This is a genomic window from Pseudoalteromonas sp. MT33b, assembly GCF_014117385.1.
Taxonomy (GTDB): domain Bacteria; phylum Pseudomonadota; class Gammaproteobacteria; order Enterobacterales; family Alteromonadaceae; genus Pseudoalteromonas; species Pseudoalteromonas lipolytica.
This window is the reverse complement of the sequence record NZ_CP059831.1, coordinates 3,542,501-3,583,003: the sequence shown is the minus strand read 5'-3', so window position 1 is coordinate 3,583,003 and position 40,503 is coordinate 3,542,501. Positions and strand designations below refer to the sequence as shown.

The following is a 40,503-nucleotide window of genomic DNA, read 5'->3' as shown; positions in this document are numbered from 1 at the left end:
TATTAAACTCCCAGAGATTTAATTATTATTCCCGTTCATCTTTAATGATGGAAAATCATACATTTATTACTAATCTTTGACCAATTTTCTTGGCCTAGACCGAGTATTATGAAGGCACTTTATCCACAAGTACAAGATTGATTTTTCTGAAAAATATGATCTCGTCTTCATAAAAAGACAAGCACATGATTTTTATAGGGTTTATTTTTTACATCCGAATAGTGATCATAGCAAATTCGCAGCTAGATCGCGATTAAATTCTACGATCTAATTTGCTTTTCCCAAGCTTTTATTCACTTTTTATACAGAGGCTGTGGAAAACTTCTTATTTATGATGATCCTATATGATCGAGCGACAGGATCCTTTATAATTACTGTGTTAGCCGTGTAATTATGATTGACTTTTATTGTCTTCATCTATAATATCTCGCGCTCGCAATGGCACCTGTGCCAGGATCGCGACCTGCATAGGATGTTTTAACCTTAACCGATCGGATGGAATTGTTATGAAAAGAACTTTTCAACCTAGCGTTTTAAAACGCAAACGTACACACGGTTTCCGTGCTCGTATGGCAACAGCAAATGGCCGTAAAGTATTAGCTCGTCGTCGTGCTAAAGGCCGTAAAGTTCTTTCTGCTTAATATAAGTGGAAGACTTTAGCTTCAGCAGGGAGTTACGTTTGTTAACTCCCTCGCATTACTCTCGCATATTTAATGAACCAGCTCGCGCTGCGACTCCTTTCTTTACCTTATTAGCAAAACCCAATGACCAAACAAGTCCTCGACTAGGTCTTACTGTCGCTAAAAAACGTGTTAAAAAAGCCTGCCAACGTAATCGTATTAAACGACTTGCTCGCGAAAGTTTTCGTTTAAATCAACACAAAATCGATAACATTGATATTGTGCTTATGGTTAAAAGTGGCATTGATGAGCAGTCAAACGAAGAGTTAACAAAACAATTAAATAAATTGTGGCGAAAAATTAACGAACGCTGCAAGCCGGGTGCACCAAAACCACCCCCTTTCAAAAAACGCCCTAATAAATCAGCAAAATCTAATAAACAAGCCTGATATCAATAGAATTACGGGCATAATTAAGGTATCTTTAGCTCACCTTTTAATCATGCATTTAAAATTCTATCTTGGGAATTTAAATTCATGGTATTCCATTGACTAAATTAACGCAGGGGCAGACACACCATGAGGTTACTTAAACCACTTGTTGCTATTCCAAAGCGCTGTTTAGTCATGCTAATTCGTGGCTATCAAAATTGGATAAGCCCGCTATTAGGTCCACATTGCCGCTTTAATCCAAGCTGTTCTCATTATGCTATTCAAGCAATTAATTTGCATGGAAGTGTAAAAGGCAGTTGGTTAGCAGTTAAACGCATATTAAAATGTCACCCTTTACATGCAGGTGGGGATGATCCCGTTCCTGCAAAAAATCATATTAACCACCAACACGAGAAATAAGAGCTGTTATGGAATCGCAACGCACGTTTTTATTAATCGGCTTGATGCTTGTGTCGTTTTTATTATTCCAAGAGTGGAATAACGACTACAATGCACCAAAAGCTGATCCAAGTGCCACAACACAAACACTAGGCGCAACAACATCAGAGTCAGATGACTTTATTCCAGCATCATCTGACGGTGAAGTTCCTGTTGCTACAACAGCAAAGCGCTCAGTTATTGATGTAACAACTGATGTCTTCACTGTAAAAATTGACACCCGCGGTGGTGACATTATTGAAGCAGACTTACTTCAATACGAAGAGACAAAAGGCAGTGATACACCTTTTATGCTACTTGGTGAGTTTGACGGTAATCAATACTTCTCACAAAGTGGCTTAATTGGTTTAAACGGCCCAGATGCAACTGTTGCTGGTCGCCCTGTTTATAAAACCACACAAAAATCGTTCACCTTAAATGGCGATGAGCTTCGTGTACCACTCGAGTTTACCGACAGCAAAGGTGTGACATTTACCAAAACTTATATCTTCAAGAAAGGCGACTACGCTGTAGATTTAGAGTACACGGTAAATAACGTAACAGCGGATCCGATTCAAGTGCAGCTTTACACGCAAGTGAAGCGTACAGTACAAGATAAAGGTAGCTTAGTTGATCAAAACTACTTAGGGGCTGCATACGGTACTGAAGAAGAGCCTTACGAAAAATACAGCTTCTCTGATATGGCCGACAAAAACCTAAATGTTACGACGGCTGGTGGTTATATTGCGTTTATTCAACACTACTTTGTAAGTGCATGGGTTCCACAGCAAGACCAACAAAATACGCTATACAGCAAATTAGTGGCTGGTAATGCTGCCATCATTGGTACTAAAGGTGAAGCTGTTAACGTACAAGCTGGCACACAAACAACCCTGGCTTCGACTTACTATATGGGCCCGAAAGAGTCTGATGTACTTGAAGCAATTCACCCAGACTTAGACCTTACGGTTGATTACGGCTGGTTATGGTTCATCTCGCAACCATTATTCGTGCTACTTAAATGGTTGCACAGTATCCTAGGTAACTGGGGTCTAGCTATCATCGCTATTACTGTCATTGTTAAATCTGCAATGTACCCACTGACAAAAGCACAATACACGTCAATGGCGAAAATGCGCGCATTACAACCTAAAATGGCCGCACTAAAAGAGAAATTTGGCGATGATCGCCAAAAGTTCGGTCAAGCTATGATGGAAATGTACCGCAAAGAGAAAGTAAACCCGATGGGTGGCTGCTTACCGCTTTTACTACAAATGCCAATCTTCTTAGCACTATTCTACGTATTCTTAGAATCAACAGAATTGCGCCATGCTGAGTTTGTATTATGGTTAACTGACTTATCAGCGAAAGACCCATACTACGTATTACCAATTTTATTTGGTGCAAGTATGTTCATCACACAAAAGCTGCAACCGATGACGGTTCAAGATCCAATGCAGCAAAAAATGATGACGTTTATGCCGGTAATCTTCTCTGTATTCTTCTTATGGTTCCCATCTGGCCTTGTACTTTACTGGTTAGTATCGAACCTTATCTCTATCGCGCAGATGCTTATCATCTACCGTGGAATGGAGAAAAAAGGCATTAAAGTAAGAGGCTAAAACCCTTACGCACAAAAAAGGCGACTTAGGTCGCCTTTTTTAATGCCCAGTTATTTTTAACCGAGTACAGGTGCATAAAGCTGCTTTGGCACGCTACGTTCACTAACGCTAACGCTTGTTATTACCACAGAGCCTATAACCAAGCCTATGGCTATATAACCTGATACACCTAACCAGCTAGAAACGGTTGCTTTGCGTTTAACTCTCAGCCAGCTCATGTAAATTCCAACACCACTAACACCGCTCATCAAGCTACCAAAAATAGCCCAAATAAACTTTGTGCCTAGACCTGCAAAGTTTCCAAAATGCAGTGGATCAGCGGTGTCTTTTATACGTGGAACAAACGGCAAGTCTTGCCCTTTTTGAATGCCTAACACGGCCCCTGTGCTTGCATTTATATAGACGCGATTAGCGCGTAGGCGTAGTAAAATATCGTTATTATAGCCACGAACTTCGATAGGCTGTGCTGCTTTTTGTCCGTAACCAATATAACGAATATCTAAACTAGGAAAAGCCTGTTGTGCTGCTTCGTATGCGGCCGTTAAAGATATTGGCATCATATTACTTGTCGACGCGCTTTGTTTTAGCGCAATAACCTTTGTAGGTTCTGCAACATAATGATCTACTTTGGCTGTTTGCAATCCATGCTCTATCAGATACCAAAGACCCGTTACCGCCATAACAGCAATAAACCACGTACTCCAAAGTCCTACAAGCTTATGCCAGTCTGCCCAACCATTGCGTTTATGCAATAAAAGTGGGGCTGGCTTTTTAAGAAAGCCTTGCCACCAGCGTCGGTAAACAAAAAAGCTCGAGACCAGTAATATAAGTACTAAGATACTTAAGCTTGTCACAATCAACTTACCAGTCCAGCCCATGGATAAATTCATATGCCAGTTACGTAAAAACCGCGATATTCGTGCCCACTCTCCTTCTCCTAATACTTCTCCTGAGGCAGCATCAAGATAAACAAACCGAAATGTATCATTAATTTTTAGCGCAACTTCTGTGGCTAAATAATCTTGCTTATGACGATGGATATACAGTACTTGTGCATTGGGATAATGCTTATTAAGACTGGATTCTATCGCGGGATAGTTAGTCATGGGTGAAGAGCTTAAAGCACGATATTTACTCTCAGTCAGGTACTCTATCTCGTGACTAAGGGTTGCTAACGTACCGGACACACAAATAACAAAAAGCAGGACCCCAACAACGAGTCCTGCCCACGAATGTAAGTTAAACCACTGCTTAGCGCTCACACGCCACCATTAAAAGCTGTATTTAGCACTTAAATAAACACGGCGTGGCTCACCGGGAAAATGCCCCGTACGTTCAATAAAGCCACTGCTTGCATATTCTTTATCAAACACATTTTTAACTGATAGCTGCCATTGCCAGTTATTTAAGGTCGTTTGCCATGCCATATTGTAGATAGTGTAAGGTTGAACACGTTGTCCGCCCAAGCTAAGCTGCTCATCAACATAGTCTAAACCTGCAGAAATAGATGACGATACGCGAGGTAGTTCATAGCGTGTCCAAATACCCAGGGTATTTTGCGGCGCATTGGCAAACTTATCACTGTTAGGAATTTGATTACGTATGCTGTCATTGGCTTTAGTGATACGGGTATCATTATAGGCATAACTTGCTGTCACAACCCAACGCTCGGTAATATCACCAACCACTTCGAGTTCAAACCCTTTACTTTGCACTTCGCCGACGGCCACTAAATCATCAACCCCATCGCCTGCGACATCACCCAACAAACTGGGTTGCAGAATATTTTTGCGCACAATGTCATAAGCGGCCATATTTACAGCTAAGCTATCATCAACAAGCTTCGTTCTTAAGCCCACCTCATTTATACGGCTTGTTTCAGGAGCAAAAGGTCCGCCCTTGGCTGTTTCTTGATCGCCGGCACTTTGTGGTACAAAACCAGTACCATATAAGGCGTAAGGAAAGAAAGTATCATTAATATTGTAACTGGTGCCGACACGATAAGTGACATCGCTATCAGAAAACTCGGTCTGATTTAACTCATCTTTGTCTTCAAAGCGATCGTATCTTAACCCTGCGGTTATGCTCCAGTTGGCAGTGATATCAAGTTGGTCTTGCACATAAGCACCAAAGCGTGTGCTATGAGTACTGCCAAGTCTGGGTGTAATAGCATTGAGATCATAATCATCGCGAGACGTTAAACCATACTCGGGATCTTGAAGGTCAAGTCCAGGGACTGGCCCTCCTTTACTTTGTTGCGTAGCTGTGCGGTAAACACTTTCGAAATCATGCTCATACCAATCACTACCAAATAAGACTTGGTGTTGTATATTAGCAAATATAAACTCAGCTACCGCATTAGCGGTTAAGCTAAACCCTGTATTTTCACGAAGTTGATCACGAAATTCGCGGTGACTCCAATCAACAATGCCATCGCCATTGGTATCCACAAGCCCTCTTGGCTCATGGTAATTTTGCACTTCTTTATTATCAAAATAACGTGCTGTAATATCCGTACGCCATACATCATTAATGTCGTGTTTTAAAATAGCTTGATAAACATGCGCCTCAACATTTTGGAAATCTGTCGCTTCATTATGATTCCAGCTAATATCCGTAATAAAATGCCCATTATCATCAGCAGGCACCCCACGAAGGCGTGCTCCCCCTAATTCTTGCTCTATATACGTATATTGCGTTGTAAGCTCTGTTGCGCTGCTTATCAGCCAAGTATAACCAAGATCAACAATCGTATTATCACTGCTGGTATTAGCGCGAAATGGCTTTTCTGAATCACGATACAAACCAACACGATAAGCATGATTATCTAATGAGTCACTCAAGGGCCCTGTACTTTCTAATGCGCCACTAATAAAGTCATCATTACCAAGCTCGACTTCAATACTGTGCTTTTCAGTAAAAGTTGGCTTCTTGGTTACATAATTAATAATGCCACCTGGATTACCGCTACCGTATATAGCACCCGCAGGCCCTTTTAACACCGCAACTTGTTCAATATTAAATAATTGTGGAACGGCAAAGCCGTTGAATGGATCGCCTTTGACACCATCATATAAAATTTCATCTTGGCGAAAACCACGAAATGTTACACCTGAATAACTAAAACCATTTACACCGGCAATATTACTGTATAAATCGGTAATCTGTCGGGCAGCCTGATCGTTAATCAGCTCCTGTGGTAAAATTTGAATAGACTGTGGGATCTTTTCAATCGGCGTATTAGTGCGGGTACCGAAGCTTGACTCGGTTGGTCGATATAAAGAAAAAGCACGCCCTATTACATCAATTTTTTCGATTTCATTTTGGTCTGATGTTTGTTGATTCTCAGCAACTGAAAAACCAGAAAAGCTCGCGAGAACAGCTAATAATAAAGGAGAATAGCGCATATATTTTTAAATTATAAAGTAAGATGCAAATATCTTAATGAATATAATTATCATTTGCAATTAGTGTTTATTATTTATTAATGTTGAATAAAGTAAAACTAATAGCAACGACTAAGTTGGTATTTTTATACACCGCTATTCGCATGAAATTAAGCCATAGGTTACAATACAAACCAGCATCATTTTCAATATTGGCAATACTAAAAGCATGATTAATCAAGATACAATTGCAGCGCAAGCGACCGCACCCGGACGAGGTGGCGTTGGTATTATTCGCGTTTCTGGCAGCTTAGCCAAAACGGTAGCAGAGCATATTATTGGTCGCTGTCCTAAAACACGTTACGCAGACTATGTGCCTTTTAAGAGCTTAGACGGCGCACAGCTAGATCAAGGTATTGCCCTTTTCTTCCAAGGACCAAATTCTTTTACCGGTGAAGATGTACTTGAACTACAAGGACATGGCGGTCCTGTTGTACTCGATATGCTATTAAAAGAAATTAGCCATATTGAAGGTGTACGGTTAGCAAAACCAGGGGAATTCTCAGAACGTGCATTCATGAATGACAAGCTTGATTTAACACAAGCCGAAGCAATTGCCGACCTCATTAACGCAACCAGTGAGCAAGCTGCAAAAAGCGCCCTGCAATCTCTTCAAGGTGAGTTCTCAAAACACATAGAGATGCTGGTGGAAAAAGTCATTCATTTACGTATGTATGTTGAAGCAGCCATAGATTTTCCAGATGAAGAAATCGATTTTCTGACAGATGGAAAAGTAGCAAATGATCTCGATGCCATCATTCAACAACTTGATAATGTCACGCAACAAGCAAAGCAAGGGACGATAATGCGCGAAGGTATGCGTGTAGTCATTGCAGGTCGACCGAATGCGGGTAAATCTAGTTTATTAAATGCGTTAGCGGGTCGTGATGCAGCCATTGTTACCGACATAGCCGGCACCACACGAGACGTACTGCGAGAACATATTCATATAGATGGTATGCCGCTTCACATTATCGACACAGCCGGCCTTCGAGAAAGTCCAGACAAGGTAGAGCAAATTGGTATTGAACGCGCCTGGGAAGAAATTAATCAAGCCGATCGCGTGTTATTTATGTTAGACGGCACCGACACCGACGCCACAGATCCACATGCTATCTGGCCAGAGTTTATGTCTAAGTTACCACAAGGCATGGGCGTCACGGTGATCCGAAATAAAGCCGATATTTCGGGTGAAAATGTCGGTATGGATGAACATGATCAATACCCTGTCATTCGATTAAGCGCCAAAAATGCTGAAGGTATAGAGTTAGTTCGTACTCACTTAAAAGCATGTATCGGTTTTCAAGGCGCAACCGAAGGTGGCTTTATGGCCCGTCGTCGTCATCTCGATGCACTACACCATGCAGCGCATCATCTGCATACAGGTAAAGAGCAACTTGAACAGCATATTGCCGGTGAAATATTAGCTGAAGAGTTACGCTTAACTCAGCAGTTCCTAAATGAAATTACAGGTGAATTCACGTCTGATGATTTGCTCGGCAAAATATTTAGCTCGTTCTGTATCGGTAAATAACAAGGTAAACCAAAGGAAACAAACATCCGAATAAAGTTAAAATATCTAATCTATTCATACATTTAATAACTTTTTTATCTTTCTCTAGCTTCCTTTAGTTTCATAATATGGGCCTCGAATGGCCCACCTACTTCTTTATTGTGGGCCACTATTGGTCCACCAAAGAGGAAGTTATTATGAAACTAACCATCGAGAAAAAATCAGCTGATAGCACAGGCCGCCAACAACTACTGTTAACCAGAAATTATGGTTCTTACCTAAATGAAAATGGCAAACGAGTAAAACGCCGTAAAAGACAATCATTAGACTTGTTTATTTATGCCACTCCTAAAGACAAGTTTGAACGAGATCACAATAAAAAGACCCTAGATATTTCTGAAAAGATAAGGGCACAAGCAGTTGTCGATTTAGCTAACAACAAGCATCATTTTGAAGACTCAGAAAAACAGCAAGAAAGCTTTTATAGCTACATGCAGCAAATAATAAATGACAAAGAGCACACAGACAGCAAATCAAATGTATCGCTATGGGAATCAGCATTAATCCATTTGCAAAAGTACTGTGAGGGTAACCCTTTATCCTTTGCTGACTTCGATGCTGATGTGTTATTAGGGTTCAGAACATACTTAATAAAACATGCACGAACAAAATCAGATAAGCCTCTTTCTTCAAATACTACATCATGCTATTTCAACAAAGTGAGAGCAGCTTTAAACAAAGCATTTCATGAAGGCATTATTCGTCGAAATCCTGTAAACGAAGTAAAAAGCATCAAGATCGAACAAAATCCTCGTAATTACTTAGAAGAGGAAGAATTGACAGCTCTCTACAGAACAGAATGCCGATATGATGTACTCAAAAGAGCATTCTTATTCAGTTGTCTCACCGGTATGCGCTGGTGCGATATTCACAAACTAACGTGGAATCAAATAGCTTTAAAAGAGCAACGTACGACGTTCAAACATAAGAAAACAAAAAACCTTCAGTACCTTGATTTGCCCGATGATGCGATCAGCTTATTAGGTTCGCAAGGAGAAGCCCATGAACGTGTTTTTAAAGGCTTAAGATACTCAAGCTATACAAATGTAGCCCTAACCCAATGGATGCTCAGAGCAGGGATTACAAAGCACATAACCTTTCACTGTGGAAGGCACTCGTTCGCAGTCCGTATGTTAACTAATGATATCGATATCTACACGGTATCAAAGCTACTAGGCCACTCAGAGTTGAAAACAACACAAATTTACTCTGATATAGTTGAGCGTAAGCGAAAAGAGGCGATGACCACCCTACCTAGTTTATTTCAATAAAGGATATTAGGTTGGGAAATATGGGAAACTGGGAAAATATAATAAAAACAGATAAATATAAATTTATTTACCTTCCCTCTTTCCCGCTTTATTTGAAATGCCAGTTGTATCCAGGAGGTGTGAAAGCGTCGAGTGCTTGCCACTCAGAGCGCCGCATACCTCTTGGATAACCTTCACTACGCAGAGAAAAGCCAGTCAAGCTAGAAATCGCCCGAAGGGTTGCGAAGCAAGGGGGCCCCGCTTGCGGGGTTCCGATTTATGGCTTTACGGGGTTTGAAAGGAGTGGTTCTATTTTACATAGTTATCCATATTTAGTTGATACCTCTCTATGTTCCTCACCACTTTCAGTATTAAACACTTTATATGTAACTGAACTATGAATTTTTTTGATCTCTTCTAACCTTTTCTCTGTAATATCAGATATTTCTTCAAAACCTTGTTTTGATGCTGAATGGCGTTTTGGAATCAAATCCTTAGACTCCATTAATATACATTTTCTTGATCCACCATCAGCTTTATTCAATTCAATTGACGCATGCGCGGTTGTTCCTGAACCAGCAAAAAAGTCTAAAATGACAGAATCTGGATTAGCACTAATATCGATTATTTTTTTTATAAACTCCATTGGTTTCGGAGTATCAAATATTTTTTCACCAAATATATTCTTTATTTCTTTAGTAGCTTGTTCTGTGTAGAAGCTTGTCTCTGACCAAATGGTTCTTACTTTTGTCCTTTTTTCTGCATCCTGATTCCCTGCATAGTTTTTTACATATATTACACCATTTTTGCTTGCATACAGCTGCCAAGCTCTATCTCTAGCTGTATCCTGCCCCCATAACCAACGTCGTTCAATGCCTTTCGAATCTACAGGGTAAACTTCTTCCCAACCATCAACAGGATCAACCGAAACTCTTCCAGTTTTTGAATTAAAGAATAATGGGTAATACATATTAGGCCTATCAGACCTTAAACTTGCCTCTCCTTTTTTTCTAAACAGACCATCGACACGATATTGCCCGAATTCATCTTCTTTATCATAATTTGTCTCATCAGCTTGTCCCCGAAGGTTAGCATCTGGAGATTTACTATATATCAATAAATATTCATGGTTTGATGCAAGATTTTTCTTACCACCCTTTCCATTCTTAGAACGACAAATGATTACGTTTCCAATGAAGTTCTCTTCTCCGAATACATGATCTAAAAGAACTTTCAAATAAGCATGTTCATAGTCATCAATACTTATGGCTAAAACTCCTGTATTTTTTAGTAACTCGCGAGCAGCTACTAACCTAGGTAGCATAAAGCTCATCCAAGCTGTATTTGATCCAAAAAGGCCTGATGAATCAGATTTTCTATTGTCGTTATATAAAAACTTTGAACCTGTATTATATGGAGGATCTATATAACAAAGATCTACAATTCCAGGGGAATAGATTGCTAATTCTTTAAGATGAAGCAAATTATCTCCCTTAAAAAGGGATATATCAGCTCCTTTCCAAGCGTTCGTGTAATCAACTTGGTTACAAGCAATATCACTTAGTAGTTCACCTTGATTTGGTAATTTCAACAATGAACATAACTCATTGATTTTATTATCTATTGTTAACAAAATGCGTTCCTCTTTATTTAAGGATATTATACACTGTGTCAAAAATATTAATAGAAAGGATTAACAGTGAAGCTCTACCAAGAAGAACTTGATGTGTCGGAACAATTAGCAGAATTTGATCAATGGCTCACTGCAAAGTTAGAAAGAATAAAAGACAGTGAAAAATTCAATCTAGAAATAAACTCTCTTTGTGATTGCATTCAGTCTATAGCCCCCTATTTAGATAACTTCTCAGTTCGAAGTGGGTGTAATATTGAAAACTTATGTTCTGCGGTTCTTAGTGCTAGCTCATTACTTATAAAAGGAGTGTCTTTTTTTGACGATGAAAGGGTTGTTGCAGATTTTTACAACTCCTTCTTCAATTTACTCTTTCTCACATCAGGAGCTACAGATAACAATTTAAAAAATCATTTCTTAATAAAATTAAAAGAAGATGAAATCCAGCCATACATTCCCAAAAGAGGACCATCAAAGAAAAATATAAAATTCAAATTAGATAAAGTACCATCAACAACTAAGTCTGATTACATAGCTAAAAGTCTAGCTTCGTGCTTTGTTGCTTCTCAAGCTCAGTATCGTGAGCATGTTAAAACAGAACCCTTTTTCGATCCTTCTTTTTACCTAAACCTACTTCTAAAAGAGTATATAAGCCTTATTTTAGAAGACGAGGATGAGACGATTCAATTCTGGGCTGTATGTAGCTCTTTCATTTCCCTTAACAATTCTTCAGAAAGTATGAATCTGGGTAGATACTTGTTAAATTCCTGCACAATATTCAAAGTCAGGGGAAGTGTATCAGCCTCCGGTGGCCATATAACCGAAGACATACTACGTGACAAATTATTAACGATAGGGATGCAGCCTGAATCCGATTTTAATACTAACGATGTAACAATCGGTGAACAAGAAATCGTAGAAAATGGAAAGCGACGAAAAAAAACAAGGGCCTATGATTTCATTCTCCCATATAACATTGAAAATTGGGAACCTAAGCCAAAGCTATTTATTCAATCACAATTTTACGCTGGTGACTCAGGAAGCGTATCGCACAAAGTTGTGGACCAAACACAAAGCTCTAGAGCATTCACCCTTAGCAAATACAGAAATGCAAGATTCGTGGAATACCTTGATGGAGCAGGCTATTACGCAGCTTTACGAGGTGATTTAGCTCATATGCTGTCCTTTGAAGATACCGCATCGTTCTTCCAAGTAAAAAGTATATTGATACGACTGAGGCGGGAGCTTCAAGAAATAAAATACCTTACCCCTATAGAGCTAGAACATTCAATTTTAACTAGTGATGATGGAGATCTTTCTAAGATTAAAACATCTTTAGAACTAGACGGATATCCAAATGAAGAAATAGAGAGGGTAATCACTCTTTCACTAAACCTAAACTTTATTAATCAATCATGTAACACATTACAAGTATCAGAAGACAGGATAAGTATCTCGAGAAGACTTTTAATACTTGATATTGCAGCAAATAATGCTTCACAAATTACTGAGCAAGAACGACATAGTCAAAAATACTTATTGTTACCCGGATACGGTCCAAACTTTGGAATATTAGAGTCAAAATTGACAGAGTTAGCATGTCTAGCTTGTAAGCAAATACAAATTTCAGCTCCATCCTTTGCGAGTGACGTAGAATGGTTACTTGATGAAGGGGTCTTTAAACGAAGGTAGAAAAACATCTTGTTTCATCTCAGCTAAAACTGATACTCAAGGTTTAACTTTAAAGCGGATTGGCGTCGAGTCGTCCCTACTCGAAAGAGGTAGGGACGACTCGCAGAGTCGCCCGTCGAGGCCAATGCTCATGATGCCTCGACATCCAATCCGCCCTGAAAAATTGCTGGGCCAGAAGAGGGATGGAGATTTGAGCGCATCAAAAAGGTGTTGCAATCTCTAATCACTATGATAATTTTATTCATGAACTAGCTCGAAATGAGCATCAAGAAAAAGGGCGTTCTCACTGCCCGCAACACGTTCCTGAGGAGCTGCCTTCGCAGCATTATGGGTCACACGACCAACTCCCCTATACACAACACAAATATAAACCACAGTAGTTCGCGCTGTATTTCAACAGAAATCACACGGCTCAGCTTTGTTGCTTTAGGCCAGTTAGCCTTTATGTCTTTCGACAATATGCTCGGTTACGCACCGTTCATATGGCTTTAAAACTTACCTATTTTGGCGTTTCGCCCCCTGGTCTTAGGTTTAGTGTTTTTCTCAATACTTTCAAAATTACTTTTTAAATTAATGAGGAACATGAAATGAGCCAATTAGGATATCGACTTCACCAAATGGTGAACGACACACACCGCGAAAGCAGCTTTAGCACTAGGGCTACACGAAGCAAAGTTTTAAACCTTGCAGCAACACAGCTACTTAGTCATGGTTATCGATTAAGAGATCCATCAGGTCTAAAAACCAAACATATCAATCACCTTGTAACGCGTTGGCAAGATGAAGGTTTAGCACCAAAAACGATTAAAAACAGAATGGCCGCCTTGCGTTGGATTGCCGAAAAAATAGGTAAACCTAATATCTGTTCACGTAGCAATGATGATTACGGCATTCCAAGAGTTCACAACAACCCCATTGGCAAGTCAAAAACGTTAGACATGGATAAGCATGCCAAGATCAAGAGTGACTTGATCAAGCTTTCCCTGCGTTTGCAGCAAGAGTTTGGGCTTAGAAAAGAGGAGTGTATGAAATTCAGCTTATCCTATGCTTTGATAAATGCTAACACTCTACAAATAAAAGGCTCATGGGCTAAGGGTGGCAAATACCGAAAAATTCCGATCTTAAAAGAATCTCAACGACAGCTCATTCGTGATATTGCTGTCGTTACCAAAGGCGCACTAATTGAACCTGAGCGAATGTATGTGGATCAAATGCGCGAGTATGACAGAGAAACTGTTCGTGTAGGATTAAATAAAAATCACGGATTACGTCACCATTACGCAAGGGAGCGTTATTTAGAGCTTACAGGTTGGAAATGCCCTGCCGACGGTGGCCCGCATAGAAGAGAGCTGTCGCCCACCGATTATGATCATGATACCAAAGTCCGAGAGCAAATTAGCCAAGAGTTAGGTCATGAACGTTTGAAGATAACCTATGCTTACTTGGGAAGTTAAAATTAAGTACTCCTATTAAGAAAGTAAAGATTGAGATGATACCGCCTTTTTTATGTCTATTTTAAATAGCAAATACAAAGCTCATTTTGAGTTCTATTCAGGCTTTCATTACTAACTTAATCATTTACAGTAACTTTTTAGTGCCTTAGACTCCATATCAAGAGCTACTCTATTTATTGTTAGGACATCAAGTGAAGAAGCTGAGATTTGGCTTTACAGGTGAATCAAAAGTATTAAACGAGTTTTCTAATAAACTTGGTCAATGGTGGTATATATTTTTTGCCGCTGCTGGTTCTGCTTTAATTAGTGTTTGCGCCTCTTTTGCAGCCGGCTTTAACTTTATTGAAAAGTACAATGATATTAATGATTTATTTCCTATCTTGTGCTTGTTAATTTGGAACCCTTGGTCAGGGATATTGTTGGGTGTTATAGCTATTTTGTATGGTGGCAAAGGTACTTTTAACGATTTAGATAACCTTAACTCTCAAAACGAAACGCTAAGAGCAGAGAATGAAGAGGTTTCTGACTTAAAAAATCAAATAAACAGCATTTCTGAAGATTCAGAAGCACTACAAAATGAACTCACTGAGCTGCAAGAAAAGTTGGTAGAGACCTGGCTGAAAGGAAGTTCAAGACAATGGAACTTGAGCTCTCAGGAAAGAGTAACAATCTACTACTATGTAGATGAGCATTTCTATTTACTGGCTAGGCATTCTCAAAATCCTGTTTTCGCAGAGCAACATAGAATGAAGTTCTCAAGAAATCAAGGTGTTATAAGTAAGGCTTGGCAGCATAAAATTTGCGTAGATATAGAGGATTGTCCGTTATATAAAGATGACCCTGAAGGCTACAAAAGTTATATGCAAAAACACTACCAGTATGACTCAGAAAAGATTGATAACTTGGCGATGAAAAGTAGTAAATTTGTCGCTATATCAATTATAGATGCAGATAAACATATAGGTGTTATAGTAGTAGAGTCTGTAAGAGCTGACTTTTTCAAGTCACAAAAAGTATCACAGATACAAAAACACTGTACAGATTACCAAAGCTATATGGTTGACTTTGTAAAGGGTGCGATCAAGTACGATAAATCTGCAAAAATTGCAAAAAATCAAAATCAACTTGTTGATCAAGATATTATGGATACATTAAAGGGGAGGTAGTCATGAATAAGTTGCGAGCAATAATGGCATATTTTTGTGCTAATTACCCACATAAAAGTGAACTTTCAAAAGCAAGATTAACAAAGTTAGTTTACTTGGCTGATTGGTACTCTGCCCTAATGAAAAACCGGAAAATGACAGATATTGACTGGGTTTTTAATCACTATGGTCCTTATGTAGATAACATAACAGATTTAGCTAACCTTGATAGTGAATTCTCGATCACTCCTCAAAAAACGAGTTATGGTGGTGATAAATACGTTATCTCATATAACGGTAAAAGTGTTGATAGCACTTTTGACGATGATGAATTAAATATACTTAATACGATAATAAATAAGACCAAGAGTATGTATTTTAACGAATTTATCAATTTTGTGTATTCAACATACCCTATTTCATCAAATGAGAGATATAGTAGATTAAACTTAGAGAAATTAGCAGAACAATACCGAACTACAAATAGCGTTTCGTAGAAATAAAGGTATTTCTAACATTTAGACGTATCAATTCCTTAGCAACTAGCTTTGGAATTGATATCTCAACTCATATTTAAAATATTTTCTCCTCCAGTTACTTCGCTCACGATTAAAACTCTTTAAAATATTTATAATATTATGAATACCTATGATTTTGAAATATAAATCATTTTTTATTATTTGGTAATTTAGCGTGAGACATATCCTATTGATTTACTTCCCCCATTAAACTTAACTAAATGTAAGTCCAATTATCGTTCGAATTAGGCATGCCTAATTTTAGGAGTCTCGTATGTGGAAAAGAGCGTTAAAAGTAACAGGGTTAGTAGCACTAGGTGTTGTTGATGTTTTGCTATCAGTTTCTGAAGAGAATGACCAGCTAGATGAATTAGATGATGGTATGGGTAACATTATTGCTGATGGTGAAGAGATGACTCGCGCAGAGGCTGAGGATGCTCAGGCTCGTGGCGAGCTTTACGATACTTATCTATAAATTAGGCATGCCTAATTTTGAGAGAAGAAATGATGAAAAATAAAGAGCTTTGGCCATTTAAGCCTGTATACGATGAGCTGAAGATTCGCTTAGCAAGTATTGAGGACGAGTGTGAACCATTAGGTTTAGAGGTTGATCTTCGCAATGAAACGGAAGAAGAGATGTTCATTGCTTTAACCACACAAAAAGCGTTTGCATTTGATGTTATGAATGAGCATGGCGATATTTGGGATATTCGACTAGAACCCTTTTCAACGTTCAAAAATCGCAGCGATCAGGTTTTCTTTCCTTTCACAGGCCTTAACCCAACTAAACGGTTGAAAATTAGTAACTGGATTTTAGAGCTTTGTAATTGGGAAGGTAATATCTATTTAGGTAATACAAGACATTAAGGTGCACTTATGACTGATTATGAATGGTTTCAAATGTGGGTGTTAATGGTGCTGGCTATTCGCACTACTCGGCGCTACGACAAACTGAAACATGACTTATATGAAGCAATTAAAGATGGGAGATTTAGCTAATGATACCGCTTTTTATAGGTTGTGCTCTAATCTTAGGTTTAGTTGCCTTCTTTGCCTTTTTATATAAACGAAACTTAGTAAAAGACGATCAATCTAGAAAGAGCTAATCTTTCTCTATCTCTTCATGAAAACGACGCCATAAAGGCTTCAGTTGTTTTTTTATAGTATTACTATTCATTTTGTTAGCAGCCCTAAGACCATAAGTAATAAAGTTACGCCCTCCAAGATGAGTGTATCTACTGTAAAGCTTTTTCTTGTATAGATCTTTTTCATCTGCCCCTTTCATAGCCCTGATATTATTATACTTCCTCATCGTTTGTTTAGCTAAGCTGACTCCTCTTCTCATTTTTTCTGAATAGCGGGCCAAAGAAGAAGAGCGTAAATAAATATTTTCACCATCAAAGATAAAACCTAAGTATTGCAAAGGACTATCAGCTTCAAGGGTATTACCAACTTTATTAAATTGTCTAATTTCTGTCTTTTGTGGGTTAATGTGTACTTTTAACTTTTTGATATGTTTTTCAGCAAATCCTGCAACATTCTTTTTCAGTCTTTTAGGCATAATGAAAAGCATATCATCACAGTACCTAAAGTAATAACCTCCATGAATATCTGCATACTTTTTCATTTCCAAATCAAAGTCCAGCATATAAATGTTAGATAGAAGCGCACTTATAGGAGAACCTTGGGGTATACCATAATCATTTAAGTTAGACTTTATTAGCCCTCCACCTCGTACCTTATTTCTAAAGTCTTTGGCACAACATATCTGTTTATGCTTAACTTTAGGGTTACTTTTGGAAATTGAAAATAACTCATAAAGGTCCATTTTATCTACAGTCGAAAACTTAGTTATGGACTTAAAAACATTGAAGTGATCCGAGGGAAGCTTTTCTTTGTTGATAAGTTTACACCACGACTTTTTCAATAAGTCATGATTTAAAGTATCAAAAAACTTAGAGAAATCTAACGCTACCGCACAGCATTCACCCATTTCTTTAATTTTAATGAATGCTTCATAAGCAAAATCTATGTTGCTTTTACCCAAACTCCTAAATGCCAACACAGATTTTTCAAGCCCGTACTCTAATAACTTGTCTTCATAAAGAGCATTTAATTTTTCAGAGTAAAAAGCATATATATGACTATCTAAATGGGAGGAGTAAGCAATTGGTCTTTCTTTATTTTTAACTAAAATCTTGCCAGTTGACTTATCTTTATTTATTTTTTTTGAACTAACCGCATAATTTATAAAAGGATAAAATGAATGTCTTTTTATGTAGTTTGGGTTAGTTGTTATGTGAATAGCTTTTTTCTTGCCGACAGGCACATCAAAGTGAAGGTATCCTCTACTTCTATACCAACTAGGGGTATCATCATCCATAATAAACTCTCTAGCAAAACCGAGGCAGACTTAGAACTGCGGCAATTCCAATCGCCTTACCTCGGCTTAACCAAGTTACTAAAGTAACCATCTTGAAATACGTAGCCGCGTAATGTTAGACATGAATTATAATATAACTATTAACCAGGAGGCATCTATTTGTATTAAGACAACCTTAGTCCATGTGTTCTTATCGTTCGTATCGTTGGCCTTGTTTGGCGTTCCGATAGTACTTGACAACATGTTATAAGCCTTTGAGCCTAATTGGTAAACCCTCATCTCAAAGCAATACCAATATAGTGTAGCTGTGACTTATTATCAATAATAAACCGTAGATCAGTTACTCTTTGAGTTTGATATCTGGAATCTTACTTTCAATTAGGCATGCCTAATTCTAACCTGCCAGAGCATACATTTTAGCCTTTAACGCCGTACCCAAAAAAAACCCACTTTCACTGACCCCCCCTTTTAAGGGAATTAAGACTTGCCTTCGTGATTGAATTGGTTTTGAGAAAACAACCGAAACCAATAGAAACTAGAAGGTAACTAATAACATGTATGAATTACGAGATTCGGGTTTATTTTACACTCCGACAACTGACTCAGAACCGAAGTTCTTGTGTGGCCCAATTCAAGTACTTGGCATTTCAAGGGGAGATAATGGCACTAAGGACTATGGCTTACTTGTTGAGTGGAAAAACTTAGACGGTATTTGCATACGCAAGCTGATACCTCGACGTCGGATAATGAATGAAAAAAGTAACTTCGTAAAAGAGCTACTTTTGGATACAGGGCTTGTAATATCAAGTCGTAAAGGAGTTTGGGAGCCAATAATATCTTACCTCATTCAAGCAAGACCAAAGCAGAGATATAAAAGCTCGGCTCAAGCAGGCTGGCTTAATAATAGCTTTGTCACACCGAGCTGGTGCGTTAGCAATGGAGCTGAAAAAGTTATTTATTCAGGAAATAAGAGCAACGAATTCCTCAGTACTTCAGGTACTGTTTCGAGTTGGCAAAAAGAGGTAGGAAGCCTGTGTATTAATAACCCGATCTTAGCCTTCACTGTCTGTGTCGGGTTAAGCGCCCCACTGCTTCATTGGCTGAACTGGCCTAGCAGTGGTGTGCATTTATTCGGTAAATCGAAAATATCCAAAACAACCATACTAATTCTAGCAGCTAGCCTCTATTCCGGTACTAACTTTTACTATACGTGGAGAGCAACAGAAAACGGGCTAGAAGCCACTGCTGTTGAGCATAATGACTTGCTCCTTTGCCTTGATGAGCTCCATCAGGCCCCGCCAGAAGTCGTCGACCAATCTATATACACCCTAGCAAATGGACTGTCTAAAATGCGCAGTAACAAGACCATTACCCAAGACGACATAAAAAACTGGCGTCTACTTTATTTAAGCACCGGAGAAATGGGGCTAGAGGAGAAATTGGCACCAATTCAAAAAGGTGTCAAAGCTGGGCAGGAAATTCGCTTTTTAGAAGTGCCAGTCCAGAGAAAGTATGGGGCCTATGATGAGCTTTGCGGTCACAAAACGATGAATGACTTTTCTGACTCTATCTGGAAAGCAGTAAAAGAAAACCATGGCACTATCATGCCAAAGTGGATTGAATACCTAAGTTTAATTGACGATCTTTCTGGCTTGTTAGCTTATCGAGTCCATGAACTTCGCGATAAATGGCAAATAAGTAAAGACAATAATCATGGCAGCCAAGTACTTGAAGCAGCTAAACGCTTTGCACTATTTGGGGTTGCTGGAGAAATAGCTATATCAGCAGGATTAATGCCTTGGCCAAAAGGCTGTGGAGAGCACTCTGCAAAAATAGCGTTTGAATCATGGCTGGAGATGCGCGGCTCTTCCAATGATTCGGAGGATGAGAAGCTGCTTAAAGAGATACCTACCGCGTTAAAGCGATGGCGCAGCAAACTATTACCTGAAGGCCAGCCGCTGAATGATAACTTCGGTTACGCATTAGATTCAGACGGCAAACAAGCATGGTTTTTAACACGACAAGCATTTCTGGAAGGACTAAATATTAAGTACAAGCAGCAAATATCCCAAGCGGTGAAATTTATGGAAGAGAAATCTTGGATGGAAACGAGTGAGGGACGCGATACGTTCAAGCGTGTTGTGGATGGCGGGCCAAAGGGTGGCCGCTACTACAAAGTTATTCCACATCGCATTACCGAAGAACTCGCGCTAGATGAAGCGCTTTCGCGAGCCGCTTTCCCATGTTAGTGGATTGAATTTAAAACAGTTTCCCAATTTCCCGTTTTCCCAAGAGATTTAAGAGAGTAGACCATGAAAAATGATATAAGTGATGCACTACGTAAGAATGACGAATTACCAGATATCCGAAATACAATTGAAGAGATGATCTTGAAAAGTCACTTATGCAACAAAGCCGCATTAACAGTTGACGAATGCGCACTTTATACAGGTATGGCAAAAAGCTACATCTATAAACTAACCCATGAAGGTATTATTCCTCATGCAAAGCCTAATGGTAAAAAGATCTTCTTCGATAGGTTAGAGCTTGATCAATGGCTTCTTGGTAACAAGATAAAAGGTGATATAAGCGAAAGTAATTTCATCAAAAAAAAAAGCTGAAGAGCTAAACAGAAAGGTGAGTATCAATTTGAGAAAATGAAAAAGGCTGCCATAAGGCAGCCTTCTCAATATACTTTGCTGTTTGCAACCCTACAAACCTGCTATTAGAGGTGGTTTATAAGTTACCGCTACAAACGCTTACGGAGTAAATTCTGGTCAATTAGAACATTTTTGTCAACTGTTATTTTTAATTTATGGTAATGTTTAAGACATAGTTTTCTAAAGGATGTAAGAATAAATTGAGGCCAAATAACCTAAACATTGTTTTTGATTCCTTGTCTCAGCCTAGAATAAATGCGTATAAACGTTACTTTGGGAATCAATTATCTGATGATGAGGTTTACAACTGCTATTTATGGAACGACGCTATAAGTAAGGCGTTATTTAATGTCATAACTCAAATAGAAATTACTTTGAGAAACCGTATGCATGTAAGCCTAAGTAATCACTTGTATAATTCACAAAAAATTATTGTAGATCGTTGTAATGGCAATCCAAGGATATGGAATACCTCAAATACAAGTACTATAGGTACAGTAACTTCATGCAACTGGTATGAAGCTGGGTTACTCGAAAATAAATCGATGTCTAAGATACATACCACTACTCATCATTATCGAAACAAGACCCCTCTGTTAGGAAGAGCTCGCCCGTCACCCGATGATGTAGTATCAAGTCTTCATTTTGGTTTCTGGTCATCCCTTATTGATAAAAATCCTAATGTTCAATGGAGGAACTTACTAGCTCATATATTCCCTAAGCATAGAGCCTCAAACAGTAGCCAATGGAATGTTGTAGCTCAGCAGAAAAGATTAACGTATCGTTTAGAACTGGTAAGAGATATCCGTAATAGAATAGCTCATCATGAACCACTTTGGAAAACGCCAAGAATATTAGATGAAACTCCACCTACACAAGGCTCTAATAGAGCTGTGTTACATCCACCAAGCTCAGCCCCAAGTGAAAGTATCCAACGCCTGAGAATCATATATTCTAAAATAACAGAGCTGCTAAGATGGATGTCTCAAGAGCTTTACGATGATTTGATGAATTCAGCAACTCACAGTCATTTTCTCTGGTTGTGCTCAACTGATGGACTAAATTTCTACATTAAACACCACGAAGTAGCGAGTGGCCATATTAAAAGCTGTAAATTCAAACGAGAGATAGGATCTATAATAAAGATGAAAAAAAGCGTTTTTCTGGTTCACGGTAAGAGAGGTATTTCAGCACTGCACCCGATTTAGTTTCCTTTAGTTTACTTGCACGATATTTTCTAATGCGAAAGTGGGCCACCACAGACCCACCAAAAAAATGTAAATCTACTGTTTTTATTAACTTTTTTACTTATTGTATCGGTAAATAAACGCCGGTCATCATTATTAGAAAAGAGTCGCAAGACTCTTTTTTTGTTCATAAACAGCACTTTCATTAACAGGTTCAGTGCCGAATACAGCCAGCAATAAATCTTACACTTATTAATCTATTGATGTCATTTATAGGAGGACATCATGGATAAATATCACATTTTTCATCAATTACATCAGCAACAAACAGGCTTTGTATTACCTAATGCATGGGATCTAAGCTCAGCGCAATTTATTCAAGCTTCAGGAGCAAAAGCCCTTGCAACAACAAGCTGGGGAATTGCCGCGAGTTATGGCTTACAAGATGGTGAGAAGATCCCATTTAGTTACCTACTATCGCTGGTCAAAACACTCATCAATCACCTCACTATCCCTTTATCTGTAGACATTGAGTCAGGCTATAGTAACGACGCACACGTAATTAGCCAGCATGTACTTAGCTTAGCCAAGTTAGGGGTTGTAGGTATAAATATAGAAGACTCTGACAAAGTAACATCACAGTTAAGATCGCTTGATCAACAGTGCACTATTATAGAGAAAATAAAGCAAACTCTGGATGAAAATGGCTTCGAAAAGCTCTTTATTAATGCCAGAACCGACACATATTTAATAGAAAAAGATCCCTATGAGCTGACATTAGCACGAGCAAAAGCCTATGAAAATGCAGGAGCAGACGGTGTGTTTGTACCTGGACTTTGCAAAATTGAACAGATAAAAATGCTGGTTAACGCACTTAATATTCCAATAAATGTGATGGCAATGGCAGATTTTAACTGCCCAAAAATAGCATTTGCTGGTGGGGTTAAACGATTTTCTTTGGGGAATTCTCTATATGATCTTGTTGGTGAAACGCTAAAAAAACACTTAACACAGCTTGGAAATAACGAGCCACCAGCCATAAAGCTGATCTTAAATACAATTTAGATCGGCGATTGGTAAAAATGTTATCCACATTTGGCCTGTTTTTAGATCTAAACAGCTAAACGATCACTATTTATCACTGTCATTTTTGTTATTCAGAGTAAATATGGCAGTTTTTTAGAGGTTTTTACCTTTAAAAACTAATTTTTTCGTTTATTTTTCGTTTTTTTCGATCGAATTTACCGATCGAAAAATACAATTCGATCGTTATCAACAAGCGATCTATCCACAAAACGATCTCACCAAATACCTCCCCCCGATCTGAGCGATTCTTTCAATTCAGATATTTAAAGATCAATCACTTAGCAAAGTTATGCACGTCTAGAAAATAGCCTTGATCAGAACTTTCCCCAAATTTACTAACAGCTTGATCAACGACTTTAAATTAGCGAAATAAATTAAAAACATTATAAATCAAAAACTTAAAACAAAATAAAAATTAAAGAGTGATTTTTGAACATAAAAACTTATTCAGATCGTAATTCAACACTTTACTCACACTACAAGTTCGTTATTATGTGCCCACTTAACTCATTACACGATCAACGACATGCAATCAGTAAATATCATTGTGGGTAGTCAAATGGGATCTGCCGAATATGTTGCAGAGCAGCTCGCTGAATCCCTTGAACAACAAGGGATTCAAGTAAAGCTTCATGAACAACCCGTTTTCAATGATATCGATCAACAAGACACTATCTGGCTATTATGCACATCGACTTATGGTGCCGGTGATTACCCTGAAAACTTACTTCCTTTTATTGAATCAGTTAACCAACAAATTGATTTAAAAGGATTAAAGTACAGTGTTATAGGTTTAGGTGACACCAGTTACGACACATATAACTACGCAGGCCGTCATATTGATGATTTATTTATAAGTAAAGGCGCAAGCCGCGTAGCAGAACGTTTAGAGCTAAATATATTAGATGAACAACTGCCAGAAGATACGGCCTTAGCCTGGCTACCCAGCTGGATCAAGTCTGTGGGTCTTTAAAGTATAGAGTGGCAAGATCTATTAAAAAAGTTACCCACAATTTACTGATAATTTAGATCAGATTGTGGATAAACACTGATTTACCTGCGTTTTTAACCTAGTTTATCCATTGGATAAGATCCATTCGATATTGCCCTGTGTATAAATAGGTCTTTTGATCAGAGCTTGTTAGCGGTTAGATCCGATCATATTAACACCTTTGGATCTGACTTAAGATCATGTTTTAAATATAGAACTAAACATTATCAACAGAAAACCGCTTCAGTAGTAGTAAGAGTAATAAAAGATCTCTTTAAAAGATCCTTTATATTATTAGAGATCACCCACTTAGATCTTGAGCACTGTTTAATCATTTATCTTCTCTAAATTTCTAGGTAGAATACGCTCCCTTTACAAAGTTTTGCTGGTCGATTAAGTAGGATCCATAAATGATTTTTCACGAAAGTTTTGATGTTATTGTTGTCGGTGGTGGACATGCAGGTACTGAAGCCGCATTAGCCTCTGCTCGCATGGGTATGAATACCCTATTGCTAACACATAATATGGATACCCTTGGTCAAATGTCATGCAATCCAGCTATTGGGGGCATTGGCAAAGGTCATTTGGTTAAAGAAATTGATGCACTCGGTGGTGCAATGGCACAAGCCATTGACAAAGGCGGTATTCAATTCCGTACTTTAAATTCATCAAAAGGCCCTGCGGTTAGAGCAACTCGTGCACAAGCTGATCGTGCTTTGTATAAAGCGGCTATTCAACATACTTTACAACACCAAGAAAATTTAAAGATCTTCCAGCAATCATGTGATGATCTTATTGTTGAAGGTGAACGTGTACTCGGTGTTGTTACCCAAATGGGACTTCGCTTCAGCGCCCCTACTGTTGTGCTTACAGTGGGCACTTTCTTAGGTGGCCAGATCCACATCGGTTTAGAAAACTTTAAAGGGGGTCGCGCAGGTGATCCACCATCAATTGCACTGGCACAACGTTTACGTGAATTACCTTTTAGAGTCGATCGTTTAAAAACTGGGACACCTCCACGTATTGATGCGCGTACTGTTGATTTCAGTAAAATGCAAGAACAACCAGGTGATACACCAATACCCGTGTTTTCATTTATGGGTAAGCAATCGGATCATCCACAGCAGATCCCGTGTTATATCACTTATACGAATGAAAAAACGCATGACGTGATCCGTAATAACTTACATCGTTCACCTATGTATTCAGGTGTTATTGAAGGTATTGGCCCACGTTACTGCCCTTCTATTGAAGATAAGATTGTTCGTTTTGCTGATAAAGACAAACACCAAATTTTTGTTGAACCTGAAGGTTTAACATCATACGAATTATACCCAAATGGTATTTCTACCAGTTTACCGTTTGATGTTCAGCTTGAAATTGTGCAATCAATTACTGGCTTTGAGAACGCACATATTTGTCGTCCTGGTTACGCAATTGAATATGACTTCTTTGACCCGCGTGATTTGAAACAATCATTAGAAACTAAATTTATCAACGGATTATTCTTTGCAGGCCAAATTAATGGCACCACGGGCTATGAAGAAGCGGGTGCTCAAGGGTTGATTGCTGGTATGAACGCCGCATTGCAAGTACAAGGCAAAGAGCCTTGGACTCCGCGTCGTGATGAAGCATACACAGGGGTATTAATTGACGATTTAGCGACGCTAGGTACAAAAGAACCCTACCGTATGTTTACCAGCCGTGCAGAATACCGATTATTACTTCGCGAAGATAATGCTGATATTCGTTTAACTGCAAAAGGCCGTGAATTAGGCTTGGTTGATGATGCTCGTTGGGCTGCATTTAATGAAAAAATGGAGATTATCGAGAAAGAATCGCAACGCCTAAAAGAAACGTGGATCCATAAGGATCATGTTGCGGTTGATCAAGTAAACGCATTATTAAAAACGCCACTGACACGTGAAGCGAGTTTAGAGGATCTGATCCGTCGCCCTGAAATTCGTTATAACGATTTAATGGCTATTGAAGGATTAGGATCTGAATTTAATAACCAAGCTGCGCTTGAGCAAGTTGAGATCCATACAAAATACGCAGGCTACATTGCTCGTCAGCAAGATGAGATCAATAAACAATTGCGTCATGAGCAAACTGTATTACCAAAAGACTTTGATTACTCAACGGTTTCTGGTTTATCAAATGAAGTTGTTGCTAAATTAACAGATAGTCGTCCAGACACAATTGGTCAAGCGTCACGTATTTCAGGTATCACCCCTGCTGCTATTTCGCTATTATTAGTGTATCTGAAAAAGCAAGGCTTACTACGTAAGACTGCGTAGTTGGTAAGGAATACAGTGTTACAACAACAATTAACGTCACTGTTAGCGCAAACTGATATTGCGCTAACAGAAAAACAACAGCAGCAACTCGTTCAGTATGTTGAATTATTAGACAAGTGGAATAAAGCGTACAATTTAACATCGGTGCGCTTACCTGAAGAGATGATGATTAAGCATATTATGGATAGCTTAGTTGTTGCGCCACACCTAAAAGGCAAACATTACATTGATGTTGGCACCGGTCCGGGTTTACCGGGTATCGTATTAGCCATTGCTTTACCTGACACGCAATTTATTTTGTTAGATAGTTTAGGTAAGCGAGTACGCTTTTTGATGCAGGTAAAACACGCACTGGGTCTTGAAAATGTAACCCCAGTACAGTCTAGAGTTGAAGAATATCAACCAAGTGTTAAATTAGATGGTGTATTAAGTCGTGCATTCGCCTCTTTGCAAGATATGGTTGACTGGTGTTCGCACTTGATTGATCATTCGGGTAAATTTATCGCCTTAAAAGGTGTATTTCCGAGCGACGAACTTGACTCATTACCAGCGGGTATAAAGTTTGACGAAAAAATTAGCTTGGAAGTACCTGAGTTAGATGCGCAAAGGCATTTAATTATTCTATCTAAAGACTAGGGATCAGAGCACTGTGGCAAAAGTCATCGCATTAGCAAACCAAAAAGGGGGGGTTGGTAAAACAACCACCGCTGTAAATCTTGCGGCTTCTATGGCCGCGACAAAGCGTAAAGTGTTATTAATCGATCTTGACCCACAAGGGAACGCGACCATGGGCAGCGGTGTCGATAAATACGGTGACGTTGCAACTATTTATGACTTATTGATAGAAGAAACCCCAATCGAAGAAGTAATCAATAAAGAAACGTCAGGTGAATATCATTTAATTGCAGCTAATGGCGATGTCACAGCAGCTGAAGTTAAATTGATGGAATTATTTGCCCGTGAAGTGCGTTTACGTAATGCCCTTGAAAAAGTGCAAGACCAATACGACTTCATTTTTATTGACTGCCCACCTTCACTGAATATGCTAACGGTTAATGCGATGGCAGCAGCTGATTCTATTTTAGTGCCTATGCAATGTGAGTATTATGCCCTTGAAGGTTTAACTGCATTAATGGACACCATTACTCAGCTGTCGAAGTTGGTCAATCCGGCGTTAACAATTGAAGGTATTTTACGCACCATGTATGATCCGCGTAATCGCCTTGCAAATGACGTATCTGAACAATTAAAACAACATTTTGGCGATAAAGTTTATCGTACCGTTATCCCACGTAATGTCCGTTTAGCAGAAGCGCCGAGCTTTGGTGCCCCTGCCATGTATTATGACCGCGCATCAAGTGGTGCAAAAGCATACTTAGCCCTTGCCGGTGAAATGTTACGTAGAAAAGAGAAAACATCTTCAGCAGTAGCCTAACTTTGAGGTAAAAAAATAACATGTCTGCTAAAAAACGCGGTTTAGGCCGAGGACTCGACGCTTTATTAAGTTCATCAAAACCTGCCCCAAGTGCAGATAATCAGCAACAAAATGCAGTAACAACAGAGCCTGTATCAGATGCTGTGGCAGAGCAAAATAAAGGTGAACTGCAAAAATTAGCGATTGAGTTTTTACAGTCAGGTAAATATCAACCACGTAAAGACATGTCTGAAGAAGCATTGGAAGAGCTTGCAAGCTCGATTCGTGCGCAAGGCATAATTCAACCTATTGTTGTGCGCCCTATTGGTGCAAATAAATACGAAATTATTGCTGGTGAACGTCGTTGGCGTGCTGCTCAATTAGCTAAATTAGATAGCGTACCTTGTATTATCAAAGACGTACCTGATGAAGCGGCTGTTGCTATTGCACTTATTGAAAATATTCAACGCGAAGATTTAAATGCAATGGAAGAAGCCATTGCACTTAATCGTTTATTGAATGAGTTTGAGCTTACTCATCAGCAAGTGGCCGAAGCTGTTGGTAAATCTCGTACCACAGTGACTAATTTACTACGCCTAAATAATCTTAACGAAGATGTTAAAATACTGTTAGAGCATGGCGACATTGAAATGGGTCATGCACGTTGTTTATTAGCACTTGAAGGTGAAGCGCAGTCAGATGCGGCGCGATTAGCTGTCGCAAAAGCGTTAACTGTGCGTGAAACTGAAAAGCTTGTTCGTTCAATTTTAGAGCCCGCACCTCAAAAAGAAGTGCTCGAAAAAGATCCTGATGTCAAACAGTTAGAGCAAAAACTTGCCGAGAACTTAGGGGCTAAAGTAGAAATTAACTACAACAAAAAAGGCAAAGGCAAGCTGGTTATTTCGTACACAAGCTTTGATGAGTTAGATGGCATTTTAAGCCGTATAAATTAAGACTATTCCCGTCATTAATTAATAACATGTCCAAAAAGAGACATTTGTGGTGTTTTTGCGCTACAAAGGGTCGACTCAAGTTGCAAAACTGGTAGGAATCAGTATAATTTCGCCAGTTTTCATACCCTGACAATATGAACGTTCTTAAGGTTAATAAAACGTGACTAATAGGTTAGCAAAGCCATATAGGCTTGCCGCATTTAAATTAATTTGTCTTCAGGGTATCGTAGCGATAATCGCTGCAGTAATTGTTTTTGTAGGTTGGGGAGTCAATGCCGGCCAGTCAGCGCTTGCTGGCGGAGCTGTTGCACTACTCCCTAATTTTGTATTTGTCGTTTATGCATTCAGATATATGGGTGCAAGTCGGACAAATCAAGTGTATGCCTCGCTAAAGCGCGGCAACGGATTAAAATTTATGCTAACAATTGTGTTGTTTGCACTGATACTGAAGTCTTACACGGTCGTTTTATTACCGTTTTTTTGTGTGTATGTATTGGTGTTATTTAGCGGATTGTTCGCACCCGTTTTTTTTAATCATTAACTTTTGGGATATAACATGGCTGCAGAAGAAGTAACTCTATCAAGCCATATTCAGCACCACTTAACCAATGCTAAGATGTGCTCGACCGACGCTGGTCTAGCCTTCAATAAAGCGTGTGCGGACAGTGGCTTCTGGACATGGAACATAGATACCCTCGCATGGTCAATCGGTTTAGGTCTTGTATTTTTATGGATCTTCCGTAGTGCCGCTAAAAAAGCAAATACCGGTGTACCTGGTAAATTTCAATGCTTCATTGAAATGATCGTTGAATTCGTTGGCGACAACGTACGCGATACTTACCACGGCAAAAGTAGTTTAATTGCTCCATTAGCTCTAACGATTTTCGTTTGGGTGTTCTTAATGAACTTAATGGACTTGATCCCGGTTGATTTCCTACCTGCATTCGCTGGCTTCGTTGGTGAGCAAGCATTTGGTATGGACTCTCACGACGTATACATGAAAATTGTACCGACAACAGACATCAATATGACTGCTGCACTTGCTATTGGTGTATTCATTCTGATGATCGGTTACGCAATTAAAATCAAAGGGATTGGCGGTTTCTTAGCGGAACTAACACTGCACCCATTTAGCTCTAAAAACAAGCTGATGATGGTGTTCTTAATCCCATGTAACTTATTACTAGAAACAATCGCTTTAGTTGCTAAGCCGTTCTCGTTAGCACTGCGTTTATTCGGTAACTTATATGCTGGTGAGTTGATTTTCATCTTGATCGGCGCTGTTGGTTTAATGCAACTACCGTTGCACTTTATTTGGGCCGCATTCCACATCTTAGTAATCGTGCTACAAGCATTCGTATTTATGATGCTTACAATCGTTTACCTAAGCATGGCAAGCTCAGATAATCACTAATTTTTACACTTTTAAAATTTAATTTTAATTTACAATTGAAACTTTGGAGAAAAAAATGGAACTAGTATTAGGTCTTAAGTATATCGCTGTTGCTCTACTTATCGGCTTCGGTGCAATCGGTACTGCTATCGGCTTCGGTAACATGGGTGGTAAATTCCTAGAAGCATGTGCGCGTCAACCAGAGCTTGCACCTTCACTACAAGTTAAGATGTTCATCCTTGCTGGTCTAATCGATGCCGTAGCTATGATCGGTGTTGGTATCGCAATGGTATTGTTGTTCGTACTTTAATATTATTTTTTGAACAGCTTACTATTTTAAGGAGGAGCGGTCGTGAACTTAACAGCCACTCTTATCGGTGAATTAATTGCATTTACGGTATTCGTACTTTTCTGTATGAAATACGTATGGCCACCACTAAATGGTGCAATTGAAGCTCGCCAGAAGAAAATCGAAGATGGTTTAGCTGCCTCTGATAGAGCCGAAAAAGACTTAGAACTTGCGCAAAAGAAAGCTGCTGAGCAGCTTAAAGAGGCAAAAGCTCAAGCGGCTGATATCATTGAACAAGCTAAAAAGCGTGCCACGCTTATCGTTGACGAAGAAAGTGTTCGTGGTCAACAAGAGCGTGAAAAAATTATTGCTCAAGGGCACTCTGAAATCGAAGCAGAGCGTAACCGTGTAACAGAAGAGCTACGTAAGAAAGTAGCAACTCTGGCCGTGGTTGGTGCTGAGAAGATTCTAGAGCGCGAAATCAATCAAGCCGCACACAGTGACATCGTTGAAAAACTTGTCGCTGAGCTGTAATTAGGAGGGTATGAGCATGTCTGAATTGGCTACTATCGCTCGCCCATACGCTAAAGCGGCTTTTGAACTTGCTGTTGAAAAAGGCACTGTTGAAAGTTGGAACGACATGCTGTTCTTTGCTGGCCAAGTTGCCAGCAACGAGCAAGCCGCTGCTGCGCTAGCTGGATTGCCTACTGCTACTGAAAAAGCAGGTCTTTTTATTAAGATCTGTGCAGAGCAGCTCAACGAACAAGGCCAAAACCTAGTTAAGGTAATGGCTGAAAATGGTCGTTTAGTTGCACTGCCTGCTGTTGCAGAGTTATTCGCTGAATTAAAAGCGGATTACGATAAAGAAACCGACGTAGACGTGGTTTCTGCAACACCGCTTTCTGCCGAGCAGCAAGCAACATTGGTAGCGGCACTTGAAAAACGTTTCGCACGCAAAGTTAAGCTGAATTGTAGTGAAGACGCTACAGTTGTTGGCGGCCTTATTATTAAGGCGGGTGACACTGTAATTGACGGCTCAGTACGCGGCAAGTTAGCCCGCTTAGCTACATCACTACAATCGTAATTGGGAAAAAGAGCATGCAACTTAATTCCACTGAAATTTCAGATCTGATCAAACAACGTATTGAGCAGTTCGAAGTTGTAAGTGAAGCTCGTAACGAAGGTACTATCGTATCTGTTACAGACGGTATCATCCGCATCCACGGTCTAGCTGACTGTATGCAAGGTGAGATGGTTGAGCTTCCTGGCAACCGTTATGCTATCGCACTAAACCTTGAGCGTGACTCAGTAGGTGCAGTAGTTATGGGTCCATACGCAGACCTTAAAGAAGGCGTAAAAGTTAAATCAACTGGTCGTATTTTAGAAGTTCCTGTTGGTCGTGGTCTACTTGGTCGTGTTGTTAACACTCTAGGTGCCCCTATCGATGGTAAAGGCGCTTTAGATAACGACGGTTTTGAACCTGTTGAGAAAATCGCACCAGGCGTAATCGAGCGCCAATCAGTAGATGAGCCAGTTCAAACTGGTTATAAATCTATCGATGCGATGATCCCAGTTGGTCGTGGTCAGCGTGAGCTTGTAATCGGTGACCGCCAAACAGGTAAAACTGCTTTAGCTATCGATGCAATCATCAACCAAAAGAACACAGGCGTTAAGTGTGTGTACGTAGCGGTTGGTCAAAAAGCATCTACAATTGCTAACGTAGTACGTAAATTAGAAGAGCACGGTGCACTTGAAAACACAATTATTGTGGTTGCATCGGCTTCTGAATCTGCAGCACTTCAGTACCTAGCACCATTTGCTGGTTGTACTATGGGTGAATACTTCCGTGACCGTGGTGAAGACGCATTAATCGTATATGATGATTTATCTAAGCAAGCTGTTGCTTACCGTCAAATCTCATTGCTACTTAAGCGTCCACCAGGCCGTGAAGCATACCCAGGTGACGTATTCTACCTTCACTCTCGTCTTCTAGAGCGTGCATCACGTGTAAATGCTGATTACGTTGAGAAGTTCACTAATGGTGAAGTGAAAGGTAAAACAGGTTCACTGACGGCATTGCCAATCATTGAAACTCAAGGCGGCGACGTTTCTGCGTTCGTACCGACAAACGTTATCTCTATCACCGATGGTCAGATCTTCTTAGAAACTGACTTATTCAACTCAGGTATCCGTCCAGCTGTTAACGCTGGTATCTCGGTATCGCGTGTTGGTGGTGCAGCGCAAACTAAAATCGTTAAGAAACTAGGTGGTGGTATCCGTCTAGCGTTAGCTCAGTACCGTGAATTAGCTGCGTTCTCGCAGTTCGCGTCTGACCTTGACGATGCAACACGTTCTCAATTAGAGCATGGTGAGCGCGTAACAGAGCTAATGAAGCAGAAACAGTACGCACCAATGTCTGTTGCTGAAATGTCTCTGTCGCTATTCGCAGCTGAAAAAGGCTACCTAAAAGACATCGAAATCGCGAAAATCGGTGACTTTGAAGCGGGCTTAATTTCTTATGCAAACAGCACATACGCAGAGCTAATGGCTCAAATCAATGAAACTGGTAACTACAACGCTGAGATTGAAGCGCAACTTAAAGAACTTCTAGAGAAGTTCAAGTCGACGCAAACTTGGTAATTTAGTTATGAATGGTGAGCTTTAGGCAACTAAAGCCCACCTGATTCGGAGAGAGAGTCATGGCCAGCGGAAAAGAGATTAAAAGCAAGATCGGGAGTATCAAGAATACTCAAAAGATCACCAGCGCAATGGAAATGGTTGCTGCGTCTAAAATGAAAAAGGCGCAAGAACGTGTGGCATCAAGCCGTCCATACGCTGAAAACTTACGCAAAGTGATTGGTCGTGTTGCTCAAGCAAATCTTGATTTTACTCACCCTTTTTTAGAAGAGCGTGAAGTAAAACGAGTTGGTTATATTGTTATCTCTACTGACCGTGGTCTATGTGGTGGCTTGAACTCTAACGAGTTCAAAAAAGTTGCCCTAGATGTGAAAGCGTGGAAAGAAAAAGGCGTTGATGCTGAATTTACTACTTTAGGTAGCAAAGCAGCAGGCTTTTTCCAACGTTTCGGCGGTAAGTTAGTCGCTAAAAAGGCGAACTTAGGAGATACACCTTCATTACAAGACGTTATTGGTCCTGTAAAAACGATGCTAGATGCATACTCTGAAGGCAAAATTGACCGCTTATACGTCGTATTTAACAAGTTTGTTAATACGATGAAGCAAGAGCCAACAATCGATCAGTTACTCCCTTTGCCAAAAGCTGAAGAAGAAGTATCTCAACATTCTTGGGATTACTTATATGAGCCAAACCCAGAAGCTATCTTAGAAGCTCTGTTAGTACGCTTTATTGAGTCTCAAGTATACCAAGGTGTAGTTGAGAACGCTGCCTCTGAACAGGCTGCCCGTATGGTTGCAATGAAAGCTGCAACTGATAATGCTGGCGACCTTATGGATGAGTTACAGCTTGTTTATAACAAGGCTCGTCAAGCTGCAATCACACAAGAAATCAGTGAGATTGTTGGCGGCTCGGCAGCAGTTTAACGCTTCGGCAAAGTTTAATGAGAGGAATAGACATGAGTTTAGGTAAGGTCGTCCAAATTATCGGCGCCGTTGTGGATATCGAATTTCCACAAGACAACGTGCCAGCCGTATATGACGCACTAAAAGTAACAGATGGCGACTTAGCGGGTTTAACTTTAGAAGTTCAACAACAGCTAGGTGGCGGTGTGGTACGTGGTATCGCACTTGGTACTACTGACGGTTTACGTCGTGGTACATCAGTAGAAGGTACAGGTCAGCCAATCCACGTTCCAGTAGGTACGAAGACACTAGGTCGTATCATGGACGTACTTGGTAACCCTATTGATGAAGCTGGTCCAATTGGTGAAGAAGAGCGTATGTCTATTCACCGTGCAGCGCCTTCTTATGAAGAACAATCAAGTTCAGTTGAACTTTTAGAGACGGGTATCAAGGTAATCGACCTTGTATGTCCATTCGCTAAAGGTGGTAAAGTTGGTTTATTCGGTGGTGCCGGTGTAGGTAAAACCGTAAACATGATGGAACTTATCCGTAACATCGCAATCGAGCACAGCGGCTACTCAGTATTCGCAGGTGTTGGTGAGCGTACACGTGAGGGTAATGACTTCTACCATGAGATGAACGACTCAAACGTACTAGATAAAGTATCACTAGTATACGGTCAAATGAATGAGCCACCGGGTAACCGTTTACGCGTAGCGTTAACAGGTCTTACGATGGCAGAGAAGTTCCGTGACGAAGGTCGTGACGTACTTTTCTTCGTTGATAACATCTACCGTTATACACTAGCGGGTACAGAGGTATCAGCACTTCTAGGTCGTATGCCATCAGCGGTAGGTTACCAGCCTACACTTGCTGAAGAAATGGGTGTACTTCAAGAGCGTATCGCATCAACTAAGACGGGTTCAATCACATCAATCCAAGCGGTATACGTACCTGCGGATGACTTAACTGACCCATCTCCAGCAACAACGTTTGCCCACTTAGATGCAACAGTAGTACTTTCTCGTGATATCGCGTCACTTGGTATCTACCCTGCGGTAGACCCACTTGATTCATCTTCACGTCAACTTGACCCATTAGTAATTGGTCAAGAGCACTACGATACAGCGCGTGGCGTTCAAACAGTTCTTCAACGTTATAAAGAACTGAAAGACATCATCGCAATCCTAGGTATGGACGAGCTTTCTGACGAAGATAAGCAAGTTGTATCTCGTGCACGTAAAATCCAGCGTTTCTTATCTCAGCCGTTCTTCGTTGCTGAGGTATTTACAGGCGCGCCTGGTAAATACGTGTCACTTAAAGACACAATTGCTGGCTTCAAAGGTATCTTAAACGGTGAGTTTGATGATATGCCAGAGCAAGCGTTCTACATGGTTGGCTCTATTGAAGAAGCTCAAGAAAAAGCCAAAAGCATGTAATTAGGAGGGTAGTATGGCGGCTATGACTGTACATCTTGACGTAGTAAGCGCAGAAGAGAGCTTGTTCTCTGGTCTGGTTGAATCGATTCAAGTAAGTGGTAGTGAAGGTGACCTTGGTGTTAACTATGGCCACGCTCCATTATTAACTGCCCTAAAACCTGGTATGGTACGTTTAGTTAAGCAATTTGGTCACGAAGATGTGATGTATGTTGCTGGCGGTACGCTAGAAGTTCAACCTGATCGTATTACGATTCTTGCTGATACAGCAGTACGTGGTGAAGATCTGGACGAGCAAGCGGCTGAAAAAGCGAAACGTGATGCTGAAGAGCAAATGGCGAATACGTCAACTGCTGAGTTAGATTATCAACAAGCTGCAGTGCAACTTGCTGAAGCAATCGCTCAACTTCGCGTAATTCAACAATTACGCAAAAAGTAAGCCTACTCGGTTTTGTAAAAGCCCACTTAATGTGGGCTTTTTTGTGCCTGTAATTTACTCAACATTTATGTATTACCAATCCGCAATACTTATTAATCATTTTGAGTGATTAAGTATTATTTTAGACCTCTTAATTAAGCACAATGGTATAAGCAAACTCGTTTAAAGCGCCCTATTCTTCGTTTAGTACTTATATCCTTCATCAAAGCCCGTTACAATGTGGTGTATTAAATGTGAATAAGTATTTCATCTAAGGTTCAGTCCTCTTTATTAGGATTGAGTATTTGCACATGACGTGACTTACCTAACCAAGGTTGACTTACTTATTACACTCATTAACAGCTCAACTAAAACAAAGAAAGAAGGATATTGTTTTAATGTCTCTGACAACCGTTATTCTCGCTGCGGGTAAAGGTACTCGTATGCGTTCAGCACTCCCAAAGGTGCTTCATAAAGTGGCTGGAAAGCCGATGGTGCAACATGTAATTGATAATGCCACGGCCTTAGGCGCACGTGAGACCAACTTAGTTTATGGCCACGGTCGCGATCAATTGCAAGCCGCCCTTTCTCATAATCAAGTAAATTGGGTGCTACAAGAAGAACAACTTGGTACTGGCCATGCTGTCGCGGTCGCTAAAGAGCATATCGCTGATGATGATACCGTGTTGATTTTATACGGTGATGTTCCCCTTACAAAACGTGCGACGTTAGAAAAGTTACTTGCTGTTACGCCTAAAAACGGACTTGCAGTATTAACAGTAACATTAGACGACCCATCTGGTTATGGGCGTATGCTGCGTGAAAATGGCAAATTAGTCGGTATTATTGAGCAAAAAGATGCGACCGCTGAGCAATTAGCGATTAAAGAAATCAACACTGGCATTATGGCTGCCAATGGTGAATTACTGAAACGTTGGTTAAGTAACCTATCGAATAACAATGCTCAAGGTGAATACTACCTAACAGATATTGTTGCCATGGCTCACAGTGAAGGCGTTGAAATCACCTCTGCACAACCTGAGCATCCAATGGAAGTTGAAGGCGCAAACAACCGTGTACAACTAGCGGCACTTGAGCGTGCTTATCAAGCATGGCAAGCCGAGGAGCTGATGTTAAACGGTGCCACCCTTGCCGACCCTGCACGCATTGATGTACGCGGTGAAGTAACAACGGGTGAAGATGTACTTATTGATGTTAATGTTATTTTTGAAGGTAAAGTAACACTGGGTAATAATGTACAAATAGGTCCTAATTGCGTACTTAAAGACTGCACCATTGGTGATAACGTTATTATTAAAGCCAATTCATTAGTCGAAGAAGCAACTGTTGCGACTAAATGTACTTTAGGTCCATTTGCACGACTGCGTCCTGGTGCCATTATGGAAGAAGATTCTCACATTGGTAATTTTGTCGAAATGAAAAAGACCCGCTTAGGTAAGGGCTCAAAAGCAAACCACCTTACTTATTTAGGTGATGCTGAAATCGGCGAAAAGGTAAATATTGGTGCGGGTACCATTACCTGTAACTACGACGGTGTAAATAAATCAAAAACCATCATCGGTGATAACGCCTTTATTGGTTCAAACTCATCGCTTGTCGCTCCTGTGAATATTGGTTCAACAGCAACGATTGGTGCGGGCTCTGTGATCACTAATACTGTTGAAGATGAACAACTGGCGGTAGCGCGGGGTAAACAGCGTAATCTCAGTGGTTGGAAGCGCCCTGTTAAAAAACAGTAAGCTGCATTAAACCTAATTGAAAAAGGCGAGTTCACACTCGCTTTTTTTATGCCCGGATTTTGTTCACATAAAAATGCCATATTGTTGTCATGCCTGTGTGTTGTTATGTAGTAAATACAACACAAAGGAAAAATAATAATGTTAAAAAGATCAATGCTTGCTCTGTCACTGTTGTCTATTCTTACGGGGTGCTCATTAGAGGGAGATGATGGAAAAGACGGTTTACAAGGTGAGCAAGGTCCCGCAGGTCAAGATGGTGTTAATGGCACTAATGCACATTCAGCTTTAAATATTCATCTTATTGGCCGTGCAGTATTAAATGCACAAAGCCCAGAAGGTGCCGCAGAGATTGTGGCCTATCAAGCGGCTAAAAAAAGAATTTTTGCAATTAATAGTTCGGGTGATTCTGCTGTGGTTAATATCATTCCGGCTGATAGCTTTGACAGAGCTGCGCTCGTAAAGGATAACGAAGGCGTTGTAAACGGCACTAATTTGGCCTCTGCAATTACCGTGTCTCTTAATGAGCACAGTGCGGGTGATGCAAACAGTATCGCCATCGATGAAAATAACGAATTACTTGCTGTAGCTATGGCTGCAAAAACAACGGGTGATGCGGGGCTTATCGCATTTTATGATATTAGTGGCGACGAGCCTCAGTTTATTAAGAATGTATCTGTAGGCGCCCTGCCCGATATGGTTACCTTTAGCCATGATGGTAATAAAGTACTGGTTGCAAACGAAGGCGAACCGAATGGGGATTACAGTATTGATCCTGAAGGCTCAATTAGCATCATTAACATCAATGATGGCGTGATTGCTGACACTGCTATTAGCATCACCTTCGCAGCCTATAACGATAAACAAGCAGAGCTTGAAGAATTAGGAATTGTTTTTGCTAATCCGACAGGTCGTACAATCAACGGCAATCTAATTAATACAACCGTAGCTATGGATTTAGAGCCTGAGTACATCAGCATCTCTAAAGACAATAAGTTTGCCTACGTTTCACTACAAGAAAATAATGCCCTGGCTATCGTTAATTTGGAAAATAATAGCTTAGAGCTAAAAGGGTTAGGCTTCAAAGACTGGTCTAATTTACTCATTGATGCATCAGATAAAGATGGAGGGGTGAACTTTAAATCATACCCAGGCTTATATGGTATGTATCAACCCGATACTATCGCTAGTTTCAGCTGGAAAGGTGCAAATTTCATCGTTACAGCTAACGAAGGCGATGCACGAGAATACTTCTTTGACACAGCCGACGAAGCTGATTGTATAGCAAAAGGTGGTCTTGACTATGATGAAGATGATGGCTGCTTATCTTATATAGATGAAACCAGAGCTAAAGACTTAACGCTGGCAAGCAATTTTGATTACCTGAACAACGACAACACTGATATTGGCCGCCTAAAAGTGACCACAGTTAAAGGTGATGAAGATAACGATGGTGAATACGAGTCACTTTATGCATACGGAGCCCGCTCATTTTCTATTTGGGACAGTAATGGCATGGTGGTTTTTGACTCTGGTGACCAAATTTCACGTATTACCGCATCAGTTCACGGCGAAGCATTTAACAATAATGAAGATGAAAATGCCGGTGATACCCGCTCAGATGACAAAGGGGCTGAACCAGAAGCATTAGCACTGGGTACTATTGGCGAGCGTACATTTGCATTTATTGGTTTAGAGCGTATGGGTGGCATTATGGTGTTTGATATAACAAATCCATACAATGTGACATTCCAAGATTACTTTTTTAACCGTGGCTTAGAAGCCAGTGCAGAAATAACCGGTGATCTTGCCCCTGAGGGGATGGCATTTATACCTGCAGAACAAAGTGCAACGAATGAAGCATTACTTGTCGTAGGTAATGAAATTTCGGGCTCAATCGCTGTGTGGGAAATTTCCACTAAGTAATCCAACTAGTAAAATAAAAGCGATAGACTTATTTTAAAGTATATCGCTTTTTCATTTGCCCTTTAATGAACATAAAAGTGACTGATTTTTGAGCTGAAACACTCCTGCAGCCCTTTATTTGTATGGTTATTGTACAAAATTGAAATTAATTAAATAAAACTGAAATAAAGCGTTGACGGCCTCCAGATAATCCCTATAATGCGCATCCACTGACACGGCGGGCAGCAACGAAAGACGCTGAACAACGTAGCAAAGAGTTAAGTAAAACTTCGGTTTTAAGTCTTCGAAAGAAAGTTTAAAATTAAGTGTTGACTCGAAAAATTAAGGATGTATTATACGCATCCCTCGAGACGCGAAAGCAACTCGAAACGTTCTTTAACAATATAAAGCAATCATCTGTGTGGGCACTCGTACAGATTGAGTTCTAACAGTCGAGCTACTTAGGTAGTAAGACAAACAAATTTAGAGTCTCAATTTAAACTGAGTGACCAACGGAAATAAGTTTACTTATTTCAGCACAGTCAATTCAACATCGAAAGATGTTAAATAAATTCAGAATTCATTGAGCATGTCCGCTCCCTTAATGGGAAGGACAGAAAAAACTTTTAATTGAAGAGTTTGATCATGGCTCAGATTGAACGCTGGCGGCAGGCCTAACACATGCAAGTCGAGCGGTAACAGAGAGTAGCTTGCTACTCTGCTGACGAGCGGCGGACGGGTGAGTAATGCTTGGGAATGTACCTTATGGTGGGGGACAACAGTTGGAAACGACTGCTAATACCGCATAATGTCTTCGGACCAAAGCGGGGGACCTTCGGGCCTCGCGCCATAAGATCAGCCCAAGTGGGATTAGCTAGTTGGTGAGGTAATGGCTCACCAAGGCGACGATCCCTAGCTGGTTTGAGAGGATGATCAGCCACACTGGGACTGAGACACGGCCCAGACTCCTACG

The 40,503-nt window shown here is 40.0% G+C and carries 37 protein-coding genes and 1 rRNA gene (1 of these 38 running past the window's edge); 34 read left to right on the top strand and 4 right to left on the bottom strand.

The window, feature by feature from the left end:
• Window positions 1–506: 506 nt before the first annotated feature.
• The 4 genes from rpmH to yidC all read left to right on the top strand — a co-directional run bounded on the left by rpmH (window position 507) and on the right by yidC (window position 3,111).
• Window positions 507–641, top strand: a complete 135-nt coding sequence (gene rpmH, locus H3302_RS16110; protein ID WP_008488847.1) for a 50S ribosomal protein L34 — start codon at window positions 507–509, stop codon at window positions 639–641.
• A 5-nt stretch (window positions 642–646) separates the two neighbouring features.
• The gene (gene rnpA / locus H3302_RS16105) at window positions 647–1,069 is read left to right on the top strand and encodes a ribonuclease P protein component (protein ID WP_036973690.1); all 423 of its coding nucleotides are present in this window, start codon (window positions 647–649) and stop codon (window positions 1,067–1,069) included.
• Between the two features lie 129 nt (window positions 1,070–1,198).
• Entirely contained in the window at window positions 1,199–1,471 is a 273-nt protein-coding gene (yidD, locus tag H3302_RS16100) for a membrane protein insertion efficiency factor YidD (RefSeq protein WP_036973693.1), read from the top strand.
• Between the two features lie 8 nt (window positions 1,472–1,479).
• Window positions 1,480–3,111 (top strand): membrane protein insertase YidC, encoded by a 1,632-nt coding sequence (gene yidC / locus H3302_RS16095; protein WP_036973695.1) that lies wholly within the window; start codon window positions 1,480–1,482, stop codon window positions 3,109–3,111.
• Between the two features lie 56 nt (window positions 3,112–3,167).
• Here yidC and H3302_RS16090 read toward each other — a convergent pair whose 3' ends face one another.
• Complete coding sequence (locus H3302_RS16090) at window positions 3,168–4,373, bottom strand: PepSY domain-containing protein (protein ID WP_075594476.1); 1,206 nt, start codon at window positions 4,371–4,373, stop codon at window positions 3,168–3,170.
• Between the two features lie 9 nt (window positions 4,374–4,382).
• Window positions 4,383–6,518 carry a TonB-dependent siderophore receptor gene (locus H3302_RS16085; RefSeq protein WP_182395918.1) on the bottom strand — a complete coding sequence of 712 codons (2,136 nt, stop codon included), beginning with the start codon at window positions 6,516–6,518 and terminating at the stop codon, window positions 4,383–4,385.
• 208 nt (window positions 6,519–6,726) lie between these two features.
• Between H3302_RS16085 and mnmE the strand changes: the two genes are divergently transcribed.
• Together mnmE and H3302_RS16075 are read left to right on the top strand one after the other, a co-directional pair.
• Window positions 6,727–8,091, top strand: a complete 1,365-nt coding sequence (gene mnmE / locus H3302_RS16080; protein ID WP_065978282.1) for a tRNA uridine-5-carboxymethylaminomethyl(34) synthesis GTPase MnmE — start codon at window positions 6,727–6,729, stop codon at window positions 8,089–8,091.
• A 176-nt stretch (window positions 8,092–8,267) separates the two neighbouring features.
• The gene (locus H3302_RS16075) at window positions 8,268–9,401 is read left to right on the top strand and encodes a site-specific integrase (protein ID WP_182395914.1); all 1,134 of its coding nucleotides are present in this window, start codon (window positions 8,268–8,270) and stop codon (window positions 9,399–9,401) included.
• Between the two features lie 301 nt (window positions 9,402–9,702).
• Here H3302_RS16075 and H3302_RS16070 read toward each other — a convergent pair whose 3' ends face one another.
• Window positions 9,703–11,013, bottom strand: coding sequence for a site-specific DNA-methyltransferase (locus H3302_RS16070; protein WP_220469618.1), 1,311 nt, complete (start codon window positions 11,011–11,013; stop codon window positions 9,703–9,705).
• Between the two features lie 66 nt (window positions 11,014–11,079).
• Between H3302_RS16070 and H3302_RS16065 the strand changes: the two genes are divergently transcribed.
• The 7 genes from H3302_RS16065 (at window position 11,080) to H3302_RS19940 (ending at window position 16,818) form a co-directional block, all read left to right on the top strand.
• The gene (locus H3302_RS16065) at window positions 11,080–12,702 is read left to right on the top strand and encodes a hypothetical protein (protein WP_182395912.1); all 1,623 of its coding nucleotides are present in this window, start codon (window positions 11,080–11,082) and stop codon (window positions 12,700–12,702) included.
• A 587-nt stretch (window positions 12,703–13,289) separates the two neighbouring features.
• Window positions 13,290–14,156 (top strand): phage integrase N-terminal domain-containing protein, encoded by an 867-nt coding sequence (locus tag H3302_RS16060; protein ID WP_182395910.1) that lies wholly within the window; start codon window positions 13,290–13,292, stop codon window positions 14,154–14,156.
• Between the two features lie 191 nt (window positions 14,157–14,347).
• Entirely contained in the window at window positions 14,348–15,322 is a 975-nt protein-coding gene (locus H3302_RS16055; RefSeq protein WP_182395908.1) for a hypothetical protein, read from the top strand.
• 2 nt (window positions 15,323–15,324) lie between these two features.
• Window positions 15,325–15,798, top strand: a complete 474-nt coding sequence (locus tag H3302_RS16050; RefSeq protein WP_182395905.1) for a Panacea domain-containing protein — start codon at window positions 15,325–15,327, stop codon at window positions 15,796–15,798.
• 295 nt (window positions 15,799–16,093) lie between these two features.
• Window positions 16,094–16,294 (top strand): hypothetical protein, encoded by a 201-nt coding sequence (locus tag H3302_RS16045; RefSeq protein WP_182395903.1) that lies wholly within the window; start codon window positions 16,094–16,096, stop codon window positions 16,292–16,294.
• Between the two features lie 29 nt (window positions 16,295–16,323).
• A complete protein-coding gene (locus tag H3302_RS16040) occupies window positions 16,324–16,686 on the top strand; it encodes a hypothetical protein (RefSeq protein ID WP_259369870.1) in 363 nt (120 codons plus the stop codon).
• A 9-nt stretch (window positions 16,687–16,695) separates the two neighbouring features.
• Entirely contained in the window at window positions 16,696–16,818 is a 123-nt protein-coding gene (locus H3302_RS19940) for a hypothetical protein (RefSeq protein ID WP_259369869.1), read from the top strand.
• A 103-nt stretch (window positions 16,819–16,921) separates the two neighbouring features.
• Here H3302_RS19940 and drt2 read toward each other — a convergent pair whose 3' ends face one another.
• Window positions 16,922–18,202 carry an antiviral reverse transcriptase Drt2 gene (drt2, locus tag H3302_RS16035; RefSeq protein ID WP_182395901.1) on the bottom strand — a complete coding sequence of 427 codons (1,281 nt, stop codon included), beginning with the start codon at window positions 18,200–18,202 and terminating at the stop codon, window positions 16,922–16,924.
• 554 nt (window positions 18,203–18,756) lie between these two features.
• Here drt2 and H3302_RS16030 point away from each other — a divergent pair.
• The 21 genes from H3302_RS16030 to H3302_RS15930 all read left to right on the top strand — a co-directional run.
• On the top strand, window positions 18,757–20,451 hold the full coding sequence (locus H3302_RS16030) for a DUF927 domain-containing protein (RefSeq protein ID WP_182395899.1): 1,695 nt from the start codon (window positions 18,757–18,759) through the stop codon (window positions 20,449–20,451).
• A 63-nt stretch (window positions 20,452–20,514) separates the two neighbouring features.
• The gene (locus H3302_RS16025; protein ID WP_259369868.1) at window positions 20,515–20,823 is read left to right on the top strand and encodes an excisionase family DNA-binding protein; all 309 of its coding nucleotides are present in this window, start codon (window positions 20,515–20,517) and stop codon (window positions 20,821–20,823) included.
• A gap of 275 nt (window positions 20,824–21,098) precedes the next feature.
• A complete protein-coding gene (locus H3302_RS16020) occupies window positions 21,099–22,070 on the top strand; it encodes an Abi family protein (protein ID WP_220469617.1) in 972 nt (323 codons plus the stop codon).
• Between the two features lie 264 nt (window positions 22,071–22,334).
• Window positions 22,335–23,114, top strand: a complete 780-nt coding sequence (locus H3302_RS16015; RefSeq protein WP_182395894.1) for an isocitrate lyase/phosphoenolpyruvate mutase family protein — start codon at window positions 22,335–22,337, stop codon at window positions 23,112–23,114.
• A gap of 547 nt (window positions 23,115–23,661) precedes the next feature.
• Window positions 23,662–24,108, top strand: coding sequence for an FMN-binding protein MioC (mioC, locus tag H3302_RS16010; RefSeq protein ID WP_065978284.1), 447 nt, complete (start codon window positions 23,662–23,664; stop codon window positions 24,106–24,108).
• Window positions 24,109–24,536: 428 nt separating this feature from the next.
• Entirely contained in the window at window positions 24,537–26,426 is a 1,890-nt protein-coding gene (gene mnmG / locus H3302_RS16005; RefSeq protein ID WP_074989744.1) for a tRNA uridine-5-carboxymethylaminomethyl(34) synthesis enzyme MnmG, read from the top strand.
• Window positions 26,427–26,441: 15 nt separating this feature from the next.
• Window positions 26,442–27,062 carry a 16S rRNA (guanine(527)-N(7))-methyltransferase RsmG gene (gene rsmG, locus H3302_RS16000; protein WP_036973708.1) on the top strand — a complete coding sequence of 207 codons (621 nt, stop codon included), beginning with the start codon at window positions 26,442–26,444 and terminating at the stop codon, window positions 27,060–27,062.
• A gap of 13 nt (window positions 27,063–27,075) precedes the next feature.
• Complete coding sequence (locus H3302_RS15995) at window positions 27,076–27,861, top strand: ParA family protein (protein ID WP_036973709.1); 786 nt, start codon at window positions 27,076–27,078, stop codon at window positions 27,859–27,861.
• A gap of 20 nt (window positions 27,862–27,881) precedes the next feature.
• Window positions 27,882–28,793, top strand: coding sequence for a ParB/RepB/Spo0J family partition protein (locus H3302_RS15990; protein WP_036973710.1), 912 nt, complete (start codon window positions 27,882–27,884; stop codon window positions 28,791–28,793).
• A gap of 160 nt (window positions 28,794–28,953) precedes the next feature.
• Window positions 28,954–29,334, top strand: coding sequence for an ATP synthase subunit I (locus tag H3302_RS15985; protein ID WP_036973711.1), 381 nt, complete (start codon window positions 28,954–28,956; stop codon window positions 29,332–29,334).
• 15 nt (window positions 29,335–29,349) lie between these two features.
• Entirely contained in the window at window positions 29,350–30,207 is an 858-nt protein-coding gene (gene atpB, locus H3302_RS15980) for a F0F1 ATP synthase subunit A (protein ID WP_036973712.1), read from the top strand.
• A gap of 55 nt (window positions 30,208–30,262) precedes the next feature.
• Entirely contained in the window at window positions 30,263–30,496 is a 234-nt protein-coding gene (gene atpE, locus H3302_RS15975) for a F0F1 ATP synthase subunit C (RefSeq protein ID WP_004335261.1), read from the top strand.
• Window positions 30,497–30,538: 42 nt separating this feature from the next.
• On the top strand, window positions 30,539–31,009 hold the full coding sequence (gene atpF, locus H3302_RS15970) for a F0F1 ATP synthase subunit B (RefSeq protein WP_182395892.1): 471 nt from the start codon (window positions 30,539–30,541) through the stop codon (window positions 31,007–31,009).
• A 16-nt stretch (window positions 31,010–31,025) separates the two neighbouring features.
• On the top strand, window positions 31,026–31,559 hold the full coding sequence (gene atpH, locus H3302_RS15965) for a F0F1 ATP synthase subunit delta (protein ID WP_036973714.1): 534 nt from the start codon (window positions 31,026–31,028) through the stop codon (window positions 31,557–31,559).
• Window positions 31,560–31,573: 14 nt separating this feature from the next.
• Window positions 31,574–33,115 carry a F0F1 ATP synthase subunit alpha gene (gene atpA, locus H3302_RS15960; RefSeq protein ID WP_036973715.1) on the top strand — a complete coding sequence of 514 codons (1,542 nt, stop codon included), beginning with the start codon at window positions 31,574–31,576 and terminating at the stop codon, window positions 33,113–33,115.
• 59 nt (window positions 33,116–33,174) lie between these two features.
• Window positions 33,175–34,035: a F0F1 ATP synthase subunit gamma gene (atpG, locus tag H3302_RS15955; RefSeq protein ID WP_036973716.1), complete on the top strand. Its 861-nt coding sequence runs from the start codon at window positions 33,175–33,177 to the stop codon at window positions 34,033–34,035.
• 32 nt (window positions 34,036–34,067) lie between these two features.
• Entirely contained in the window at window positions 34,068–35,453 is a 1,386-nt protein-coding gene (gene atpD / locus H3302_RS15950; protein WP_036973717.1) for a F0F1 ATP synthase subunit beta, read from the top strand.
• Between the two features lie 13 nt (window positions 35,454–35,466).
• Complete coding sequence (locus H3302_RS15945; RefSeq protein ID WP_036973718.1) at window positions 35,467–35,889, top strand: F0F1 ATP synthase subunit epsilon; 423 nt, start codon at window positions 35,467–35,469, stop codon at window positions 35,887–35,889.
• A gap of 377 nt (window positions 35,890–36,266) precedes the next feature.
• Window positions 36,267–37,628 (top strand): bifunctional UDP-N-acetylglucosamine diphosphorylase/glucosamine-1-phosphate N-acetyltransferase GlmU, encoded by a 1,362-nt coding sequence (gene glmU, locus H3302_RS15940; RefSeq protein WP_065978286.1) that lies wholly within the window; start codon window positions 36,267–36,269, stop codon window positions 37,626–37,628.
• Window positions 37,629–37,766: 138 nt separating this feature from the next.
• Window positions 37,767–39,551, top strand: a complete 1,785-nt coding sequence (locus tag H3302_RS15935) for a choice-of-anchor I family protein (RefSeq protein WP_182395890.1) — start codon at window positions 37,767–37,769, stop codon at window positions 39,549–39,551.
• 606 nt (window positions 39,552–40,157) lie between these two features.
• Window positions 40,158–40,503: ribosomal RNA gene (locus H3302_RS15930) — 16S ribosomal RNA — on the top strand; it runs 1,195 nt beyond the window's last position.

Excerpts from the sequence above, each read along its gene's own strand:
- rpmH (WP_008488847.1), top strand. The coding sequence starts at position 507 with ATGAAAAGAACTTTTCAACCTAGCGTTTTAAAACGCAAACGTACACAC.
- yidD (WP_036973693.1), top strand. The coding sequence starts at position 1,199 with ATGAGGTTACTTAAACCACTTGTTGCTATTCCAAAGCGCTGTTTAGTC.
- yidC (WP_036973695.1), top strand. The coding sequence starts at position 1,480 with ATGGAATCGCAACGCACGTTTTTATTAATCGGCTTGATGCTTGTGTCG.
- H3302_RS16085 (WP_182395918.1), bottom strand. The coding sequence starts at position 6,518 with ATGCGCTATTCTCCTTTATTATTAGCTGTTCTCGCGAGCTTTTCTGGT.
- mnmE (WP_065978282.1), top strand. The coding sequence starts at position 6,727 with ATGATTAATCAAGATACAATTGCAGCGCAAGCGACCGCACCCGGACGA.
- H3302_RS16075 (WP_182395914.1), top strand. The coding sequence starts at position 8,268 with ATGAAACTAACCATCGAGAAAAAATCAGCTGATAGCACAGGCCGCCAA.
- H3302_RS16060 (WP_182395910.1), top strand. The coding sequence starts at position 13,290 with ATGAGCCAATTAGGATATCGACTTCACCAAATGGTGAACGACACACAC.
- H3302_RS16050 (WP_182395905.1), top strand. The coding sequence starts at position 15,325 with ATGAATAAGTTGCGAGCAATAATGGCATATTTTTGTGCTAATTACCCA.
- H3302_RS16045 (WP_182395903.1), top strand. The coding sequence starts at position 16,094 with ATGTGGAAAAGAGCGTTAAAAGTAACAGGGTTAGTAGCACTAGGTGTT.
- H3302_RS16040 (WP_259369870.1), top strand. The coding sequence starts at position 16,324 with ATGATGAAAAATAAAGAGCTTTGGCCATTTAAGCCTGTATACGATGAG.
- H3302_RS19940 (WP_259369869.1), top strand. The coding sequence starts at position 16,696 with ATGACTGATTATGAATGGTTTCAAATGTGGGTGTTAATGGTGCTGGCT.
- drt2 (WP_182395901.1), bottom strand. The coding sequence starts at position 18,202 with ATGGATGATGATACCCCTAGTTGGTATAGAAGTAGAGGATACCTTCAC.
- H3302_RS16030 (WP_182395899.1), top strand. The coding sequence starts at position 18,757 with ATGTATGAATTACGAGATTCGGGTTTATTTTACACTCCGACAACTGAC.
- H3302_RS16025 (WP_259369868.1), top strand. The coding sequence starts at position 20,515 with ATGAAAAATGATATAAGTGATGCACTACGTAAGAATGACGAATTACCA.
- H3302_RS16015 (WP_182395894.1), top strand. The coding sequence starts at position 22,335 with ATGGATAAATATCACATTTTTCATCAATTACATCAGCAACAAACAGGC.
- mioC (WP_065978284.1), top strand. The coding sequence starts at position 23,662 with ATGCAATCAGTAAATATCATTGTGGGTAGTCAAATGGGATCTGCCGAA.
- mnmG (WP_074989744.1), top strand. The coding sequence starts at position 24,537 with ATGATTTTTCACGAAAGTTTTGATGTTATTGTTGTCGGTGGTGGACAT.
- H3302_RS15990 (WP_036973710.1), top strand. The coding sequence starts at position 27,882 with ATGTCTGCTAAAAAACGCGGTTTAGGCCGAGGACTCGACGCTTTATTA.
- atpB (WP_036973712.1), top strand. The coding sequence starts at position 29,350 with ATGGCTGCAGAAGAAGTAACTCTATCAAGCCATATTCAGCACCACTTA.
- atpE (WP_004335261.1), top strand. The coding sequence starts at position 30,263 with ATGGAACTAGTATTAGGTCTTAAGTATATCGCTGTTGCTCTACTTATC.
- atpH (WP_036973714.1), top strand. The coding sequence starts at position 31,026 with ATGTCTGAATTGGCTACTATCGCTCGCCCATACGCTAAAGCGGCTTTT.
- atpA (WP_036973715.1), top strand. The coding sequence starts at position 31,574 with ATGCAACTTAATTCCACTGAAATTTCAGATCTGATCAAACAACGTATT.
- atpG (WP_036973716.1), top strand. The coding sequence starts at position 33,175 with ATGGCCAGCGGAAAAGAGATTAAAAGCAAGATCGGGAGTATCAAGAAT.
- atpD (WP_036973717.1), top strand. The coding sequence starts at position 34,068 with ATGAGTTTAGGTAAGGTCGTCCAAATTATCGGCGCCGTTGTGGATATC.
- H3302_RS15945 (WP_036973718.1), top strand. The coding sequence starts at position 35,467 with ATGGCGGCTATGACTGTACATCTTGACGTAGTAAGCGCAGAAGAGAGC.
- glmU (WP_065978286.1), top strand. The coding sequence starts at position 36,267 with ATGTCTCTGACAACCGTTATTCTCGCTGCGGGTAAAGGTACTCGTATG.
- H3302_RS15935 (WP_182395890.1), top strand. The coding sequence starts at position 37,767 with ATGTTAAAAAGATCAATGCTTGCTCTGTCACTGTTGTCTATTCTTACG.